The sequence below is a fragment of the Streptomyces griseocarneus genome (assembly GCF_014655595.1).
Lineage (GTDB): Bacteria > Actinomycetota > Actinomycetes > Streptomycetales > Streptomycetaceae > Streptomyces > Streptomyces griseocarneus.
This window is the reverse complement of record NZ_BNBL01000004.1, coordinates 169882-225441: the sequence shown is the minus strand read 5'-3', so window position 1 is coordinate 225441 and position 55560 is coordinate 169882. Positions and strand designations below refer to the sequence as shown.

The 55560-nt window shown below is 72.1% G+C and carries 54 protein-coding genes, 3 tRNA genes and 1 pseudogene (1 of these 58 only partly in view); 35 read left to right on the top strand and 23 right to left on the bottom strand.

The genetic code is table 11. From position 1 onward, the window contains the following. The first annotated feature begins 55 nt into the window (after positions 1–55). The 3 genes from IE295_RS12535 (at position 56) to IE295_RS33405 (ending at position 1171) form a co-directional block, all read left to right on the top strand. Positions 56–730 carry a DUF3566 domain-containing protein gene (locus IE295_RS12535; protein ID WP_224323022.1) on the top strand — a complete coding sequence of 225 codons (675 nt, stop codon included), beginning with the start codon at positions 56–58 and terminating at the stop codon, positions 728–730. Between the two features lie 72 nt (positions 731–802). Continuing rightward, positions 803–876: transfer RNA gene (locus IE295_RS12530), tRNA-Ile, on the top strand. Positions 877–1036: 160 nt separating this feature from the next. Beyond that, positions 1037–1171: a DLW-39 family protein gene (locus IE295_RS33405; protein ID WP_003958712.1), complete on the top strand. Its 135-nt coding sequence runs from the start codon at positions 1037–1039 to the stop codon at positions 1169–1171. 161 nt (positions 1172–1332) lie between these two features. On the opposite strand, the gene IE295_RS12520 is transcribed toward IE295_RS33405, so the two are convergent. Together IE295_RS12520 and IE295_RS12515 are read right to left on the bottom strand one after the other, a co-directional pair. Continuing rightward, positions 1333–2535: a serine/threonine-protein kinase gene (locus tag IE295_RS12520; protein ID WP_190063668.1), complete on the bottom strand. Its 1203-nt coding sequence runs from the start codon at positions 2533–2535 to the stop codon at positions 1333–1335. A 51-nt stretch (positions 2536–2586) separates the two neighbouring features. Next, on the bottom strand, positions 2587–3132 hold the full coding sequence (locus IE295_RS12515) for a helix-turn-helix domain-containing protein (protein ID WP_190063667.1): 546 nt from the start codon (positions 3130–3132) through the stop codon (positions 2587–2589). Positions 3133–3249: 117 nt separating this feature from the next. On the opposite strand from IE295_RS12515, the gene IE295_RS12510 reads away from it, so the two are divergent. Further along, positions 3250–3322: transfer RNA gene (locus IE295_RS12510), tRNA-Ala, on the top strand. A 113-nt stretch (positions 3323–3435) separates the two neighbouring features. Here the strand turns inward: IE295_RS12510 and IE295_RS12505 are convergent. Both IE295_RS12505 and IE295_RS12500 read right to left on the bottom strand, forming a co-directional pair. After that, positions 3436–3672: an acyl-CoA carboxylase epsilon subunit gene (locus tag IE295_RS12505; RefSeq protein WP_190063666.1), complete on the bottom strand. Its 237-nt coding sequence runs from the start codon at positions 3670–3672 to the stop codon at positions 3436–3438. Positions 3673–3861: 189 nt separating this feature from the next. Further along, positions 3862–4512, bottom strand: a complete 651-nt coding sequence (locus IE295_RS12500; RefSeq protein ID WP_190063665.1) for a DUF5324 family protein — start codon at positions 4510–4512, stop codon at positions 3862–3864. 226 nt (positions 4513–4738) lie between these two features. Between IE295_RS12500 and IE295_RS12495 the strand changes: the two genes are divergently transcribed. Both IE295_RS12495 and IE295_RS12490 read left to right on the top strand, forming a co-directional pair. Next, on the top strand, positions 4739–5266 hold the full coding sequence (locus IE295_RS12495) for a peptidylprolyl isomerase (protein ID WP_190063664.1): 528 nt from the start codon (positions 4739–4741) through the stop codon (positions 5264–5266). Between the two features lie 129 nt (positions 5267–5395). Beyond that, on the top strand, positions 5396–6259 hold the full coding sequence (locus IE295_RS12490) for a rhomboid family intramembrane serine protease (protein WP_190063663.1): 864 nt from the start codon (positions 5396–5398) through the stop codon (positions 6257–6259). Between the two features lie 398 nt (positions 6260–6657). Here IE295_RS12490 and crgA read toward each other — a convergent pair whose 3' ends face one another. Further along, the gene (gene crgA / locus IE295_RS12485; RefSeq protein WP_190063662.1) at positions 6658–6915 is read right to left on the bottom strand and encodes a cell division protein CrgA; all 258 of its coding nucleotides are present in this window, start codon (positions 6913–6915) and stop codon (positions 6658–6660) included. Between the two features lie 144 nt (positions 6916–7059). On the opposite strand from crgA, the gene IE295_RS12480 reads away from it, so the two are divergent. The 6 genes and pseudogenes from IE295_RS12480 to IE295_RS12455 all read left to right on the top strand — a co-directional run bounded on the left by IE295_RS12480 (position 7060) and on the right by IE295_RS12455 (position 11221). Continuing rightward, positions 7060–7821, top strand: coding sequence for a DUF881 domain-containing protein (locus IE295_RS12480; RefSeq protein WP_190063661.1), 762 nt, complete (start codon positions 7060–7062; stop codon positions 7819–7821). A gap of 18 nt (positions 7822–7839) precedes the next feature. Next, complete coding sequence (locus IE295_RS12475; protein WP_190063660.1) at positions 7840–8658, top strand: class E sortase; 819 nt, start codon at positions 7840–7842, stop codon at positions 8656–8658. 76 nt (positions 8659–8734) lie between these two features. Beyond that, positions 8735–8938 (top strand): hypothetical protein, encoded by a 204-nt coding sequence (locus IE295_RS12470; RefSeq protein ID WP_190063659.1) that lies wholly within the window; start codon positions 8735–8737, stop codon positions 8936–8938. Then, complete coding sequence (locus IE295_RS12465; protein ID WP_086568713.1) at positions 8935–9573, top strand: aminodeoxychorismate/anthranilate synthase component II; 639 nt, start codon at positions 8935–8937, stop codon at positions 9571–9573. Before IE295_RS12470 ends, IE295_RS12465 begins: the two co-directional genes overlap by 4 nt. 140 nt (positions 9574–9713) lie before the next feature. Beyond that, positions 9714–10481, top strand: a pseudogene (locus tag IE295_RS12460) (class E sortase); the annotation flags it as partial. A gap of 47 nt (positions 10482–10528) precedes the next feature. After that, positions 10529–11221, top strand: coding sequence for a class E sortase (locus IE295_RS12455; RefSeq protein WP_190063658.1), 693 nt, complete (start codon positions 10529–10531; stop codon positions 11219–11221). Between the two features lie 76 nt (positions 11222–11297). Here the strand turns inward: IE295_RS12455 and pknB are convergent, their stop codons facing one another. From pknB to IE295_RS12425, 6 genes are all read right to left on the bottom strand, one after another. Then, a complete protein-coding gene (gene pknB / locus IE295_RS12450) occupies positions 11298–13322 on the bottom strand; it encodes a Stk1 family PASTA domain-containing Ser/Thr kinase (RefSeq protein ID WP_190063657.1) in 2025 nt (674 codons plus the stop codon). A 162-nt stretch (positions 13323–13484) separates the two neighbouring features. Further along, positions 13485–14936: a penicillin-binding transpeptidase domain-containing protein gene (locus IE295_RS12445; RefSeq protein ID WP_190063656.1), complete on the bottom strand. Its 1452-nt coding sequence runs from the start codon at positions 14934–14936 to the stop codon at positions 13485–13487. Next, on the bottom strand, positions 14933–16330 hold the full coding sequence (locus tag IE295_RS12440; RefSeq protein ID WP_190063655.1) for an FtsW/RodA/SpoVE family cell cycle protein: 1398 nt from the start codon (positions 16328–16330) through the stop codon (positions 14933–14935). Before IE295_RS12440 ends, IE295_RS12445 begins: the two co-directional genes overlap by 4 nt. A gap of 49 nt (positions 16331–16379) precedes the next feature. Continuing rightward, on the bottom strand, positions 16380–17900 hold the full coding sequence (locus tag IE295_RS12435; protein WP_190063937.1) for a PP2C family protein-serine/threonine phosphatase: 1521 nt from the start codon (positions 17898–17900) through the stop codon (positions 16380–16382). 75 nt (positions 17901–17975) lie between these two features. Further along, positions 17976–18512 (bottom strand): FHA domain-containing protein FhaB/FipA, encoded by a 537-nt coding sequence (locus tag IE295_RS12430; RefSeq protein ID WP_190063654.1) that lies wholly within the window; start codon positions 18510–18512, stop codon positions 17976–17978. A 10-nt stretch (positions 18513–18522) separates the two neighbouring features. Further along, the gene (locus IE295_RS12425) at positions 18523–19356 is read right to left on the bottom strand and encodes an FHA domain-containing protein (protein ID WP_190063653.1); all 834 of its coding nucleotides are present in this window, start codon (positions 19354–19356) and stop codon (positions 18523–18525) included. 349 nt (positions 19357–19705) lie between these two features. On the opposite strand from IE295_RS12425, the gene IE295_RS12420 reads away from it, so the two are divergent. The 4 genes from IE295_RS12420 to IE295_RS12405 all read left to right on the top strand — a co-directional run bounded on the left by IE295_RS12420 (position 19706) and on the right by IE295_RS12405 (position 22945). Beyond that, positions 19706–19792: transfer RNA gene (locus IE295_RS12420), tRNA-Leu, on the top strand. 473 nt (positions 19793–20265) lie between these two features. Next, positions 20266–21663 carry a DUF2252 domain-containing protein gene (locus IE295_RS12415; RefSeq protein ID WP_190063652.1) on the top strand — a complete coding sequence of 466 codons (1398 nt, stop codon included), beginning with the start codon at positions 20266–20268 and terminating at the stop codon, positions 21661–21663. Between the two features lie 81 nt (positions 21664–21744). Next, entirely contained in the window at positions 21745–22587 is an 843-nt protein-coding gene (locus IE295_RS12410; RefSeq protein ID WP_190063651.1) for a hypothetical protein, read from the top strand. 10 nt (positions 22588–22597) lie between these two features. Beyond that, complete coding sequence (locus tag IE295_RS12405) at positions 22598–22945, top strand: rhodanese-like domain-containing protein (RefSeq protein ID WP_190063650.1); 348 nt, start codon at positions 22598–22600, stop codon at positions 22943–22945. 14 nt (positions 22946–22959) lie between these two features. Here the strand turns inward: IE295_RS12405 and IE295_RS12400 are convergent, their stop codons facing one another. The 6 genes from IE295_RS12400 to paaA all read right to left on the bottom strand — a co-directional run bounded on the left by IE295_RS12400 (position 22960) and on the right by paaA (position 27733). Next, on the bottom strand, positions 22960–24111 hold the full coding sequence (locus IE295_RS12400; RefSeq protein WP_190063649.1) for an acyl-CoA dehydrogenase family protein: 1152 nt from the start codon (positions 24109–24111) through the stop codon (positions 22960–22962). Between the two features lie 76 nt (positions 24112–24187). Continuing rightward, positions 24188–25273: a 2Fe-2S iron-sulfur cluster-binding protein gene (locus IE295_RS12395; RefSeq protein ID WP_190063648.1), complete on the bottom strand. Its 1086-nt coding sequence runs from the start codon at positions 25271–25273 to the stop codon at positions 24188–24190. Next, positions 25274–25804 (bottom strand): 1,2-phenylacetyl-CoA epoxidase subunit PaaD, encoded by a 531-nt coding sequence (paaD, locus tag IE295_RS12390; protein WP_190063647.1) that lies wholly within the window; start codon positions 25802–25804, stop codon positions 25274–25276. Continuing rightward, positions 25798–26502 carry a 1,2-phenylacetyl-CoA epoxidase subunit PaaC gene (gene paaC / locus IE295_RS12385; protein WP_190063646.1) on the bottom strand — a complete coding sequence of 235 codons (705 nt, stop codon included), beginning with the start codon at positions 26500–26502 and terminating at the stop codon, positions 25798–25800. The genes paaD and paaC overlap by 7 nt, the downstream gene beginning before the upstream one ends. Beyond that, positions 26499–26786, bottom strand: coding sequence for a 1,2-phenylacetyl-CoA epoxidase subunit PaaB (gene paaB, locus IE295_RS12380; RefSeq protein WP_190063645.1), 288 nt, complete (start codon positions 26784–26786; stop codon positions 26499–26501). The genes paaC and paaB overlap by 4 nt, the downstream gene beginning before the upstream one ends. Beyond that, positions 26783–27733, bottom strand: coding sequence for a 1,2-phenylacetyl-CoA epoxidase subunit PaaA (paaA, locus tag IE295_RS12375; RefSeq protein WP_190063644.1), 951 nt, complete (start codon positions 27731–27733; stop codon positions 26783–26785). Before paaA ends, paaB begins: the two co-directional genes overlap by 4 nt. Positions 27734–27937: 204 nt before the next feature. Here paaA and IE295_RS12370 point away from each other — a divergent pair, with 204 nt between their 5' ends. Genes IE295_RS12370 through IE295_RS12360 form a run of 3 tightly spaced genes read left to right on the top strand, consistent with a single transcriptional unit; the run spans position 27938 to position 30634 of the window. Next, positions 27938–28615 carry a DUF5819 family protein gene (locus IE295_RS12370; RefSeq protein WP_190063643.1) on the top strand — a complete coding sequence of 226 codons (678 nt, stop codon included), beginning with the start codon at positions 27938–27940 and terminating at the stop codon, positions 28613–28615. Continuing rightward, complete coding sequence (locus IE295_RS12365) at positions 28612–29859, top strand: HTTM domain-containing protein (RefSeq protein WP_190063642.1); 1248 nt, start codon at positions 28612–28614, stop codon at positions 29857–29859. The genes IE295_RS12370 and IE295_RS12365 overlap by 4 nt, the downstream gene beginning before the upstream one ends. Positions 29860–29869: 10 nt before the next feature. After that, the gene (locus IE295_RS12360) at positions 29870–30634 is read left to right on the top strand and encodes a TrmH family RNA methyltransferase (RefSeq protein ID WP_190063641.1); all 765 of its coding nucleotides are present in this window, start codon (positions 29870–29872) and stop codon (positions 30632–30634) included. A 5-nt stretch (positions 30635–30639) separates the two neighbouring features. Here IE295_RS12360 and paaN read toward each other — a convergent pair whose 3' ends face one another. Further along, positions 30640–32340, bottom strand: coding sequence for a phenylacetic acid degradation protein PaaN (gene paaN, locus IE295_RS12355; protein WP_190063640.1), 1701 nt, complete (start codon positions 32338–32340; stop codon positions 30640–30642). Between the two features lie 156 nt (positions 32341–32496). Here paaN and IE295_RS12350 point away from each other — a divergent pair, with 156 nt between their 5' ends. Together IE295_RS12350 and IE295_RS12345 are read left to right on the top strand one after the other, a co-directional pair. Beyond that, positions 32497–34020 (top strand): 3-hydroxyacyl-CoA dehydrogenase, encoded by a 1524-nt coding sequence (locus IE295_RS12350; RefSeq protein ID WP_190063639.1) that lies wholly within the window; start codon positions 32497–32499, stop codon positions 34018–34020. Positions 34021–34022: 2 nt separating this feature from the next. Beyond that, positions 34023–34616: a TetR/AcrR family transcriptional regulator gene (locus IE295_RS12345; protein WP_190063638.1), complete on the top strand. Its 594-nt coding sequence runs from the start codon at positions 34023–34025 to the stop codon at positions 34614–34616. A gap of 73 nt (positions 34617–34689) precedes the next feature. Here IE295_RS12345 and IE295_RS12340 read toward each other — a convergent pair whose 3' ends face one another. Then, positions 34690–35214, bottom strand: a complete 525-nt coding sequence (locus tag IE295_RS12340) for an Lrp/AsnC family transcriptional regulator (protein WP_190063637.1) — start codon at positions 35212–35214, stop codon at positions 34690–34692. A 170-nt stretch (positions 35215–35384) separates the two neighbouring features. On the opposite strand from IE295_RS12340, the gene pdhA (IE295_RS12335) reads away from it, so the two are divergent. The 9 genes from pdhA (IE295_RS12335) (at position 35385) to IE295_RS12295 (ending at position 45182) form a co-directional block, all read left to right on the top strand. Further along, positions 35385–36554 carry a pyruvate dehydrogenase (acetyl-transferring) E1 component subunit alpha gene (gene pdhA, locus IE295_RS12335; RefSeq protein WP_190063636.1) on the top strand — a complete coding sequence of 390 codons (1170 nt, stop codon included), beginning with the start codon at positions 35385–35387 and terminating at the stop codon, positions 36552–36554. Then, on the top strand, positions 36551–37597 hold the full coding sequence (locus IE295_RS12330; protein WP_190063635.1) for an alpha-ketoacid dehydrogenase subunit beta: 1047 nt from the start codon (positions 36551–36553) through the stop codon (positions 37595–37597). The genes pdhA (IE295_RS12335) and IE295_RS12330 overlap by 4 nt, the downstream gene beginning before the upstream one ends. Continuing rightward, positions 37597–38949 carry a dihydrolipoamide acetyltransferase family protein gene (locus IE295_RS12325; protein WP_190063634.1) on the top strand — a complete coding sequence of 451 codons (1353 nt, stop codon included), beginning with the start codon at positions 37597–37599 and terminating at the stop codon, positions 38947–38949. The genes IE295_RS12330 and IE295_RS12325 overlap by 1 nt, the downstream gene beginning before the upstream one ends. An 85-nt stretch (positions 38950–39034) precedes the next feature. After that, positions 39035–39904 (top strand): NTP transferase domain-containing protein, encoded by an 870-nt coding sequence (locus IE295_RS12320; protein ID WP_190063633.1) that lies wholly within the window; start codon positions 39035–39037, stop codon positions 39902–39904. Further along, positions 39901–41709, top strand: coding sequence for a molybdopterin molybdotransferase MoeA (locus IE295_RS12315; RefSeq protein ID WP_224322991.1), 1809 nt, complete (start codon positions 39901–39903; stop codon positions 41707–41709). The genes IE295_RS12320 and IE295_RS12315 overlap by 4 nt, the downstream gene beginning before the upstream one ends. Then, on the top strand, positions 41706–42779 hold the full coding sequence (locus IE295_RS12310) for a potassium channel family protein (RefSeq protein WP_190063632.1): 1074 nt from the start codon (positions 41706–41708) through the stop codon (positions 42777–42779). Before IE295_RS12315 ends, IE295_RS12310 begins: the two co-directional genes overlap by 4 nt. Before the next feature lie 46 nt (positions 42780–42825). Further along, positions 42826–43803: an NAD(P)H-quinone oxidoreductase gene (locus IE295_RS12305; protein WP_190063631.1), complete on the top strand. Its 978-nt coding sequence runs from the start codon at positions 42826–42828 to the stop codon at positions 43801–43803. Between the two features lie 163 nt (positions 43804–43966). After that, positions 43967–44470 carry a hypothetical protein gene (locus IE295_RS12300; protein WP_190063630.1) on the top strand — a complete coding sequence of 168 codons (504 nt, stop codon included), beginning with the start codon at positions 43967–43969 and terminating at the stop codon, positions 44468–44470. A 151-nt stretch (positions 44471–44621) separates the two neighbouring features. Next, positions 44622–45182, top strand: a complete 561-nt coding sequence (locus tag IE295_RS12295; RefSeq protein WP_190063629.1) for a bacterial proteasome activator family protein — start codon at positions 44622–44624, stop codon at positions 45180–45182. Positions 45183–45358: 176 nt separating this feature from the next. Here the strand turns inward: IE295_RS12295 and IE295_RS12290 are convergent, their stop codons facing one another. Beyond that, entirely contained in the window at positions 45359–47044 is a 1686-nt protein-coding gene (locus IE295_RS12290; RefSeq protein WP_190063628.1) for a protein kinase domain-containing protein, read from the bottom strand. A 368-nt stretch (positions 47045–47412) separates the two neighbouring features. Here IE295_RS12290 and IE295_RS12285 point away from each other — a divergent pair, with 368 nt between their 5' ends. Then, positions 47413–49008 (top strand): protein kinase domain-containing protein, encoded by a 1596-nt coding sequence (locus tag IE295_RS12285; protein ID WP_190063627.1) that lies wholly within the window; start codon positions 47413–47415, stop codon positions 49006–49008. Positions 49009–49057: 49 nt separating this feature from the next. Here IE295_RS12285 and IE295_RS12280 read toward each other — a convergent pair whose 3' ends face one another. The 3 genes from IE295_RS12280 to IE295_RS12270 form a co-directional block, all read right to left on the bottom strand. Continuing rightward, positions 49058–50110: a phosphotransferase gene (locus IE295_RS12280; protein WP_190063626.1), complete on the bottom strand. Its 1053-nt coding sequence runs from the start codon at positions 50108–50110 to the stop codon at positions 49058–49060. Between the two features lie 15 nt (positions 50111–50125). Beyond that, the gene (locus tag IE295_RS12275) at positions 50126–50569 is read right to left on the bottom strand and encodes a pyridoxamine 5'-phosphate oxidase family protein (RefSeq protein WP_190063625.1); all 444 of its coding nucleotides are present in this window, start codon (positions 50567–50569) and stop codon (positions 50126–50128) included. Positions 50570–50678: 109 nt separating this feature from the next. Continuing rightward, a complete protein-coding gene (locus tag IE295_RS12270) occupies positions 50679–51338 on the bottom strand; it encodes a response regulator (RefSeq protein ID WP_308013101.1) in 660 nt (219 codons plus the stop codon). A 361-nt stretch (positions 51339–51699) separates the two neighbouring features. On the opposite strand from IE295_RS12270, the gene pdhA (IE295_RS12265) reads away from it, so the two are divergent. The 4 genes from pdhA (IE295_RS12265) to IE295_RS12250 all read left to right on the top strand — a co-directional run. Further along, positions 51700–52842: a pyruvate dehydrogenase (acetyl-transferring) E1 component subunit alpha gene (gene pdhA / locus IE295_RS12265; RefSeq protein ID WP_190063623.1), complete on the top strand. Its 1143-nt coding sequence runs from the start codon at positions 51700–51702 to the stop codon at positions 52840–52842. 2 nt (positions 52843–52844) lie between these two features. After that, positions 52845–53831 carry an alpha-ketoacid dehydrogenase subunit beta gene (locus tag IE295_RS12260; RefSeq protein ID WP_190063622.1) on the top strand — a complete coding sequence of 329 codons (987 nt, stop codon included), beginning with the start codon at positions 52845–52847 and terminating at the stop codon, positions 53829–53831. Positions 53832–53846: 15 nt separating this feature from the next. Continuing rightward, entirely contained in the window at positions 53847–55325 is a 1479-nt protein-coding gene (locus IE295_RS12255; RefSeq protein WP_190063621.1) for a dihydrolipoamide acetyltransferase family protein, read from the top strand. Positions 55326–55523: 198 nt separating this feature from the next. Continuing rightward, on the top strand, positions 55524–55560 hold the 5' portion of the coding sequence (locus IE295_RS12250; RefSeq protein ID WP_190063620.1) for a helix-turn-helix transcriptional regulator. 773 nt of this gene lie beyond the right edge of the window; the window shows 37 of its 810 coding nt (coding positions 1–37); its start codon is at positions 55524–55526; the stop codon falls past the right edge of the window.

Here is a 55560-nt window from a genome sequence, read left to right as displayed (position 1 = left end):
GGCCGCCGCCGACAAGGCCGGTGACAAGAAGGCCGGCGCCGACGACGCCGGCTCCGTGGACGGCGGGACCGGGCCCGCAGGCAGGGGGAAGACTGTGACGGAGACCCGAGGTCCGCAGCCGTACCACCCGCCGAAGGCCTACGAGCCTCCGGCCGAGCGTTCCGCTTCCACTTCCGGTTCCGCTTCCGAAGCCGGGACCGCCAAGGCCGCCGCCGGCGGCAAGAGCGCCAAGGGCGCCAAGGGTGCGGCGAAGACCGTCCCCGCCGCCCGGCAGGCGCCCGCCGAGGCCGCGGGCCGCAGCGAGGCCCCCGCGCCGCGTCCGGCGGCCCGTACGGCCCCTGCCGACGTCACCGCCCCGCGCACGCGCAAGGCCCGGCTGCGGGTGGCCAAGGCCGACCCGTGGTCGGTGATGAAGGTCAGCTTCCTGCTGTCCGTCGCGCTGGGCGTGTGCACCATCGTGGCCGCGACCGTGCTGTGGCTGGTCATGGACACCATGGGCGTCTTCTCCGCCGTCGGCGGCACGGTCAGTGACGCCACCGCCTCCGGCGAGGGCGGCGGCTTCGACCTGGAGTCGTTCCTGTCGCTGCCGCACGTCCTGCTTTTCACCTCGGTGATCGCGGTGATCGACGTGGTGCTGGCGACGGCCCTGGCGACGCTGGGCGCCTTCGTCTACAACCTCTCGGCGGGCTTCGTGGGCGGCGTCGAGCTCACTCTCGCCGAGGACGAGTAGCACTCGTGCGCACGGGGCCCGGACACGATTTTGGGACTGGGCCCCACGTGCGCTAATCTTTCGGTGTCGCGAGGGGCTATAGCTCAGACGGTTAGAGCGCTTCCCTGATAAGGAAGAGGCCACAGGTTCAAGTCCTGTTAGCCCCACCGCACGATCGGCCCGGACGGAATTCTCCGTCCGGGCCGATCGCTTTTGGGAGTTCGCCGACCGCGGGCGGGCCGGACGCAGGTCACCGATCGGTATCGGCCGGTGTGTATCATCGGCCACCAGAGGTCCCCTTACGTCAAGGAAAGACGAGGTCGCGCGGTGAAGAAGCTGCTCCTGGTCGCACTGGCCGCCATCGGCGGGCTCCTCGTGTACCGGCAGATCCAGGCGGATCGCGCCGAGCAGGACCTGTGGACGGAGGCGACCGACTCCGTGCCCGCAGGTTCGGGTGTGTGAGCCACAACAAGCCTGATGCAGGGCCCTGACCGCTTCGGCGGTCGGGGCCCTGTCTCGTTCCATCCGGCTCGTTCCGGCCGGGCGGTGTGCCTGCCGGAACGATTTTGTTGCGTTCGCAAATAAAATGATTGCGAAAGTGAAGAATGTCCCCTTCGGCCGGCTCAGCCGGCCGTGAGCGCCCACACCCCCACGGCGATGCAGAGCAGCGCGACGATCAGCACCGGTACGGCCACCTTCGCGGGCGGCCCCGAGTGCCCGCGCACGGCCCGTACGGGCATCGCCGGGCCCTCCCGGGCCGGCGGTTGCGGCAAGGCCCGGGGAACGGGCCGTGGGGCGGTGTAGGGGCGCGTGGGCGGGTAGTTCGGGCGCGGCGGTACGTGGGGCGGCGCATGCGGCGGCCCGTACGGCGGTCCGTAGGCGGCTGCCTGGGGGCGCTGCCGGGGTGTCGTCCCGGCTTCCGGTCCGGGTGGGGGCCCCGGGTGCCGCTCCGGGCCGCCCGGGCCGAATCCCGGCGGCAGCGGGCCCAGCTGGTCGAAGACCTCGATCTCTTCCTCATCGGCCGGAGGTTCGCCCAGCAGCTCCACGGCCGCGGCGAGGGCCTTGCGCGCCCCGGCGGCGGTGCGGAAGCGGGCGTACGGATCGGGGTGCAGCAGATTCGCGATCACCTCCCACAGGGGCGCGGGCACCTCCTCGGGGGCATTCGGCACGCCCTGTTCCCGAAAGCGCTCCACCAGCGCTTCGGCGTCCGGTTTCCGGCCCGTGAGCAGATAGAGCGCCACCAGGCCGACGGCGAAGAGGTCCGCGGGGAAGTCGGGCTCCTCGCCCAGCATTTGCTCCGGCGCGAAGTAACCGGGCGTACCCATCACAAAGTTGGTGTCCGTCAGCCGGGGCTCGCCCTTGCGCATGGCGATCCCGAAATCGGAGAGCCGTAAATGCGGCCGGCCCGTTCCGGTCGCTTCCAAAAGGAGATTGGCGGGCTTGATGTCCCGGTGCACCACTCCTTCCGCGTGCACCGCCGTGAGACCGGACAGCAGCTGGTCCAGCAGGACGCACACGAAATGCGGCGGTAACGGCCCATAGTCCCCGATGAGATGGGCGAGCGAGCCACCGCCCACCATCTCCATGGTGAACAGCACCTTGTCGTCGTCCGCCGCCCAGCTCATCGGCGCCAGCACATGGGGATGGTCGATGCGCAGCGCCTGCTCGCGGACGAATCTCAGCAGCGTGTGGGCGTCGCTCTGCTGCAGCACCTTCGCCGCCACATAACGCCGCCGTCGCTGGTCCCAGGCCCGCCAGACGGCTCCCACCCCGCCCCGCCCGATCGGGTCCACCAGCTCGTACCGCCCAGCGAAGAGCTCACCCATGTCCGACGCGTCGCCCCCGCTTCCCCCGGCACCGGTCCCGCCCCGGCACGGTCAGCTCTGATGCGCCTCGTAGTGCGCGACGGCCTCGGCCGTCCGGCCGGCGCCGTACACCCGGAGGAACTCGGCCAGTTCGGGGTGGGAGGCGGAGAGCGTCCCGGCGGCGTCGATGATGTCCCCCGCGCCCGCCACCGACCGCAGCAGCGACTGGATCTCGCGCACCACCCGGCGCACGGTCGGCGCCCCGCTGCTGGCCGTCGTCTGCGTGGAGTTGAGGACCGAGCCCCCCGAGCTCTTCTTGACCTCCTCCATCCGCTCGGCGGCCTCGGCGGCGCTCACGCTGCCGTCGGCGACCTGGCTGGAGAGCTCCTGCAGCGCCTGGACCCGCTGGACGACGGCAGGGTTGCCGATCTTCGCCCGCTGACCACTCATCAGCTGGGAGAGCATGGGCGCCGACAGGCCCAGGACGGACGCGAGGCGGGCCTGGTTGAGGCCGAGGTCGTCGATGAGGCGACGGAAGAGCGCCCCCAGCGGCTCCCCGTACCAGCTGCGCTGCAGCTCCCGTGCGCGGGCGGTGGCTTCCTGCTGTGCTGCGTCCATTCGCTCTCCCCTTCGCTTCGCTGCAGCGAATCTTGCGGTGCATCCTACGGAGAGTGGTGGGTCGCGGCGATACCCGGTCGGGAAACACTCCAGGCACCGGGTAGTCTGGTCCCCGACGGGGCCTTAGCTCAGTTGGTAGAGCGCTGTCTTTGCATGGCAGATGTCAGGGGTTCGACTCCCCTAGGCTCCACAAGAAAAAACCCCCTGACCTGCGTAAATGCGGGTCGGGGGGTTTTGCTGTAGGGGGTTGGCGCGAATGGCGTCGCGGCCGCTGAGACCACTGGGATCCATGTGATCCGTGGGTCAGAATTCGGTGTTCCGCAGCCGGGGGCTCGTCCAGCAGGCCGGTGGCCGGAAGGCGGCGAGCGTCGTCCAGTGGGGCGTGGGCAGCGCCGAGCCCCCTTCCGGGAAGTCGCCGGGCGGCTCGCCCGAGCACAGGGCGAGGCCGATGACCAGCGCGGCGAGCTCGTCGGGGTCGGGGCGGCCGCGCGTCACCCGAACCGTCGTGGGGCCGAGGGCCGCGGTCAGGTCGTCGTTCATGGGCGGAGCCTCACTGCCGTACCGGGTTGCCGGGGGACGCATTCCACCGTGCGCCCGTTCACCGGTGGACGGGAAGCGGGGTACCTCCGGAAGAGTGACGGCCGCGCACGGGCACGGACGACGGCGGGCCCGGAGACCCCGAGGGTCTCCGGGCCCGCCGTCCCGTTCGGGCGCCCGCCCGCGCGCCGGTCAGTGCTGGGGGCCGTTGTCGTCCGGGGACGACGCCTCCGTGTCCGCCCGGTCCTGCTTGGCCTGGACCTCCGGGTCGAGCGTGCCGGCGGCGCTGCCGTCGACGGAGGTCAGCGGGGACCGCTCCCCGGGCTCGGTGGCCTCCGGGGGCTCGACCAGCCAGTCGGGGTTGGCCTGCTTGTCCCACCACTTCCACACGGCGACGGCCCCGCCGGCGAGGATGCCCAGCACCACCAGGCGCTTGGCCACCCGGCCCGCCCGGCCGCGGCGGCCCCGGCGGCGGCTGAGCCTGCGCACGTCGTCCGCCGACACCTCCCCGCGCAGCGCGGCGAGCGCGGCCGTGCCCCGGGAGAGGGCCTCGTCCCGCACCGGCTCGGCGACGGCGCGGGCCCGCACGGCGGCGTGGTCGATCTTGGGCGGCAGGGCGTCCCGAGCATGCTCGAGACGGGGATGGAGATGTGCGTCGTACTGCGAACGGGCCTGGTGCGCTGCCTCGGCGACCTTGGGAGCGAGCCGGGTACGGGCCTCATGCGCGTAGTGCACGGCCGCGTCCTTCGCGGTGCCGGCATAGGGCGCCACCACTTCCGCGGCGTGGCGCACGCTGTCCTTGGCGGTGCTGGTCGCGGCGCGCACGCTGTCCTTGCGGGTCACGAGAACCTCCTCCTCGGTGGCGTATGGTTTGTCGCCTTTCCACCCATTGAAAAATCATGCCTGCCGATGGGCGGTGCGGCATGTGCGAGCGGGCATCCGGGTCAAAGGGGGGCTTCGGTCGACAATGCCATGCTTCGCCGCCGCGCGCGGGGCTTTGATGGTTACTCGCCGCGAAGGCGCCGTGCGAGGATCGTCAGTCGTCAGCGAAGACTATGGAAGGTAGATCGTGGCTGAGCAGCTCTACGCCACCCTGAAGACCAACCGGGGCGACATCGAGATCCGGCTTCTCCCGGACCACGCGCCCAAGACGGTCAAGAACTTCGTCGAGCTCGCCCAGGGCGAGCGCGAGTGGGTGAACCCCGAGACCGGCGCGACCACCACGGACAAGCTGTACGACGGCACGGTCTTCCACCGCGTCATCGAGGGCTTCATGATCCAGGGCGGCGACCCGCTGGGCAACGGCACGGGCGGCCCCGGCTACAAGTTCAAGGACGAGTTCCACCCCGACCTCGCCTTCACCAAGCCCTACCTGCTCGCCATGGCCAACGCCGGACCGGGCACCAACGGCTCGCAGTTCTTCATCACCGTCTCGCCGACCGCGTGGCTGACGGGCAAGCACACCATCTTCGGCGAGGTCACCAACGACGCCTCGAAGAAGGTCGTGGACGCCATCGCGACCACCGACACCAACCCGCGCACCGACCGCCCGGTCAACGACGTCGTCATCGAGTCGGTCGTCGTCGAGAAGCGCTGACCCCAGGGTCGTACGGCCCCACGGGAACCTGCCGCCCCGCCCGTGCGTATGACGGGCGGGGCCGCGCGGTGCAGACAGGGGCACGCCGGCCCAGGGCCGACCGGCCCGCGACAGGGGCAAGGGGAGAGCATGAGCGACCAGGCCGTCTGCTGCTACCGGCACCCGGACCGGGAGACGGGCATTCGCTGCACCCGCTGCGAACGCCCCATCTGCCACGAGTGCATGGTCAGCGCCTCGGTCGGCTTCCAGTGCCCGGAGTGTGTGAGCAGCGGTTCCGGTACGGGTCACGCCCCCCGCGCGAACGCGCCGCGCACGATCGCGGGCGGCGCCCATGTGGACGATCCGCGCCTGGTGACCAAGATCCTGCTGGGGATCAACGTCGCCCTGTGGATCGCCGTGATGGCCACGGACGGCACCCTGCTCGACAGCCTCGAGCTGTTCGGGCGGGCGGCGCTGACGGAGGGCGGCCCGCTGGAGGGCGTCGCCGAGGGGCAGTGGTACCGCCTGCTGACGGCGACCTTCCTGCACCAGACGCCGATGCACATCGCCTTCAACATGCTCTCGCTGTGGTGGCTCGGCCCCCCGCTCGAAATGGCCCTCGGCCGCGCGCGCTACCTGGCGCTCTATCTGCTGTCGGGCCTCGGAGGCAGCGCGCTGACCTACATGGTCGCCGCCGAGAACCAGCCCTCGCTGGGCGCCTCCGGTGCGATCTTCGGACTGCTGGGCGCCACGGCCGTGCTGCTGCGCCGGCTGAACTACGACATGCGCCCGGTCATCATCCTGCTGGTGCTCAACCTGATCTTCACGTTCACCTGGAGCAACATCGCCTGGGAGGCCCACGTCGGCGGCCTGGTGGTGGGCACGGCGGTGGCGTACGGAATGGTGCACGCGCCCCGCGAGAAGCGGGTGCTCGTCCAGCGCCTCACGTGCGCGGCGGCGCTGCTGGCGATCATCGCCGTGGTGGGCGTACGGACGCTGCAGCTGACTCCCTGAGGACCCTCTGAGGACTCTCGCGGACTCCTGAGGAACCCTGGGGACCCCTGAACGGGCCCGTTTCCGGGGCCCGGCGCACCTCACCCACATCGGTGGACGCACAGGTTGTCCACAACGGGCGGGGAATCTTGTGCACGATGTGGGGAACATGTGTTCGTCCCCGCGGTCAGGCCTCTGAGCTGGGTTTCTGTGGGAAGGCGCCGGTGCGGCCATCGATACGCAGCGCGCGCGATCAGTCACACCGGCGTCAACGCCGGGGAAGTTATCCACAGACAGTCTGAGTTTTTCCCCACTGTGGACGAGGGTGTGGATAACTGCCCGGCAAGCTCAGGGCCGAGCTTTACGGGTGCGGCGCCCGGCCGTGGTCCGGGCGCCCTCCGCTCCGTCCGGGACGGGCCCTACTTCCACTGCGTGGAGACGACGAATCCCGCGGCGATGAAGCCGAAGCCGACCACGATGTTCCAGTTGCGCAGGGAGTGGATCGGCATGTCGCCGCTCGTCACGTAGAAGACCACGATCCACGCCAGCCCGATCAGGAACATCGCCAGCATCAGGGGTGCCACCCAGCCGCGCCCGGAGGTCAGCTTGATGTTCTGCTGCTGCTTCGCCGGCGGCGGCGTGAAGTCGTCTTTCTTGCGGATCCGTGACTTCGGCACGAGGGAACTCTCCTGTCGATGCGCTGCGTGACCGCGCTGGGATTAAAGGGCCTGTCCGCCGGGGCCGGAGCGACGGGAACGCCGCCTTCCCCCGGGCGTCCGTTAGCGTAGTGCTTCCGCGGCGTCGGAGAGGATAAGGGTACGTTGAGCAATTCTGCCGACTCCACCGGTGCGCCCGTCCGGCGGTTCCGTCCGGTACGACTGTTGACCGGCGGCGTCTTCGCACTGGCCGGGCTCATCTTCTGGATGAGCTTCAACACCGCGCAGGGCACCAACATCCGTACCGACGACTCGATGCTGCGGCTGTCCGACCTCATCCAGGAGCGCAGTCGCAAGAACGGCGACCTCGAGGACAGCGCCGCCGGCGCCCGGGCCCAGGTCGACGCCCTCGCCCGGCGCGACACCGGCGACACCGCGCAGGACCGCAAGCTCACCGCGCTGGAGACCGCCGCCGGCACCCGCAAGCTCGAGGGCACCGGAATGACCGTCACCCTCACGGACGCCCCGCCCAACGCCACCGCCAGGATCCCCGGCGTACCCCAGCCCCAGCCCAACGACCTGGTCATCCATCAGCAGGACCTCCAGGCCGTCGTCAACGCCCTGTGGAAGGGCGGCGCCAAGGGCATCCAGGTCATGGACCAGCGGCTGATCTCCACCAGCGCCGTCCGCTGCGTCGGCAACACCCTCATCCTCCAGGGCCGCGTCTACTCCCCGCCCTACAAGGTCACCGCCGTCGGCGACCGCGGCGCCCTGCGCAAGGCCCTCGACGAGTCCCCCGCGATCCAGAACTACCTGCAGTACGTCAACGCCTACGGCCTCGGCTGGAAAGTCGACCAGCACGACGCGGTGACTCTGCCCGGATACTCGGGCACAGTGGATCTCCACTACGCCAAGCCCGTGGGGTGACCCGGGAGGGAGCCGGCGATGGGGTTACGGCTCGTCGTCCGCACGCTCAGCGAACTGTGCCTGACCATCGGCACGTTGATCGTCCTTTTCGTGGTGTACGTCCTGTACTGGACATCGGTCCGCGCGGACGGCGCGATGGCGACCGAACTGGACCGCCTCGAGCAGCGGTGGGCGGCCGGGCCGGCCGAGCCCGCCGGGCCGGGGTCCGGGCCCGGCGCCGAACCCGCCCCGGACACCGGTGAGAACGACCCCCCGGCCCCGCCGCCCCGCGCGGGAGAACGGCCGCCGTCCCCGGACGCCGCCGCCCCCCGGCCGCCGGGCAGCGGAACCCGGCACCCGACCGTCCCCGGTTCCCGCACCGCCTACCGCTCGGGCGCGCCCTTCGCCGTGATGCGCATCCCCCGCTTCGGCCCCGGCTGGGTCAAGCCCGTCCTCCAGGGCACCGGCACCGAGCTGCTCAAGAAGGGCCTGGGCCACTACGAACGCACCGCCCGCCTCGGCGAGACGGGCAACTTCGCGGTCGCCGGCCACCGCCGCACCTACGGCGACCCCTTCAAGGACCTCGACGAGCTGCGCCCCGGCGACGCCGTGGTGCTCGGCGACGGGACGACCTGGTTCACGTACCGCGTGGACACCCGCCCGTACCGCACGCGGCCCGGTGACACCGCCGTGCTCGACCCCGTCCCGGCGGCCGCGGGCTACCGGCAGGCCGGCCGCTATCTGACGCTCACCACCTGCGATCCGGAGTGGGGACACAGCCACCGGCTGATCGTCTGGGCCCATCTGGAGGACACCCGCCCGGCCGCCGGGGGCAAGCCCGCGGCTTTGTCCGGCTGACCCCCCTCCCACGGCGTGTCGCCCCTTAGGCTGGTGCCGCACAGTACTGAACCGACCATCGGCGAGTGGGTAGAGCATGTACGTCTGGATCTGGCGTCATCTGCCGGGCAACGCATGGGTGAAGGCGCTGATGTCGCTGCTGCTCGTGCTGGGGACGGTCTACGTCCTCTTCCAGTACGTCTTCCCCTGGGCGGAACCGCTGCTGCCGTTCAACGATGTGACGGTCGACAACGGCATGCCCGCCGGCGGCGCAATGACGGAATGGCGGTACACGCGGTGAGCGCGCGCATCCTCGTCGTGGACAACTACGACAGCTTCGTCTTCAACCTCGTGCAGTACCTCTACCAGCTCGGCGCCGAGTGCGAGGTGCGCCGCAACGACGAGGTCGAGCCCGGGCACGCCCAGGACGGCTTCGACGGCGTCCTGCTGTCCCCCGGTCCCGGGGCGCCCGAACAGGCCGGCGTGTGCATCGACATGGTGCGGCACTGCGCGAACACCGGCGTGCCGGTCTTCGGCGTCTGCCTGGGCATGCAGTCGATGGCCGTCGCCTACGGCGGCGTCGTCGACCGCGCCCCCGAGCTGCTGCACGGCAAGACCTCGCCGGTCACGCACGAGGGCAAGGGCGTCTTCCAGGGCCTCCCCTCGCCCTTCACGGCCACCCGCTACCACTCGCTGGCCGTGGAGAGGGACAGCTGGCCGGACGAGCTGGAGATCACCGCCTGGACCGACACGGGCATCGCGATGGGCCTGCGCCACCGCGACCTGCCGGTCGAGGGCGTGCAGTTCCACCCCGAATCGGTGCTCACCGAATGGGGCCACCGGATGCTCGCGAACTGGCTCGCCGCCTGCGGCGACACGGGGGCGGTGGAACGCTCGGCCGGTCTGGCCCCGGTGGTGGGCAAGGCCGGAGCGTGACCACGCTCCGGCCCGAGCAGGACCCCTGGAGTACGGCGGCGGCCGGGCGGCCGCCGCAGGGCGCCACGCACCACGCGTACGGCACCGGTTCCCTCTCGCAGCCGCTGCCGCCCGAGGACGTCCCGACGATGACGCTGCGCCGCCTCGAGCCCGCGCCGCCGGACGCCACCGGAGGGCGCGCGGAGCGCCGCCGGGTGGCCCGGCGCGCCGCGCGCGCCCGCAAGGACAGCCCCGGCGTGATCGTGAGCCGGTTCGTGGGCGAGCTGTTCATCACCGTCGGCGTCGTGATGCTGCTGTTCGTCGCCTACCAGCTGTGGTGGACCAACGTCATCGCCCAGCGCCAGGCGGGCGGCGCCACCAAGGACCTGCAGCACAGCTGGGACGGCGCCGGCGCCGGAGCCGACCGCGACGCGGGGGAGTTCTCGCCGGGCCAGGGCTTCGCCATCGTCTACATCCCCAAGCTGGACGTGAAGGCCCCGATCGCCCAGGGCATCGGCAAGCAGAAGGTGCTGGACCGCGGCATGGTCGGCCACTACGCGGAACGCCCGCTCAAGACCGCCATGCCCTGGGACCGCACGGGCAACTTCGCGCTCGCCGGCCACCGCAACACCCACGGCGAACCGTTCCGCTACGTCAACCGGCTGAAGCCCGGCGACAAGATCGTCGTCGAGACCAGCAGCGCCTTCTACACATATGAGATGACGAGCCGTCTGGAACAGACGTCCCCCGCGAACGTGCGGGTCATCGAGCCCGTACCCGCCGGTTCGGGATTCACCGGGCCCGGCCGGTACATCACGCTGACCACCTGCACCCCCGAGTTCACCAGTACGTACCGCATGATCGTGTGGGGCAAGATGGTCGACGAGCGGCCCCGGAGCAAGGGAAAGCCGGACGCGCTCGTCGACTGAGACACGCGAGAGACGCACCAGAACAGCGAAGCGGGGTACGAACGTCTGTGGCACGGACAGACCGCGTACGGGGGCGCATCGCCGCCACCGTCAGCGTCATAGGCGAGCTGCTGATCACAGCAGGCGTGATCATGGCCCTCTTCGTCGTCTACTCCCTGTGGTGGACGAACGTCCTGGCCGACCGCGAGGCGAAGAAGCAGGGCAACCAGGTGCGCGACACCTGGGCGAAGTCCCCCTCCGGCCCGGGCGCCCTGGACACCAAGGACGGCATCGGCTTCCTGCACGTGCCCGCCATGCGGAACGGCGAGGTGCTGGTCAAGCCCGGCACCGGCAGCAAGGTGCTCAACGAGGGCGTCGCCGGCTTCTACCGCGAGCCGGTGAAGGCCGCTATGCCCTGGGACAAGCGCGGCAACTTCACCCTGGCCGCACACCGCGACGGGCACGGCGCGAAGTTCCACAACATCGACAAGATCAGGACCGGTGACCCGGTCGTCTTCGAGACGCGCGACGTCTGGTACGTCTACAAGGTCTTCGCCGAGCTCAAGGAGACCTCGCGCTTCAACACGGACGTGATCAACCCCGTCCCGAAGGAGTCCGGCAGGACCGAGCCGGGCCGCTTCCTGACCCTGACGACCTGCACGCCCGTCTACACCTCCGACTACCGCTACATCGTCTGGGCGGAACTGCAGCGCACGGAGAAGGTCGACGCCAAGCGCACACCGCCCAAGGAACTGCGCTAGCGGCGCCCACACGGCACGAAGAAGCCCCGGCGGCCATCGGGATGGCGCCGGGGCTTTCGCGTGTCTCAGTGGCCGATCAGCTGCGTCGGCCGCCGGTGAAGCCGCCGAAGAGGCCGCCGATGTCCTGGTTGCCGCCCGTCTGACCGCCGGTCTGGCCGCCGGTGCCGGGGTTGGGCGGGCCGGCCAGCGTCATGAGGTTGACCGGGGTGTCCTTGGCGACCTGGGCACCGGCGCCCGGGTCGGCGGTGACGACCACGGCGTTGTCGTCCTGCGGGCCGTTGATGCTGCCGACCTTCAGACCCGCGTCCGTCAGCGTCTTCTTGGCGTCCTTCAGCTTCTGTTGGAGCACGCTGGGCACCGTGACCTTCGCGCCGCCCTTGGAGACGTACAGGGTGACCGTGGAGCCTGCCCTGGCCGAGGTGTTGCCGTCGGGGCTCTGGCGGGACACCGAGCCGGCCGGGACGGTCGCGGAGTCCTCTTCCTCCTTGACCACCTTGAAGCCGAGGTCGGAGAGCTGCTTCTTGGCCGCGTCGAAGGTCTGTCCGACCACCGACGGGATGGTCTTGGTCGCGGCGGGCGTGGCGACCGTGAGGGTGATCTCCGTGCCCTTCTCGGCCGTGTCGCCGCCCTTGGGGTCCTGGGCGGTGACCACGCCGGGGGTCCGCTCGGACTCCTCTTCCTTCTTCGTGACGGTGAAGCCCTTGCTCTCGAGCTCCTTGCTAGCGGCGTCGAACTGCTGGCCGGTCACGTCCGGGACGGCGATCTTCTCCTTGCCCGTCGAAACCTTGACCTTCACGTCGCCGCCGCGCTTCACCTTGGCGCCGACGCCCGGGTCCTGCTCGCAGATCTTGCCCTTGGGCTGGTCACAGGGCTTCTTCTCGGTCTCGACGACCTTGAAGTCCCCGTTCTGGCCCAGCTTCTGGGCGTCGGCCATCGACTCGCCGACCAGCTTCGGGACCGAGACCTCGTCGTTGTTGCCGCCGCCGCTGAAGAGCGAGCGGCCGATGAAGATGGCGCCGACGAGCACCAGGATGCCCGCGACGACCAGCAGGATCGTCGAGAGGTTGCTCTTCTTGCCGCCGTTCCCGCCCCGGTGGCCGCCGGAGTGGTCGTCGTAGCCGCCGTAGCCGCCGCCGTCGGCGACCGGCGGCATCATCGACGTCTGGCCCGCCGCGCCCGCGTGGTCCTGGGACCGCAGCATGGTGGTCGGCTGGTCCTGGCCGTAGCCGACGACCCCCATGGAGGCCGTGGCGGCCACGGGCTGGCCCTCGAGGGCCGCCTCGATGTCGGCGCGCATCTCGTCGGCGGACTGGTAGCGGTAGTCCGGGTCCTTGGCCAGCGCCTTGAGGACGATGGCGTCCATCTCCGGCGTGACCTCGGGGTCGTGGATGCTCGGCGGGTTCGGCTCCTCCCGCACGTGCTGGTAGGCCACGGCCACCGGCGAGTCGCCGATGAACGGGGGACGGACCGCCAGCAGCTCGTAGAGCAGGCAGCCGGTGGAGTAGAGGTCGGAACGCGCGTCGACCTGCTCGCCCTTGGCCTGCTCGGGCGAGAGGTACTGGGCGGTGCCGATGACGGCCGCGGTCTGGGTCATCGTCATGCCGGAGTCGCCCATCGCACGGGCGATGCCGAAGTCCATGACCTTCACCTGTCCGGTGCGGGTCAGCATGACGTTGGCGGGCTTGATGTCGCGGTGGACGATGCCGGCCCGGTGGGAGTACTCCAGCGCCTGCAGCACGCCGATGGTCATCTCCAGCGACCGCTCGGGCAGCAGCTTGCGGCCGGAGTGCAGCAGCTCGCGCAGGGTGGACCCGTCGACGTACTCCATGACGATGTACGGGATCGAGACCCCGTCCACGTAGTCCTCGCCGGTGTCGTACACGGCGACGATCGACGGGTGGTTGAGCGAGGCGGCCGACTGGGCCTCACGGCGGAACCGGGCCTGGAAGGACGGATCGCGGGCCAGGTCGACCCGCAGCGTCTTCACGGCGACGGTGCGGCCGAGCCGGGTGTCGTGCGCGAGGTAGACCTCGGCCATGCCACCGCGGCCGAGCACCGAGCCCAGCTCGTACCGGCCGCCGAGGCGACGCGGCTCTTCCATAGCTCCAGCCCTTCCGTGTTCCTGACCTCACCGGCGTGGGTCCGGCGGTGTGCTGTCCGGCATACCGTACCCGGCGCGATGGGCGCCTTCCGGGCGCCACCGTCACCCGATATACGACCGGTACAGACGACGGCGCTCAGCGGAAGCGGCGGGTGAGCCGGATCACTTCTCCGTGGCGAGCACCGCCTGCATCACGCTCTTCGCGATCGGCGCGGCGAGCTTGCCACCGGCGATGTCGTCGCGGACGGTCTCCGAGCCCTCGATGACGACGGCGACGGCGACCGGCGAGCCGTCGCCGGTCTTCGCGTAGGAGATGAACCACGCGTAGGGGTTGCCGCTGTTGTCGACACCGTGCTGGGCGGTACCGGTCTTTCCACCGACCGTGACGCCGTCGATCTGGGCCGCGGTTCCCGTGCCCTCCTTGACCACCGTCTCCATGATGCTCTGCAGCTTCTGCGCGTTCGCGGCGGAGAGCGGCTGGTTCATCTGCTTGGGCTGGTGGTGCTCGATGACGTTGAGGTTCGGGGCGCGCAGCTTGTCGACCATGTACGGCTCCATGAGCTTGCCGTTGTTGGCGACGGCCGCGGCCACCATGGCCATCTGCAGCGGGGTGGCGCGGTTGGAGGCCTGGCCGATGCCGGCCATGGCGTTCTGCGGACGGTTGTCCTTGGGGTAGACGCTGGGAACGGCGCGCACGGGCGTGTCGACCGGCTTGTTGAAGCCGAACTTCTCCGCCGTCTCCATCATCTTCTTGTTGCCCAGGTCGGCGCTGACCTTGCCGAAGACGGTGTTGCACGAGTACTGCAGGGCCACGCGCAGCGAGGCCTCCTTGCAGGGGATCTTGCCCTCGTTCTCCAGCGCCACCCGGGTGTCCGGCAGGATCCACGGCAGCGGCGAGTCCGTCTTGGCGTCCACGTCCTTGTACAGGCCGTGCTCCAGCGCCGCGGCGGCCGTGACGACCTTGAAGGTCGAGCCCGGCGGGTAGGTCTGGCGCAGCGCCCGGTTGAGCATGGGCTGGTTCTTGTCGTCCTGCAGGTCCTTCCACGCCTTCTCGTCCTGCGCCCCCGCGATCTTGGAGGGGTCGTACGAGGGGGTGGAGGCGAGGGCGAGGATCTTGCCCGTGCGCGGGTCGATGGCGGCGACCGCGCCCTTCTTGTCGCCGAGGCCCTTGAAGGCGGCCTCCTGGGCCTTGCTGTTGAGGGTGGTGATCACGTCACCGCCCTTCTTGCCCTTGCCGGTGATCATGTCGACCGTGCGGTTGAAGAACAGCCGGTCGTCGTCGCCCGTGAGGACCTTGTCCTCGAGCTTCTCGATCTGGTTGGCGTCGAACACCTGCGAGCTGTAGCCCGTGACCGGGGCCCACATCTCGCCGTTCTTGTAGGTGCGCTTGTACTTGAAGTCGATGCCGCCGGTCTCCTGGGAGCCGGTGACGGCCTGCCCGTCGACGATGATGTTGCCGCGGGGCTGGCTGTAGCGGGCGATGGTCACCCGGCGGTTGTGCTTGTTCGACTTGAGCTCGTCCGCCTGGACGAACTGGATCCAGTTGTCCCGGATCATCAGCGCGAGGACGAGGAGACCGCAGAAGATGGCGATCCGGCGCACGGGCTTGTTCACGGGCGGACCACCTGGGTCATCTCGGCGTCGGGGGACGGGGCGGGGGCGGGCGCGGGACGCCGCGCGGTGTCACTGATCTTGATCAGGACGGCGATCAGGGCCCAGTTGGCGATGACCGACGAACCACCCTGCGCCATGAACGGCATGGTCATGCCGGTCAGCGGGATGAGGCCCATGACGCCGCCGGCGACCACGAAGACCTGGATGGCGAAGGCGCCGGACAGGCCCGTCGCGAGCAGCTTGCCGAAGGGGTCGCGGGCGGCCAGCGCGGTGCGCACGCCGCGCTCCACGATCAGGCCGTAGACCAGGAGTATGGCCATGACGCCCGCCAGGCCCAGCTCCTCGCCGACCGTGGCCAGGATGAAGTCGGAGTTGGCGGCGAAGCCGATGAGGTCCGAGTGGCCCTGGCCCCAGCCCGTGCCGAAGACGCCGCCGGAGCCGAACGCCATCAGCGCCTGGGCGATCTGGTCGGAGCTGCCGTCCTTGAACGCGTCGAAGGGGTGCAGCCAGGCGGTGACGCGCTCCTGGACGTGGTGCTCGAAGGTCGACACGGCGACCGCGCCGACGGCGGACATCAGCAGACCGAAGACGATCCAGCTGGTGCGCTCGGTCGCGACGTAGAGCATCACGACGAACATGCCGAAGAACAGCAGCGACGTACCGAGGTCGGTCTCGAAGACCAGGATCAGGATGGAGAACGCCCAGACCGCCAGGATCGGGCCGAGGTCACGGCCGCGGGGCAGGTACAGGCCCATGAAGCGGCGGCTGGCCAGGGCCAGGGCGTCGCGCTTCACCATCAGATAGCCGGCGAAGAAGATCGCCAGGACGATCTTTGCGAACTCACCCGGCTGGATCGAGCCCAGGCCCGGGATGGTGATCCAGATGCGCGCGCCGAACTTCGCGGGGAAGAACATCGGGGCGACCAGCAGGATCAGCGCCGCCACCATGGAGATGTAGGTGTAGCGCTGGAGGATGCGGTGATCCTTCAGCAGGATCAGCACGGCCACGAACAGCGCGATGCCCAGCGCCGAGAACATCAGCTGGTTGGTGGCGCTGGCCGTGAAGAACTTCCGGGCCTGCAGCCGCGGCGACTGGTCCAGCCGCCAGATGATGACCAGGCCGATGCCGTTGAGGAACGTGGCCAGCGGCAGCAGCAGGGGATCGGCGTACCTGGCGAACTTGCGCACCACCAGATGCCCGACGCCCGCCATCAGGCCGAGGCCGAGGCCGTAGCCGAGCAGGCCGGACGGCATCTCGCCGTCCATGGCCAGGCCCACGTTGGCGTAGGCGAAGCAGGGGATCAGCACGGCGAAGGCCAGCAGCGCGAGCTCGGTGTTGCGCCGGCTCGGCGGGCCCTCGGTGCTGATCGTCGTCGTGTTGGTGGTGTTGGGCATGTTCGGCATGGGTGAAATGGCTGACATGGCTTGATGGCCCCCTACGGCTTCACTGCGATGCGCTGCTGCACTGCGGGACCAACTTCTGCTCTTCCTCGCTGAGGGTGGGGCCCGGGGACGGTGCCGGGGTGGCCTGGACGGCGTTGTTGCGGGTCTCGGCGGCGCCCGGTTCCTTGCTGGCGCCACCGGTGCGGTCGCTGTTCTGCTTCTCGCTCTCCCGCTGCTGCGCCTCGGCCTTGCGGCGCTCGTCCTCCTTCTTGCACGCGCCGGCGAGCGTGCCGAGCTCCTTGGCCTTCTGCAGGGCCTGCTCGCGGCTGCCGACCGTGATCGTGTCCACCACGCGGCTGCGCTGGTCGACCGGGAGGTACTTGAGTTCGATCTCGGGGTGGTCCTGGTAGAGCTTGCTGAGGCTCACCCACGCCAGGTCCTGGTTGATGCCCTGGTAGACGGCCACGTGGTCGTTGTCCTTGGCGCCCACGTAGTACTGGGTCTGGGTCCACTGGTAGCCGCCGTAGAGGCCGCCGCCGACGAGACCCAGTGCCAGCACGATGATCAGCGACCGCTTGAGCCACTTGCCCTTGCGCTGCGGCTTGACGAAGTCCGCGTCCGAGAACGGGCCGAAGGAACCGTCCGGCACGCCGCCCATCCCCGCCTCGCCGCTGCCGGGCGGGCCGAAGCCGCCCGAGGCGTCCTGGGGAGGTACGGGCCGGTGGGCGCGGGCGTGCTCGGCGGCCCGGCCGGCCGGGGTCTGCATGGCGCCGTTGTCGCCGAGCTGCATCTGGTTCTCGGCGACCGCGCCGACGATCACGGGCGTGTCGTTGATCTGGCCGGCCATGGTGTCACCGCCGTCGACGTCGAGGACGTCGGCGACGATGCAGGTGATGTTGTCCGGGCCGCCGCCGCGCAGGGCGAGCTGGATCAGCTCCTGGATCGTCTCGTGCGGGCCCTGGTAGCTGGCGAGGGTCTCCTCCATCGTCTGGTGGCTGACCACGCCGGAGAGCCCGTCGGAGCAGATCAGATAGCGGTCGCCGGCCCGCACCTCGCGGATCGAGAGGTCCGGCTCCACGTGGTCGCCGCTGCCCAGCGCGCGCATCAGCAGGGAGCGCTGCGGGTGGGTGGTGGCCTCTTCCTCCGTGATGCGGCCCTCGTCGACCAGGCGCTGCACCCACGTGTGGTCCTGGGTGATCTGCGTCAGCACGCCGTCGCGCAGCAGGTACGCGCGGGAGTCGCCGACGTGCACCAGGCCCAGCCGCTGACCGGTCCACAGGAGCGCGGTCAGGGTGGTGCCCATGCCCTCGAGCTGGGGGTCCTCCTCGACCATGACGCGCAGCTGCTCGTTGGCGCGCTGCACGGCACTGCCGAGGGAGGTGAGGATGTCGGAGCCCGGGACGTCGTCGTCGAGCGTGACCAGAGTGGAGATCACCTCGGAGGAGGCGACCTCGCCGGCGGCCTGGCCGCCCATGCCGTCGGCGATGGCGAGCAGGCGGGGGCCGGCGTAACCGGAGTCCTCGTTGCCCTCCCGGATCATGCCCTTGTGCGATCCGGCGGCGAAGCGCAGTGACAGACTCATGCGCACCTCGCCCGTCGGCTCCGGGTACAGCCCCTTCCCAGCCACGCTGCCCACCCTCCGGTCGTCATGGTCCTACTACTTCCGCAGCTCGATGACGGTCTTGCCGATGCGGATCGGCGCGCCGAGCGGGATCGGGGTCGGAGTGGTCAGCCGGGTCCGGTCGAGATAGGTGCCGTTGGTCGACCCGAGGTCCTCGACGATCCACTGGCCGTCGCGGTCGGGGTAGATCCTGGCATGCCTGCTGGAGGCGTAGTCGTCGTCCAGGACGATCGTCGAGTCGTGCGCGCGGCCGAGGGAGATGGTCTGGCCCTGCAGGGCCACCGTGGTGCCGGTGAGGGTGCCTTCGGAGACCACCAGCTTCGTGGGCGCGCCGCGCCGGCCGCGGTCCGCGCGGCGGCCGCCGGCCTGCGGCGGCTGCTGCTGGCGCTGCTGCGGCGGCGCGGCCTGGGCGCGCTGGGCGCGACCGTCGCCGGCGCCGCCCCGGCGCGAGCCGCGCTGGGTCACGCGGGTGCCGAAAAGATCACTGCGAATGACCTGTACGGCCACGATGACGAACAGCCACAAGACGGCGAGGAAACCCAACCGCATGACCGTGAGGGTCAGCTCTGACATTGCCCCCGCTTCACCCTTCGGCTTGCCGATAAACGATGGTGGTGCTGCCCACGACGATGCGTGAGCCGTCGCGGAGCGTAGCGCGCGTGGTGTGCTGCCCGTCCACCACGATGCCGTTGGTCGACCCCAGGTCCTGGATCGTCGCGGGGGTGCCGACCCGGATTTCGCAGTGCCGGCGCGAGACGCCGGGGTCGTCGATGCGTACGTCCGCTTCGGTGCTGCGGCCCAGCACGAGGGTGGGCCGCGAGATTTGGTGACGGGTGCCGTTGATCTCGATCCAGCGGCGCGTCTGGGTGCCCGGCACGGCCCCCGGCCCCGGACCGCCGGAGCGCGGCAGGGGGCGGGCGCCGGGCGGCGGCGAGGTGGGCATGGGCGGCGCGCCCGCGGGGGAGGCGTAGCCGGCCCCGCTGGTGACGGCGCCACTGCCGCGCGGGGCGGCCTGCGGCCGGCCCTGCGGGTCCTGCGACTCGCTGGAGGCGAGGGTGCGGCTGCGGACCCGGTACAGACCGGTGTCGAGGTCGTCGGCCTTCTCCAGGTGGACCTTGATGGTCCCCATGAAGGTGTACCGCTGCTGCTTGGCGTAGTCGCGGACCATGCCGGACAGCTCGTCGCCGAGCTGGCCGGAATACGGGCTGAGCCGCTCGAAGTCCGGGGCGCTCAGCTCCACGATGAAGTCGTTCGGGACGACGGTGCGGTCGCGGTTCCAGATGGTCGCGTTGTTGTCGCACTCCCGCTGGAGTGCGCCCGCGATCTCGACCGGCTGCACCTCGGACTTGAACACCTTGGCGAAGGTGCCGTTCACGAGACCCTCGAGTCGCTGCTCGAAGCGCTTCAGTACTCCCACGGGGCACCTCCTTCCCTCAGTGACGTCTCTGATGCTCAGTGTCGTTCCTGATACTGCTTACTGATCGTATCCACGCGTCGGGAAAACAGCTGGTTCCCCTTCGGCGCCATGAGTGACGAGTGTCGCCTTGCTCGGCCGCCCACATCGCCCACGGGGGATCGTAGAGCCGCCTTGATGTCAGTGTCCCGCAACCGGAGCCCTCCTCGCGGCCCCCCGGAGCACGGGCCAGCGGCAATGGGTGTGAAGGCACCCTCCGGGCCGTGCTAATGTTCTGCATGTCGGAAGGCGGACGGACACGAACCGGGCGGAAACGCCGGGGGAACGGTCCCAAACCGGAAGACGCACCCATGCGCGGGTGGCGGAATAGGCAGACGCGCTGGATTCAGGTTCCAGTGCCCGAAAGGGCGTGGGGGTTCAACTCCCCCCTCGCGCACCATACGATGCGGCCCCTCCAAGTGACGAAAGTCACCTGGAGGGGCCGTTTCGTCATGTTCGTCATGTCCGCGCGCGCCTGGCGGGCTCCGGCCCGATGCGGGCCGGGAGCGCCGCCCGCGTCGTCCCGCCCCGGTGCCGGGCCGTCCGTACGCCTGCGATGCCCGGCAGGGCAGGCAGAGATTGCCTCCGCGGAGTCCCGGGGGCGGAGAGTGACGATCACCACGATGCCGTCCCGGGCGTTCGTCCGACAGGCCGTCCACTGATTCCTGAGCCACGACCGCAGTGCCCGGGGTGAGTTGATCCGGCCACCGGGCGGCTCCGCCCGCGTGGGGGTGGGGCGGGGCGGTGCGCCGGTGTGGTCCGGCGCGCTCCTTCGGCCGGGGTGGGCAGGCGGTACCGTCAGGGCACGTTGACGCCGGTGACGCCGCGCGGGGGAAGGTGCCGTGCCGTGGTGGAGGGGGAGGTGGCGGCGCTATGACGCGACTGCCGTACGTACCTGGGTTCGCTCGTCCGGTGGCCGAGGGGGTTGCGCGCAAGGGGGGCAAGGCCGCCGGGAAGGCGCTGCGGGAGCGGGTGCCCCGGGGTGCGCACGCCGACTGGAAGCCGGGTGACTCCCGGCCCGGCGCGGTGGAGTCGGTCGAGGCGGGCAACGCCGGGCGGCTGACGGAGCTGACGCCGATACGCGTGGGCCGCATGGCCGCCTCGCCGTTCGCCTTCCTGCGCGGCTCGGCGGCCCTGATGGGCCACGACCTCGCGGACACGGCCGTCACCGGAGTGGGCGCGCAGTTGTGCGGCGACGCGCACGCGGCCAACTTCGGGCTCTACGGCGACGCCCGGGGCGAGTTGATCATCGACCTGAACGACTTCGACGAGACGCTGCACGGGCCGTGGGAGTGGGACGTCAAGCGGCTCGCCGCGTCGCTGGTGCTGGCCGGGCGGGAGGCGGGGGCGGACGAGGTCACCTGCCGGGAGGCGGCGCGCGACGCGGTGGGGGCGTACCGGCACACCATGCGGCTGCTGGCCCGGATGCCGGCCATAGAGGCGTGGAACGCCATCGCCGACGAGGAACTCGTCTCCCACGCGGACGCCCATCAGCTGGCCGGAACGCTGGAACGGGTCGTGGAGAAGGCCCGGCGCAACACGAGCGCGCGCTTCGCGGCCAAGGCCACGGAGAAGGACGGCGCGGGCGGCCGGCGCTTCGTGGACGCGCCGCCGGTGCTGCGCCGGGTCCCGGACGGCGAGGCGGCGGCCGTCGCCGCCGCGCTGGGCGCGTACACGCGGACGCTGCCGCCCGACCTGCTGCCGCTGCTGGCGCGGTACGAGGTGCAGGACGTGGCGTTCCGCGTGGTGGGCACGGGGAGCGTGGGGCTGCGCTCGTACGTGGTGCTGCTGCTCGACCACCGGGGCGAGGCGCTGGTGCTCCAGGTGAAGGAGGCCCGGCCCTCGGTGCTGCTGCCGTACGCCCGCGCGGCGGGCTTCGCGTCGCCCGATGACGGGCACGAGGGGCGGCGCGTGGTGCTGGGGCAGAAGTCGATGCAGGTGGTCAGCGACGTGCTGCTGGGGTGGACGACGGTCGAGGGACGGCCGTACCAGGTGCGGCAGTTCCGCAACCGCAAGGGCAGCGTCGACCCGGCGGCCCTGGCGAGCGACGAGATCGACGACTACGGGCGCATGACCGGCGCCCTGCTGGCCCGGGCGCACGCCCACAGCGCGGATCCCCGGGTGATCGCCGGCTACTGCGGCAGGAGCGAGGAGCTCGACGACGCGATCGCGGCGTTCGCCGTGGCCTATGCCGACCGTACGGAGGCGGACCACGCGGAGCTGCTGGCCGCGGTGCGTGCCGGGCGGCTGGCGGCCGAGATGGGGGTCTGACCAGGGACCGGGGCCGTCCCGGGGCCCTGTGGCGGGAAGCCGTGCCCGGGGCCGGCGGGCACCTCGTACGCTGGGCGGGTGATGAACCCGGAAGCTGAGCAGAGCGCCGACCCCGGATCCGCGAGCCCCGGCCCCGCCGATCCCGGCCCCACCGAGAGCACCGCGCGGCTGGAGAAGGCCGTACGGGCCGCCGAGCAGGCGCTGATCGAGTTCGAGATCGCGGTGGAGACCTTCCGGGTGGAGGTGGAGAACTTCTCCCGCCTGCACCACCAGCGGCTCGGGCCGATGTACGCCCGCCTCGACGAGCTGGACGCGCTGATCGCCGAGGCGGTCGCCGCGCGCACGGGCGACGCGGAGGACCAGCGGCGGGCGCGCGAGGCGCGGGGGCTGGTGCAGCCCATGCCGGGGGTCGACGAGCTGTTCGGCGGCTGGATGGACGGCGAGGGGCTCTCGCCGGAGGCGACGGCGATGCTGACCGAGAAGCCGGTGCAGCCCCCCAAGCGGGTGCGGCCCAGCGACGAGGCCCGCCGGTCCTACCGCGAGCTGGTCCGCAAGGCCCACCCGGACCTGGCGCTGGACGAGGCGGACCGGGTGCGCCGCGAGGCCTTCATCGTGCGGGTCAACGCCGCCTACGGCGAGGGCAACGAGGCGCTGCTGCGGGAACTGGCCGAGGAGTGGGCGGCCGGGCCGGTGCCCGCGCAGCGGCGGCCCAGCCACAGCGAGGAGCTGTACGCCCGGCTGGAGTGGCTGGCCGAGCGCAAGGAACTGCTGTCGATGGTGGCCGCCGACCTGGAGTCCTCGGCGATCGGCGCGATGATCAAAATGGCGCCGGACGACCCGGACGGGCTGCTGGCGGAGATCGCCGACGGCCTGGTGTCCCAGATCGCCGAGCGTGAGGCCCATCTGGCCTCGCTGGTCGGGTAGCGTCGGGGTCATGGTTTTTGGTTCCGGGATTCCCACGGTCGGCGTCGACGCTCTCGCGTCGGACGATTTCCTGCTGGACGTGCGGGAGGACGACGAGTGGCAGGCGGGGCACGCCGAGGGCGCCCTGCACATTCCCATGAGCGACTTCGTGGCGCGCTTCGGTGAGCTGACCGAGAAGGCGCCCGAGGGCGGCCGCATCAACGTCATCTGCCGGTCCGGCGGCCGCTCCGCGCAGGTCACCGCCTATCTGGTGCAGCAGGGCATGGACGCGGCGAACGTCGACGGCGGGATGCAGACTTGGGAGGCCGTCGGCCGCCCGGTCGTGGCCGGCGACGGCACTCCCGGCACGGTCATCTAGCCGTAGTCATCCGGTCAGCCCGTAGTCATCCGGTCCGTCGGGGGGTGGGCGGCCAGCAGGTCGCCCAGGGCCTCCTCGTGGGCGGCGGCCGGGCCGAGCGAGAGCTCGAGCTGCTTGGCCCACGCGTGATAGCGGTGCAGGGCGTAGTCGGTGTCCGCGCCGAAGCCGCCGTGCAGATGCTGTGCGGTCTGGACGACGCGGCGTACGCCCTCCGCGGCCCAGACCTTGGCGACGGCGATGTCGGCCGCCACCGGCAGCGGGCCCGGCGCCCCCGACTCGAGGCGCCAGGCGGCCTGCCAGAGCGTCGCCTCCATCGAGCGCAGGTCGATGTAGCGGTCGGCGGCCTGGACCGCCACCGCCTGGAACGTGGCGATGGGGAAGCCGAACTGCTCGCGCTTGCTCGTGTACGCCCCGGTCATCGCCGCGGCGGCCTCCCCCAGGCCGAGGGCCAGGGCGCAGGTGCCGGTGGCCAGCAGGCCGCGCAGCCACTCCCACGCGCCGTCCGCGGTGATCAACTCGTCGTCCCGGACGCGTACGGACTCCAGCGCCACCTGTGCGTACCGCTCGCCGCTGGTGGAGACCTGGTCGGCGAGCCCCACTCCGGGGCGGTCCGGCGGGACGAGGGCGAGGACCGTGCGGCCGTCGGCGGTGTGGGCGGGGAGCAGGACGCGGTCGGCGCCCTGGGCCCAGGGGACGGCCGTCTGCAGTCCGTCGAGGAGCCAGTGGGCCCGGCCGTCCGGGCGGGCGGAGACGGCCAGCTCGGCCCCGTCATGGCCGGTACGGCCGCTGGCGGCGACGGTCACGACGAGCTCGCCCCGGCCGATCGCGGGCAGCAGACGGTCCGCCCCGGCGGCGCCGTACCTCCGCAGGGCCAGGGCCGCCGCGCCCGTCTCCAGCAGCGGAACGCGCGCCAGCACCTTCCCGGCCTCGCGCAGCACCAGACACAGGGCGATCGGCCCGAGCCCCGCGCCGCCGTGGTCGGCCGGGACCGTCAGGCTCAGCAGGCCGGAGCCGGCCAGCCGGCGCCACAGGTCGCGGTCGAAGTCCTCGGCGACGGCGCCCGGCACCAGCGCCGGACTGGGCACGGCGTCGGGGGAGACCCCGGACAGGACGGCCTGCGCCGCCTCGGCGGCGGCCTGCTGTTCCTCGGTGAAGGTGAAGTCCACTGCCCGGCCCTCCGCTCGCACGCCCACTGCATCTGACGGTTCGTCAAGTTAGGGCAGTGCGAGGGAATTGGGAACGTCAGCGGTCGAAGTCCAGCTCCACCTTCTCCGTGGCCGGATGCGACTGGCAGGCCAGCACGTACCCCGCGTCCAGCTCCTCCCGCTCCAGCGCGAAGTTCCGGTCCATCCGCACCTCGCCCGACACCAGATACGCCCGGCACGTCCCGCACACCCCGCCCTTGCAGGCGTACGGGGCGTCGGGGCGGTTGCGCAGCACCGTCTCCAGCAGCGACTCCCCGTCCCGCACCGGCCAGCTTCCGCTGCGCCCGTCCAGCGTCGCGGTCACCGCGCTGTGCTCCGGACCGCGCGGCGCACCCGCCCCGGCCCGTGGCCCGGACGGCGCGTCCTCCACGTGGAAGATCTCCTCGTGGATGCGCTCGCGGGCGACTCCCAGGGCGCGCAGCGCCTGCTCCGCGCCCAGCACGAGGCCGTGGGGGCCGCACAGGAACCAGCCGTCGACGGTGTCCACCGGCAGCAGCGCGGGCAGCAGCCGGGTCAGCCGCTCCTCGTCGAGCCGTCCGGACGCAGGTCCGGCCTGCTGCTCCTCGCGGGAGAGCGTCTGGACGAGCTGGAGGCGGCCGGGGTAGCGGTCCTTGAGGTCGGCCACCTCGTCCAGGAACATCGTGGACGCCGTCGTGCGGTCGCTGCGGATCAGGCAGAACCGGGCCCCGGGCTCGCGGGCCAGCAGCGTGGAGACGATGGACAGCACGGGCGTGATGCCGCTGCCGCCGACGATCGCGGCGAAGTGGCCGGGGCGTGGCTCGAGCACGAACCGCCCGGCGGGGGCCATCACCTCGACCGTGTCCCCGGGAGCCAGCTCCTTGAGCGCGTAGGTGGAGAACACGCCGCCGTCCACCAGCCGCACCGCCACCCGCAGCGTCCGCGGTCCGTCGGCGCCGGGCGCCTGGCCGCAGATGGAGTACGTGCGGCGTATCTCCTGGCCGTCCACGCTCCGGCGCAGAGCCAGGTGCTGGCCGGGGGCGTGGCGGAAGTCCTCGCGCAGCGCGGGGGGCACGGCGAGGGTGACGGCGACCGAGTCGTCGGTGAGCGGGTCGACGGCCGCCACTCGCAGGGAGTGGAAGGCGCCATGGCGGGCCGCTGCCATCTACAACTCCTTGAAGTGGTCGAACGGTTCGCGGCATGCCTCGCAGCGGCGCAGGGCCTTGCAGGCGGTGGAGGAGAAGCGGCTGAGCAGTGTGGTGTCGGTGGATCCGCAGTGCGGGCACCGGATGGTGAGGTCGACCGGCACCGGGCCGCTCGCCGGGCCCGTCGGCCTGGGCGGGGCTATGCCGAACTCGGCCAGTTTGCGCCGTCCTTCGGCGGTGATGTCGTCCGTGGACCAGGCCGGGGAGAGGACCGTGCGGACGGTCACCTCCTCCTGCCCCCGCTCGCGCAGCACGTGCTCGATGTCCGCCGACATCGCCTCTATGGCGGGGCAGCCGGTGTACGTGGGGGTGAGCTCCACCTCCACCCGGCCGGGGCCGGTGACGTGCAGGCCGCGCAGCACGCCGAGCTCGGCGAGGGTGAGCACCGGCAGCTCGGGGTCGGGGACGGCTCCGGCCAGCTCGCGGAGCTCTTCCTCGAGGGGGGTGGGGCCGAGGGATGAGGGGCCGATGGGCGTGGGCGTGGTCACCATGTCGCCCCCGGGTGGCTGCGGTGCAGGTGCTGCATCTCGGCGAGCATCCTGCCGAACGGTTCGGTGTGGATGCCCTGCCGGCCGGCGCCGGCCGTCCACGCGCCGAGCTGGGGGCCGGCGGGCAGGGTCAGCGTGGCGCGGGCCAGGACGTCGGTCACGGTGGTCAGCCAGCCGTCGCGCAGCGCGGTCCAGTCGACGGGCAGGCCTTCCACCGGCTCGAAGAGCTCGCCCGTGTACCGCCAGAGGGTGTCCAGGGCGCGCTGCATGCGCTCGTGGCTCTCGGGCGTTCCGTCGCCGAGGCGCAGCGTCCAGTGCTCCGCGTGGTCGCGGTGGTAGGCGACCTCCTTGACCGCCTTCGCCGCGACCGGGGCGAAGGCCGACCGGCCCTCGCTCGCCAGCTGTCCGTACAGCAGCTCCTGGTAGGCGGAGAAGAAGAGCTGGCGGGCGATGGTGTGCGCGAAGTCGCCGTTGGGCTGTTCGACGAGCTGGACGTTGCGGAAGGCGCGTTCCTCGCGGAGATAGGCGAGTTCGTCCTCGTCGCCCTCGAGCGAGAGCAGCACGCGGGCCTGTCCGAGCAGGTCCAGGGCGATGTTGGCGAGGGCGACCTCCTCCTCGAGCACGGGCGCGTGCCCGGCCCACTCCCCCAGGCGGTGGGAGAGCACGAGGGCGTCGTCGCCCAGAGCCAGTGCGGCCGTCACAGGTGCTGCACCCCCTCGGGGATGTCGTAGAAGGTCGGGTGGCGGTAGGGCTTGTCGGCGGAGGGCTCGAAGAAGGGGTCCTTCTCGTCGGGCGAGGAGGCGGTGACGGCGGTGGAGGGCACCACCCAGATCGAGACGCCCTCGCCGCGCCGGGTGTACAGGTCGCGGGCGTTGCGCAGGGCCATCTGCGCGTCGGGCGCGTGCAGGCTGCCGGCGTGGGTGTGCGACAGGCCGCGCCTGCTGCGCACGAACACCTCCCACAGCGGCCAGTCGGTGCCGGTCATGCGCTTGCCTCCCCATGCCTGGCCGCGTACGCCGCGGCAGCCTCGCGCACCCAGGCGCCTTCCTCATGGGCCCGCCGGCGCTGGGCGAGCCGCTGGTCGTTGCAGGGGCCGTTGCCCCGGAGCACCTCGTGGAACTCGTCCCAGTCGATGGGGCCGAAGTCGTAGTGCCCGCGCTGTTCGTTCCATCGCAGGTCCGCGTCGGGGAGGGTCAGCCCGAGTGACTCCGCCTGCGGGACACAGATGTCGACGAAGCGCTGGCGCAGCTCGTCGTTGGAGTGACGCTTGATCTTCCAGGCCATGGACTGGGCGGAGTGCGCGGACTCGTCGTCGGGCGGGCCGAACATCATCAGGGAGGGCCACCACCAGCGGTCCACCGCGTCCTGGGCCATGGCGTGCTGGGCCTCGGTGCCCCGGCTCAGGGCCAGCAGGAGTTCGTAGCCCTGGCGCTGGTGGAAGGACTCCTCCTTGCAGACGCGGACCATCGCGCGGGCGTAGGGCCCGTAGGAGCAGCGGCACAGCGGGACCTGGTTGGTGATGGCCGCGCCGTCGACGAGCCAGCCGATGGCACCGACGTCCGCCCAGGTCAGGGTGGGGTAGTTGAAGATCGAGGAGTAGCGCTGGCGGCCGCTGTGCAGCTTGTCGAGCAGCTCCTCGCGGCTGGTGCCCAGGGTCTCGGCGGCGCTGTAGAGATACAGGCCGTGGCCCGCCTCGTCCTGCACCTTGGCCATCAGGATCGCCTTGCGCCGCAGCGAGGGCGCCCGAGTGATCCAGTTGGCCTCGGGCTGCATGCCGATGATCTCGGAGTGGGCGTGCTGGGCGATCTGCCGGACGAGGGTGGCGCGGTAGGCGTCGGGCATCCAGTCGCGTGGCTCGACGCGCTCGTCGGCGGCGACGGCGGCGTCGAACACCGCCTCGAGCGCTCCTGCCTCCGGCGCAGTCGTGGTCATGCCGTGCCCCCTCGTGCTCGTGCTGCCGAATCTCCCTACCGACCGATCGTTCGGTTCAATGGTGGGGGGAGCCCAGGACCGTGTCAACCCTGTGGATAACCCGGGGGCGCTGTGCCTCGTGGGACGTCGTCGGTACGGTTCGGGTGCGCGCCGGAGACGGCGTGCACATGGCAGCAAGGCGCGGCACAGGGAAACGGGGCGGGTATGGAGACGGACGACGGACACGAGCGGCCCGGCGGCGACGCCGGACTCGAGGGGCTGTCCCTGCCCTCACGCGTCGTCGTCGCGGCCGGGGCCGCGCTGGTGGCGGTGGCCGCGGCGGTGCACCTGACGATGGTGTTCCTGCACGTGGCGCCCGCGAACACGGTCAGCAAGCAGCACGCGGCGGAGATCGACGACTACGTCCTCCCGGAGTTCGAACAGAACTGGAAGTTCTTCGCCCCCAACCCGCTGCAGCAGAACATCGCGGTCCAGGCCCGCGCCGAGCTGCGCGGTCCGGACGGCCGTCCGGTCGTCACCGGCTGGACGGACCTGTCCGCCCGGGACGGCGCCGCCATCCTCCACAACCCCCTGCCCAGCCACACCCGGCAGAACGAGCTCCGCCGCGCCTGGGACTTCTACGCCGGCACCCATGACGCCGGCGAGCAGCCGAACGGCCTGCGCGGCCGTCTGTCCGAGCAGTACATCCGCCGCCTCGTCGTCTCCCGGCTGGGCTCCGAGCGGGACGGCCGGCCGGTCGACCGCGTGCAGGTGCGGTCCGTGACCGTGCCCATCGCCCCGCCGCCGTGGAGCGATGAGAAGGCCGGCGCCAAGCCGGTCCAGCGGCTGCTGCCCTGGTGGCCGGTCACCACCGCCGACCTCGGGGAGGCGAAGAACCGATGAGCGTCTCCTCCCTCCAGCGCGGGCTCGCCCGCGTCACCGGCTCCTCCCTGGGCCCGTACCAGACCGCCGTCGTCCGCATCGGGCTGTCCTTCACCTGGCTGTGCTACCTGCTGCGCGAGTGGCCCAACCGCCATGAGCTCTACGGGCCCGACGCGCCCTGGAGCTGGGACCTGGCCCGGCAGCTGACCGCCGACAACCACGCCTTCACCCCGCTGATGTGGTCCCGGGGGAATCTGTGGTTCGAGACGGTCTACGCGCTGGCGATCGTCTCCAGCGTGCTGCTGATGCTCGGGTGGCGCACGCGCACCATGTCGGTGTTGTACATGCTCGGGGTGCTGGCGCTGCAGAACCGCAGCGTCTTCATCGGCGACGGCGGTGACAACGTCATCCATCTGATGGCGCTGTACACGGTGTTCACCCGCTGCGGCCAGGTCTGGTCGCTCGATGCCCGGCGCGCGCGCCGCGCCGGACGCGATGCGGATGCGGAGCGCGGTGCGGACCGGGACGTGCCCGGCGTCGTGTTGTGGGCGGCGTGCGGTCTCGCGCTCGTCGCCGCGCAGGTCCTCGGCGGGACCGGGCTGTCGTGGACCGCTCGCGGCCCGCTGCCCGGGATCGGCTGGGCGACCGCCCTGTGGGGGCTGTGGCTGGTGCACGGCCTGTGGTGGTTCGTCCGGCGCCACGCCCCCGGTGAGCCCCGGGCCGTGCTGGACACGCTGGCCCATCTGGCGCACAACGCCGCGCTGTTGGTGATCATGGCCGAGGTCTGCCTGATCTACGCCACCGCCGGCTGGTACAAGGTGCAGGGCGGGCGCTGGCAGGACGGCACCGCGCTCTACTACCCGATGCACCTCGACTACTTCTCGCCCTGGCCGGGGCTCTCCCACCTGCTCGCGAGCAGCGGGGTCGTGGTGCTGCTGCTGAGCTACGGCACGGTGGCCGCGCAGGTGGCGTTCCCCTTCACGCTGCTGAACCGGCGGGTCAAGAACGTCCTGCTGGCGGTGATGATGGCCGAGCACGTGGGGATCGCCGTGCTGCTCGGGCTGCCGTTCTTCTCGCTGGCGATGATCGTGGCGGACGCCGTCTTCCTGCCCACGTCCTTCCTGCGGCGGACGGGTGACGTGCTGCGGACGCTGGTATCCGGGGCCCGGCCCGCGCCGAAGCCGGAGCTCCCCGCCGGATCCCGGGCGGCCGTTCCCGGCATCCGCCGGGAGGCGCCGCCGGAGACGGAGAAATCCGCCCCGTAGGCTGAGGCGCATGACCGAGGACGACGCCAGGGCCGCCGCCGCGCTGCGGCAATGGGCGGCCACCGCCCCCGACGCCGTGCTGCTCGACGGCTTCCACGCGCTCAAGCACGCCCTGCGCTTCGGGGCCCCCGTGCGGGCGGCCGTCACCAGCGACAAGGCGGCCGCTCTGGCGCTCGCGGCCGATCTCGCCGGCGACCTGACGGACACCCTCGACCGGCTCCTGGTGGAGGTGCCCGCGCGGACGCTGCGCGAGCTCGTGCCCAGGATCCACCCGACGGGCGTGGCCGCCCTGGCCGACCGCCGGGACCGCACGGCCAACCTCGACGCCATGTCGCGGCTGCCCCGGCAGGCGCCCGTCGTCGTCCTGGACAACCCCCGCAACCTCGGCAACGTCGGTGCGGTCGTGCGCCTGGCCGCCGGGTTCGGGGCCGCGGGTGTGGTCACCACCGGCGACCTCGACCCCTGGCACCCCAACGCCGTGCGGTCGGGCGCGGGCCTGCACTACGCCACGGCCGTCGAGCGGCTGCCCCTGGAGGAGCTGCCGCCCGGGCCGCTGTACGTCCTGGACCCGGAGGGCGACGACATCCGGTCCGTCCCCCTCCCTGACGACGCGCTGATCGCCTTCGGCTCCGAACGGCACGGCATCTCGCCGGAGCTGAGGGAGAGGGCGACCCGGCTGGTCGCCCTGCCCATGCGGCCCCAGGTCTCCAGCTACAACCTCGCCACCAGCGTCGCCATGGCGCTCTTCCACTGGGGCGGCCCGGCACCGCTCTGACCGGATCAGGCCGGCCGGCGCACCTCCACGGTCCTGAAGCGCGTCGCGACGAACGCGCTGTCGCACAGGGCGGCGTTGGCCGCCGGGTTGCCGCCGGAGCCGTGGAAGTCGGAGAAGGCGGCCGTCTGGTTGACGTACACGCCGCCGGTGAGGTTGAGGGAGAGCTGGGCGCACTCCTCCAGACAGGCCTCCTCCACCAGCCGCTCGACGTCCGCCGAGGTGGTGTACGCGCCGACCGTCATCGCGCCCTTGTCGCGCACCGTGCTGCGCAGCAGCTCCACGGCCTCCGCCGCCGAGTCGACGGCGACCGCGAACGACACCGGGCCGAAGCACTCCGAGCGGTAGACCGCCTCGCTGTCCGGCTTCGCCCCGTCCAGCTTGACGATCACGGGTGTACGGACCGTGGCGCCGGGGAAGTCGGGGTTGGCCACGGACCGGGAGGCCAGCGCGACCTCGCCGAGCTGCGCGGCCGCCTCGAGGCGGGACTTCACCCCGTCGTTGACGATGGCGCCCAGCAGGGCGTTGGCCCGGGCGTCGTCGCCGAGCAGCTTGTCCACGGCGGTCGCCAGGTCGGCCACCACCTCGTCGTAGGTCTTGTGCCCGGCGTCGGTCGCGATGCCCTCGCGCGGGATGAGGAGGTTCTGCGGGGTGGTGCACATCTGGCCGCTGTAGAGCGACAGGGAGAAGGCGAGGTTGGAGAGCATGCCCTTGTAGTCGTCGGTGGAGTCGATGACCACGGTGTTGACCCCGGCCTTCTCCGTGAAGACCTGGGCCTGGCGGGCGTTCTCCTCCAGCCAGTCGCCGAAGGCGGTGGAGCCCGTGTAGTCGATGATGCGGATCTCCGGGCGCAGGGCCAGGGTCTTGGCGATGCCCTCGCCGTCCCGCTCGGCGGCCAGCGCCACCAGGTCGGGGGAGAACCCGGCCTCGCGCAGCACCTCGCGTGCGATGCGCACGGTCAGCGCGAGCGGCAGCACCGCGCGCGGGTGCGGCTTGACCAGCACGGCGTTGCCGGTCGCCAGGGAGGCGAACAGTCCGGGGAAGCCGTTCCAGGTGGGGAAGGTGTTGCAGCCGATGACCAGCGAGATGCCCCGGGGGACGGCCGTGAACTGCTTGTTCAGCTCGAGGGGATCGCGCTTGCCCTGCGGCTTGACCCACTGGGCGGACGCGGGAGCGGCGGTCTGGGCGTCGTAGGCGTAGGCGACGGCCTCCAGGGCGCGGTCCTGGGCGTGCGGGCCGCCGGCCTGGAAGGCCATCATGAACGCCTGGCCGCTGGTGTGCATGACCGCGTGCGCGAACTCGTGGGTGCGGGCGTTGATCCGCGCGAGGATCTCCAGACAGACCGCCGCCCGTACCCGCGGGCCGGCGTCCCGCCACGCGGGCATGGCCGCGCGCAGGGCCGGCAGCAGGACATCGATGTCGGCGTGCGGATACTCCACGCCCAGCTCCAGGCCGAAGGGCGAGAACTCCGTGGCCGTCCAGCCGTCCGTGCCCGGCTGGTCCAGCTCGAAGCGCTTGCCGCGCAGGGCGTCGAAGGCGGCCTGGCCCGCGGCGGCGTCCAGGCTCCCGGGCGCGCCCTCGGGGCCGTAGGCCTTGGGGTGCTCGGGGAACGGGGACCAGTACGCGCGCGTGCGGATGACGTCCAGCGCCTGGTCGAGGGTCGGGAGGTGCTTCTCGGTCAACTGGGCGGTGGTGAGTGCGGCGGTCACGTCTGACCAACTCCTCGTCGAGCGGGGCTCCGATACGGGGGACCGACAGATAACGGGGGACCGACAGCACCCCCGGTGGATACAGTAACCGAACGATCGGTCGGGACAAGGGGGCCCGGCGAACCTGTGGACAACTCATCGGGGAGGATCACTGCCATGACCGCAATCGACCCGGCCCGCACCGTCTCGGTCGTCGGTACCGGGACCATGGGCCAGGGCATCGCCCAGGTCGCCCTGCTCGCAGGGCATCCCGTGCGGCTGTACGACGCCGCGCCGGGCCGCGCGGCGGAGGCCGGGCGCGGCATCGCCGCCCGCCTCGACCGCCTCGTGGACAAGGGCAGGCTCGACGCGGCCCGCCGGGACGCGGCCCTCGAACGCCTGCGCCCCGCCGAGGACCCGGCCGAACTCGCCGACTCGGCGCTCGTCATCGAGGCGATTCTCGAGCAACTCGACGCCAAACAGAAGCTGTTCGTCCGCCTGGAATCGGTCGTTGGGGACGACTGCCTGCTCGCCACCAACACCTCCTCCCTCTCCGTGACCGCCGTCGGCGGCGCCCTGCGCCTGCCCGGGCGGCTCGTCGGCCTGCACTTCTTCAACCCCGCGCCGCTGCTGCCGCTGGTGGAGGTCGTCCGCGGCCACGCCACGGACCGGGCGGCCGCCGACCGCGCCCGGGCCACCGTGGCCGCCTGGGGCAAGACCCCGGTGAGCTGCGCCGACACCCCCGGCTTCATCGTCAACCGGATCGCGCGGCCCTTCTACGCCGAGGCCTTCCGCGTCCACGAGGAGGGCGCGGCGGACCCCGCCACCATCGACGCCGTGCTGCGCGAGAGCGGCGGCTTCGCCATGGGGCCCTTCGAGCTGACCGACCTCATCGGCCAGGATGTGAACAACGCCGTCACCCGTTCGGTCCATGAGGCCTTCTTCCACGACCCGAAGTTCCGGCCCTCGCTCGCCCAGCAGCGCCTGGTCGAGGCCGGCCTGCTGGGCCGGAAGTCGGGCCGGGGCTGGTTCGACCACGCCGAGGGCGCGGACCGCCCGCGGCCGCACACCGCCGAGCCGTGCGCGGCCCCCGACGCGGTCGGCCGGCACGGCCGGCTGCCCGCGAACGCCGACGTCCTGTGGGCGATGATCGAGGAGGCGGGCATCAAGGTCGTCCACGACCGCGCCCCTGCCGGGCGGGACGGGTTCATCTCGCTGCCCGGCGGCACGGAGCTCGCCCTGGCCGACGGCTCGGGCGCCACGAGCGGGGCGCACCGGAGCCCCCGCATCACCTTCGACCTGGCCCTGGACTACCGCGGCTGCGCCCGTGTCGCGCTCGCCGCCTCCGAGACCGTGCCCGAAGCGGACCTGAAGGCGGCGACCGGCCTGTTCCAGGCCCTGGGCAAGAAGGTCAGCGTCATCGGCGACGTCCCCGGGATGATCGTCGCCCGGACGGTCGCGATGCTGGCCGACTTCGCCGAGGACGCCGTGGGCCGTGGCGTCGCGAGCGGCGAGGACACCGACACCGCCATGCGGCTGGGCGTGAACTACCCGATGGGCCCCCTGGAGTGGGGCCGGGCGGTCACCTACGGCTGGGTCCGCCTGGTGCTGCGGAACCTGGACGACGAATACCCCGGCGGCCGCTACGCCGCCTGCCAGCCCCTGCGCCGCCGTGCGGCCGTCGAAGAGAGCCTGCTGTAATCATGACCATGGCCAAGCGCGACACCTACACGCCCGAATCGCTGCTCGCGGTCGCCGTCACGGTGTTCAACGAGCGGGGCTACGACGGCACCTCCATGGAGCACCTCTCCAAGGCGGCCGGGATCTCCAAGTCCTCGATCTACCACCACGTCAAGGGCAAGGAGGAGCTCCTGCGGCTGGCGATAAGCCGCGCGCTCGACGAGCTCTTCGCCGTCCTGGACGAGCCGGGAGCCACCGGCGGGCGGGCGATCGACCGGCTGGAGTACGTCACCCGGCGCACGGTGGGGGTGCTCATGGCCGAGCTGCCGTACGTGACGCTGCTGCTGCGGGTGCGGGGCAACACGGGCACCGAGCGCTGGGCGATGGAGCGCCGCCGCGAGTTCGACCACCAGGTCGCCGAGCTCCTGAAGGAGGCCGCCGCGGACGGCGACCTCCGCGAGGACGTGGACGTCCGGCTGGCGACCCGGCTGCTCTTCGGAATGATCAACTCGGTGGTGGAGTGGTACCGCCCGGAGCGCGGCGGGGCGGCCACCAGCGACGAGGTCGCCGACGCCGTCATCCGCACGGCCTTCGCGGGCCTGCGCACGTACCGCTAGCGGCACACGTACGGCCGGCCGCTAGCGGCGCACGTACGGCCGGCGGCGCACGCGGCGCCACCGGCGCGTACCGCTAGCGGCCCTCGTCGAGGGGGCGGTCCTGGCCGGCGTGCCGGTCCTCCTTGAGGTCCGTCTCCTCGAAGACCAGTAACGTCCGGGTGCTCAGCACCTCCTCGATGGCCTGGATGCGGGTGAGGACCAGCTCGCGCAGCGCGCGGTTGTCCTTGGTGTGCACCAGCAGCAGGACGTCGAAATCGCCGCTGACCAGGGCGATGTGAGCGACCCCCGGCAGCTCTCTGAGCTGTTCGCGGACCGTCCGCCAGGAGTTCTGGACGATCTTCATGGTGATGTACGCCGACGCGCCGTGCCCGGCCCGCTCCTGGTCGATCCGGGCGCCGAAGCCCCGGATGACCCCGTCGTCGATGAGCCTGTTGATCCGCGCATAGGCGTTCGCCCGCGAGACGTGTACGCGCTCGGCCACGGACCGTATCGAGGCCCGGCCGTTGCTCTGGAGCATGCGCAGAATCGAGCGGTCGATGTCGTCGAGCGGGCGGGCGGGTGGTCTGCCGCCCGAAGTGGCCATCTGTTCGTCCGGCATACCGCCATGCCTCCCCTTCATGGACGCCCTGCCCATATCTCAGGCTGTGGAGAACCGTTTGTCCACAGGCTTGGGCCGCCTGTAGCCAAAAAGTGCCGTCGACCGAACAATCGGTAGGGAGAGCGCAGGTCGCTTTCCGGTCAAGCTCGTCCCAAGAGGAGGTGCTCGCCATGACGGTTCTGGAGCAGCCCGGCTCGTACCGGCCCACCCCGCCCCCGGCCTGGCAACCCCGTACCGACCCCGCGCCGCTGTTGCCCGACGCGGAGCCCTACCGTCTGCTGGGCACCGAGGCCGCCGACAGGCTGGACCCGGAGCTGCTGAAGCGGCTCTACGGCCACCTCGTGCGCGGCAGGCGCTACAACACCCAGGCCACCGCCCTGACCCGGCAGGGCAGGCTGGCCGTCTATCCGTCCTCCACCGGCCAGGAGGCCTGTGAGGTCGCCGCCGCCCTGGCCCTGGAGGAGCGCGACTGGCTCTTCCCCAGCTACCGCGACACGCTGGCCGCCGTCGTACGGGGCCTGGACCCCGTCGAGGCGCTGACCCTGCTGCGCGGCGACTGGCACACCGGCTACGACCCGCACGAACACCGCATCGCCCCCCTGTGCACCCCGCTGGCCACCCAGCTGCCCCACGCGGTCGGCCTCGCGCACGCCGCGCGGCTCAAGGGCGACGACGTCGTGGCGCTGGCCATGGTGGGCGACGGCGGCACCAGCGAGGGCGACTTCCACGAGGCGCTCAACTTCGCCGCCGTCTGGCGGGCCCCGGTCGTCTTCCTCGTGCAGAACAACGGCTTCGCCATCTCCGTGCCGCTCGCCAAGCAGACCGCCGCGCCGTCGCTCGCCCACAAGGCGGTCGGCTACGGCATGCCCGGCCGCCTGGTCGACGGCAACGACGCCCCGGCCGTCCACGAGGTCCTCTCCGAGGCCGTGCGGCGCGCCCGCGCCGGCGGGGGCCCCACGCTGGTCGAGGCCATCACCTACCGCGTCGAGGCGCACACCAACGCCGACGACGCCACCCGTTACCGCACCGACGCCGAGGTCGAGGCCTGGCGCGCGCACGACCCGATCGCGCTGATGGAGCGCGAGATGACCCGCCGCGCGCTGCTCGACGACAGCGCCGTACGGGCCGAACAGGACGCTGCCGAGCGCATGGCCGCCGACCTGCGCGAGCGGATGCACCAGGACCCCGTGCTCGACCCGATGGAATTGTTCGCACATGTTTACGCCGAGCAGACTGCCCAACTGCGCGAGCAGCAAGCACAATTGCGAGCCGAGCTGACCGCAGCGGGGGAGTTCCCGGGCTCCCAGGACGGCGGCCCACAGGAAGGAAGGCAGCGATGACCACCGCGCCTGTCGACACCGGCCGCAAGCCCGTCACCATGGCGCAGGCCCTCGGCCGCGCCCTGCGCGACGCCATGGCCGACGACCCGTCCGTCCACGTCCTCGGCGAGGACGTCGGCACCCTGGGCGGCGTCTTCCGGGTCACCGACGGGCTCGCCAAGGAGTTCGGCGAGGAGCGCTGCACGGACACGCCCCTGGCCGAGGCCGGCATTCTCGGCACGGCGGTCGGCATGGCCATGTACGGGCTGCGGCCCGTCGTGGAGATGCAGTTCGACGCCTTCGCCTACCCCGCGCTCGAGCAGCTCGTCAGCCACGTCTCCCGCATGCGCAACCGCACGCGCGGCGCCCTGCCCATGCCGATCACCGTCCGCGTCCCCTACGGCGGCGGCATCGGCGGCGTCGAGCACCACAGCGACTCCTCCGAGGCGTACTACATGGCCACGCCCGGCCTCCACGTGGTCGCTCCGGCGACCGTCGCCGACGCCTACGGCCTGCTGCGCGCCGCGATCGCCTCGGACGACCCGGTCATCTTCCTGGAGCCCAAGCGGCTCTACTGGTCCAAGGCCGACTGGGATCCCGACCGCCCGGAGCCGGTCCCCGGCATCGGCCGCGCGGTCGTCCGCCGGCCGGGCACCTCCGCGACGCTCATCACCTACGGGCCGTCGGTGCCGGTCTGCATGGAGGCCGCCCAGGCGGCCACCGCCGAGGGCTGGGACCTGGAGGTCGTCGACCTCAGGTCGCTGGTGCCCTTCGACGAGGAGACCGTCTGCGCCTCCGTGCGCCGCACCGGCCGGGCCGTGGTCGTCCACGAGTCGCCCGGCTTCGCCGGCCCGGGCGGCGAGATCGCGGCCCGCGTCACCGAACGCTGCTTCCACCACCTGGAGGCACCGGTGCTGCGCGTCGCGGGGCTGGACATCCCGTATCCGCCGCCCATGCTGGAGAAGCACCATCTGCCCGGCGTCGACAGGGTGCTGGACGCGGTGGCGCGCCTGCAGTGGGAATCGGAATGGACCGTCGACGAATATGAGAGTGGTGCGCGCTGATGGCCGTGGTGCGCGAGTTCACGCTGCCCGACCTGGGTGAAGGACTCACGGAGGCACAGGTCGTCCGCTGGCTGGTGAACGTCGGCGACGTCGTCGCCGTCGACCAGCCCGTGGTCGAGGTCGAGACGGCGAAGGCGATGGTGGAGGTCCCCTGCCCCTACGGGGGAGTGGTCACCGCCCGCTTCGGCGACGAGGGGACGGAACTGCCCGTCGGAGCACCGCTGCTGACGGTCGCGGTCGGCGAGCCGGCGCCCCGGCCGCCCGCCGGGGACGCCGACGGCAGCGGGAGCGACGGCGAGGGCTCGGGCAATGTGCTGGTCGGCTACGGCACGCAGGCCCCCGCGGCGCGTCGCCGCAGGGTCCGGCCGACGGGCCAGGGCGGCGGGCGCCCGGCCGAGCCGGACCCCGCGCCCACCGCCCTGGCGGTCATCTCCCCGCTCGTCCGGCGCCTCGCCCGCGAACGCGGCGTCGACCTCGCCCAGGTGCGCGGCACCGGCCCGGACGGGCTGATACTGCGCGCCGACGTCGACCGGGCGGCGCAAGCGGCACAGACGGTGCCCGAGGCCCCGGCGCCGCGCGAGGCGCAGGCGGCGCCCGCCGGCCACGCGGCCCGCCCGGGAGCCCGGTCCGGCCGCCGCGTCGCCGCGGGCCGCCGGACGGCCGACGGACTGCGCGTGCCGCTGCGCGGAGCGCGCGGCGTCGCCGCGGAGAAGCTGAGCCGCAGCCGCCGGGAGATCCCGGACGCGACGTGCTGGGTGGACGCGGACGCCACGGAGCTGATGGCGGCCCGCCACGCGATGAACGCCTCCGGAGGGGCCAAGGTGTCCCTGCTGGCACTCCTGGCGCGGATCTGCACGGCGGCCCTCGCGAAGTACCCCGAGCTCAACGCGACCGTCGACGTCGACGCCCAGGAGATCGTCCGGCTGCCCGACGTCCACCTGGGGTTCGCGGCGCAGACCGACCGCGGCCTGGTCGTGCCGGTCGTCCGGGACGCGCACGCGCGCAACGCGGTCGAGCTGTCGGTCGAGATGGCCCGGCTCACCGAGGCCGCGCGGGCGGGCAAGCTCAGCCCGGCCGAGCTGACCGGCGGCACGTTCACCCTGAACAACTACGGGGTGTTCGGCGTCGACGGCTCCACGCCCATCATCAACCACCCGGAAGCGGCCATGCTCGGCGTCGGCCGGATAGCCCCCAAGCCGTGGGTGCACGACGGGGAGTTGGCGATACGACAGGTGGTCCAGCTGTCGTTCACCTTCGACCACCGGGTGTGCGACGGCGGAACGGCGGGAGGGTTCCTGCGGTACGTCGCCGACTGCGTCGAGCAGCCGGCGGTGCTCCTGCGGACCGTCTGAGCGGCAGCGGCAGCGGCGGCGGCCCCGGCGCCGGACCCGCCGGCCGTCCGCCCACCGTGCCCGTACGCCTGGCCATACTCGACGGATGACGGTTTACGACGCGGTAGTGCTCGCCGGAGGCGCCGCACGGCGGCTGGGCGGGGCGGACAAGCCCGGGCTGCGGGTCGGGGGCCGGACGCTCCTGGACCGGGTCCTGGGCGCCTGCGGCGACGCCGGGAGCACGGTGGTGGTCGGGCCACGGCGCGCCACGGCCCGACCGGTGACCTGGGCCCGCGAGGAGCCCCCGGGCGGCGGCCCCCTCGCGGGGCTGGACGCCGGCCTGCGCCGGGTCACGGCCGAGCGGGTGCTCGTCCTCTCGGCGGACCTGCCGTTCCTGGCACCGGCGGCCGTACGGGCGCTGCACGAGGCACTGGACGGGGCCGCGGCCGCCGACGGCGCCGTGCTCACCGACCCCGGCGGCCGGGAGCAGCCGCTGGTGGCCGCCTACCGCACGGAGTCGCTGCGCCGCGAGCTCGCCCTGCTCGCGGCCGAGCACGGAACGCTCGCCGGGCTCCCGCTGCGGCTGGTCACCGCCGACCTGTCGCTCACCCGGGTCCACCACCCCACCGCCTCCTTCGACTGCGACACCTGGGAGGACATCAGCACGGCCCGTGCACGCATCAGGGACGATAGGAGCGTGCTGGATGAATGGATCTCCGCGGTCAAGGCCGAGCTGGGCATCGAACTCGACGTCGACACGACCGGACTCCTCGACCTCGCGCGCGACGCCGCGCACGGCGTGGCGCGGCCCGCGGCGCCCCTGACGACCTTCCTCGTCGGATACGTCGCCGCCCAGCGCGGCGGCGGAGCGGAGGCGGTGGCGGCGGCGATCCGCGAGGCCGGCGCGCTGGCGGCCCGGTGGGCCGAGGAGGCCCGGGCGGCCGACGGGCCCGGGACGCCGGACGGGTCGTCATGAGGGACCTGGAGGACGACGCAGGACTCGACCGCGCCACCGACGAGGCGCTGGCCCTGCTCGCCGACGAACGCCGTCCCGCGCCCGGCGTGCGGCCGGGGTCCGCCTCGCCGCGCCCGGGCGGCGGTCTCTTCTCCTTCGACTTCGTCGAGGACCCGTTCGCCGACGAGGCCGGCTCGCGCGGGACCACCGGCACGCCCGCCGGAAAAACTTCCCGTACGCCCACCGGCACGCCCACCCGCACCCCCTCCCGCACGCCCGCCCGGCCGCCTTCCCGCACCCCCGCCGGCACGGCCTCCAAGGCGGCCGACGACGAGCTCGACGTGCCCTTCGCGGGAGTCCGGTTCTACGACACGATGCGGTCCGGGGAAGGAACCTCCCCCGCCTCGCCGTTCCCCCGCCCCGGGGACCCCGCCGGACCCGGACCCGGACCTGGACCCGGACCCCGGTTCCTCGGGGGCGACCCGGCGCCCGAAGGCCCGGACCACCCCCTGGGCCCCACCGAGACATCGGACCCCACCCACCCCATGGCAGAGACGCACCCCTCCTGGGCCGCCGCCCGCGCCGCGGCCTCCCGGGCCGCCCGGCCGCTCGAGCCGTCGGTACGGCCCCTCGGCGACGCCCTCGGGCACCTGCTCGCCGTACGGCTGACCGCGCTCACCGACCTGCCGTCGTTCGACACCTCCGCCATGGACGGCTGGGCCGTCGCGGGGCCCGGGCCGTGGCGGCTGCCCAAGGACGGCGGCGGCGTGCTCGCAGGTCACGGCGACGTCGGCCCGCTGGGCGACGGCGAGGCCGTCCCCATCGCCACGGGCGCGCGGGTGCCGCCCGGTGCCACGGCCGTCCTGCGCAGCGAGCACGGCACCGTACGCCTGGACGAGGAGCTCTACGCCAGCCGGCACCTGACGCAGGGCCAGGACATCCGGCCCAAGGGCCAGGAATGCCAGTCGGGCGACGAACTGCTGGCCGCCGGCACGCCCGTCACCCCCGCCGTCCTCGGCCTGGCCGCGGCCGCGGGCTACGACCAGCTGCGCGTCGTGCCCCGCCCCCGCGTCGAGGTGCTCGTGCTCGGCGACGAGCTGCTGCGCGAGGGGCTGCCGCACGACGGGCTGATCCGCGACGCCCTCGGGCCGATGCTCGCCCCGTGGCTGCGCGCCCTGGGAGCCGAGGTCGCCCAGACCCGCTGCCTCGGCGACGACGAGACGGCGCTGCGCGCCGCTCTGGAGGCCTCCGATGCCGACGTCGTCCTGACCACCGGTGGCACCGCCGCCGGCCCGGTCGACCACGTGCACCCCACGCTGCGGCGGCTGGGCGCGGAGCTGCTGGTGGACGGGGTCGCGGTGCGGCCGGGTCACCCGATGCTGCTCGCCCGCCTCGCGTCCGGCCGTCACCTGGTGGGGCTGCCCGGCAACCCCCTCGCCGCCGTGGCGGGCCTGCTGACGCTCGCCGAGCCCCTGCTGCGGGCGCTCGCCGGCCGGCCGCCCGCGCGGCGGGTGGCGGCCCGGCTCACCGAGCCCGTATCCGGTCACCCCACCGACACCCGCCTCGTACCCGTCGTCCGCCGCGGCGACGGCACGGCCCGTCCGCTGAGCTTCCACGGGCCCGCCATGCTGCGCGGCCTGGCGGCGGCCGACGCGCTGGCCGTCGTCCCCCCGGGCGGTGCGGACCGGGGCGGCGAGGCCGCCCTCCTGGCCTTCCCCTGGCACGAATGGCGTGACGAATGGCGCGACGAATGGCGCGACGAGCGGCACGGCGAACGCCATGAGGAGTGGCACGAGGAATGGCGCGGGGCCGGGGGCGCCCCGTGAACCTCCCGCGCCAGGACGCCGCCGCCCGCGAAGCCCACAAGGACACCGACTTCCGCGTCCTGCTGCCCCGCTACCACGTGCCGCCGATACGGCAGGTCTACCGGCGCCTGCTCATGGCGCTGCTGGTCATGGTCGCCACGGTCTTCATCGTCTACTCCGACCGCGGCGGCTACCACGACAACGCCGACGGCAGCGTGGACTTCCTCGACGCCGTCTACTACTCCACCGTCACCCTGTCCACCACCGGATACGGCGACATCGTCCCGCACAGTGACAGCGCCCGGCTGAGCAATGTCCTGCTGGTGACGCCGCTGCGCGTCCTGTTCCTGATCATCCTGGTCGGCACCACCCTCGAGGTCCTCACCGAGCGCACCCGCGAGCAATGGCGTTTGACCCGCTGGAGGTCCGCCTTGCGCGATCACACCGTCGTCGTCGGCTTCGGCACCAAGGGCCGCTCCGCCGTGCAGACCATCTGCGGCCCGTCCGCCTCCCTCCGGGAGAAGGAGCGGATCGTCGTGGTCGACCCCAACCCCAAGGTCGTGGAGTCGGCCACCGCCCACGGCTACGCGGGCGTCATCGGGGACGCCACCCGCAGCGACGTCCTGCTGCGCGCCGAGGTCCAGAAGGCCCGTCAGATCATCGTCGCCACCCAGCGCGACGACACGGCCGTGCTCGTCACGCTCACCGCCCGGCAGCTCAACCGCACCGCGAAGATCGTCGCGGCGGTGCGGGAGGAGGAGAACGCCCCGCTGCTGCGGCAGTCGGGCGCGGACGCGGTCATCACGAGCGCCAGCGCCGCGGGCAGGCTGCTGGGCATGTCCGTGCTCAGCCCCAGCGCGGGCACCGTCATGGAGGACCTGATCCAGAAGGGCAGCGGCCTCGACCTCGTCGAACGGCCCGTCGTCAAGGCCGAGGTGGGACGCGGGGTGCGGGACACGGACGACCTCGTGGTGTCCGTGCTCCGCGGTCACCGGCTGCTCGCGTACGACGATCCGGAGGCGAGCCCCCTCAAGTCGACGGACCGTCTGATCACGATCGTGCGGGCGCGTCCGGCCGGATCCGGCGAATAGCGCGCGCCCCGGGAATCAGAACGCCCCCGGCGGTAGTTTCGCTGGCATGCATGCGATCACCGTTCCCGTACCCGGAGGACCCGAGGCCCTGGTGTGGGCCGAGGTCCCCGACCCCGTGCCCGGCGAGGGCGAAGTCCTGGTCGACGTCGTGGCCAGTGGGGTCAACCGCGCCGATGTGGCGCAGCGGCAGGGCTTCTACGACCCGCCGCCCGGCGCCTCCCCCTACCCGGGCCTGGAGGTCTCCGGCCGGATCTCGGCGCTGGGGCCGGGCGTGGACGGCTGGGCCGTCGGGGACGAGGTGTGCGCGCTGCTGGCCGGCGGCGGCTACGCCGAGAAGGTCTGCGTCCCGGCGGGGCAGTTGCTGCCCGTACCGGCCGGCACGGACCTGGTCTCGGCCGCGGCCCTGCCCGAAGTGACCGCCACCGTCTGGTCCAACGTGTTCATGGTGGCCGGGCTGCGGCCCGGCGAGACGTTCCTGGTGCACGGCGGCGGCAGCGGCATCGGCACGATGGCCGTGCAGCTGGCGAAGGCGGTCGGCGCCCGGGTGGCGGTCACGGCCGGCGGCCAGGACAAGCTCGAGCGCTGCCGCGAGCTGGGCGCCGACATCCTCATCGACTACAGCACCCAGGACTTCGTCGAGGAACTGCACAAGGTGACGGGCGGCGTCGGCGCGGACGTCATCCTCGACATCATCGGCGCGAAGTACCTCGACCGGAACATCGACGCCCTCGCCGTCAACGGCAGGCTGGCCATCATCGGCCTCCAGGGCGGCCGCAAGGCCGAGCTGGACCTGGCCAAGCTGCTCACCAAGCGGGCGGCCGTCGCCGGCACCTCGCTGCGCGGGCGGCCGCTCGCGGAGAAGACGGCCATCGTGGCGGCCGTGCGCGAGCACGTGTGGCCGCTGATCGCCGGAGGGCGGGTACGGGCGGTGGTCGACCGCACGCTGCCGCTGCGGGACGCCGTGACGGCGCACCGGGTGCTGGAGGAGAGCTCGCACGTCGGCAAGGTGCTCCTCACTACGTGAGGAGCGTGACCGTGCCGTCCGCACCTTCCGAGCCTGCCAAACGCGCCGAGCCTTCCGCCGCCCGCCGCGTTCACCCGACCGGCCGCTCAGCGCGCCGCCCGGCGGCGCGCGTGTGAGGGTTGGGGGTGTCCGTAGGGGGGTGACTCGTACGGAGGGTGGCGACATGGGGCGTGGAGCGAGGGCGGCGATCCTCTTCGGACTGGCGGTGTCGGCCTCCCTGATAGCGCCGGAGGCCGCGCGGGCGAAGGAGCCCGAGCCGTCGCCTCCGCCGCCCTCGATACCGGTCGCCTCCACGACGTCGACCACCGTCTTCCCGTCCGCGCCGCCGTCGCCCGGGGCGGGAGACCTGGCCGGCACGGCGGCGGGCGCCGGCCGCAGGCATCCCGGCCGTGCCGCCGAACCGTCGCCCGACACGCCGTCGGACGCCGCGGGCCCGGAGGCCGGGGAGCGGCCGGCGGACGAGGGGGCGACGGCGACGGCCGGGGAGCCGGCCCCGAAGCCGGCGCCGCCCCGCGCACCCGCCCGGCGCGCCGCGCCCGAGCAGGCCCGGCAGGAGTCCTCCGGGGCCGACCGGGAACGGGTCATGCGGGTCCTGCCGCTGGGCACCGGAATGGCCCTCACGGGCCTGGGTCTGGGCTTCATCGCCCTGCGCCTGCGCCGCAGATAGGCCCCGGACGGACCCCGGACGGACAGCTCCCGCGGGCGGCGGCACGGGGCGCGCGCCCGAAAATCTGTGCGCCTCTGTGCGCCCCCGCGTTGGATCAGGTGTGTACGGGGGCATCACCAGGGGGAAATCACCTGTGCGAGAGAATGGCGGCATGGATATGCCGAGGAATGAACGGTCGCAGGAGAGCCCGCACGTCCTGGTCGTGGGACCGGACGGCATGGCTCTCGGCAGCGCCAGCCCCGGCGGCGGGGAGGGCGACGACGAGTCGCGCGAGGTCCCGGTGACGGAGATGGTGGAACAGCCCGCCAAGGTCATGCGCATCGGCAGCATGATCAAGCAGCTGCTGGAGGAGGTGCGCGCGGCACCTCTGGACGAGGCGAGCCGCGTCCGGCTCAAGGAGATCCACCACAGCTCCGTCAAGGAGCTGGAGGACGGGCTGGCCCCCGAGCTGGTGGAGGAGCTGGAGCGCCTGTCGCTGCCCTTCACGGACGAGACGATTCCGACCGAGGCGGAGCTGCGCATCGCGCAGGCCCAGTTGGTCGGCTGGCTCGAGGGTCTCTTCCACGGCATCCAGACCGCGCTCTTCGCCCAGCAGATGGCCGCCCGGGCCCAGTTGGAGCAGATGCGCCGGGCCCTGCCGGCCGGCGTGGCGGGCGACGACGACCACGACGTCCCGCAGCACGGCGGCGCCCGCTCGGGCCCGTATCTGTAGACCCGCTCCCGCGTCGGACCCGCGCCCGCAGCTGCGGACCCGCTCCCGCGTCTGCGGACCCGCACCCGCATCTGCGGACCCGCGGACCAGCAGAAGAGCATGACGGCCGAAGGCCGGTCACCGGACGTTCCCGGTGACCGGCCTTCGCCGCAAGGTCCGAAGGTCCGGCCCGGCGCCTAGGAGGGCGCCTGGCCCGTCGACACGGTCAGCACGAACTGGCCGGTCTTGGGGTCGAACGGGTCGCTCGAGTCCGGGAGCTGGGTCATCACGGTGCCCTTGCCCCAGGTGTTCTCGTCCACCGTGTCGATCCGGTACTTCCACCCGGCGGCGACGAGGCACTCCTTCACCGAGTCGATGTAGATGTACTTGAAGTCCGGCGCGCTCTTCTTCGTCTTGTCGCGGTAGTTGTCGTAGGCCTTCGTGCACCGCTCGGCGTCGATGGTCTTGGACTTGTCGCCTTCCTTGACCTTCGCCTGGGTGCCGCCGCCCGTCGTGCCGCCGCCGGTCGTGCCGCCGCTGACGCCGCCGCCCGGGGTGGCCGCGGACGCCGACGGGTTCGGGCTGTCCTTCCCCTCGTCGGACTTGCCCTTGCCGTTCAGCGCGATGGCCGCGATGACGCCGATGACGGCCAGCACCGCCACCACGCCCGAGCCGATGAGGACCGGCTTGTTGCTCTTGCCGCCCCCACCGGAGCCGCCCACGGAGGCCGAGGAGGCCGTGTAGGGCGGCGGGGTGCTCGGGCCGCTCTGGTAGGGCTGCGTGACGGTGGGGTAGCCCTGCGGGCCGGGAGGGGGCGTGGAAGGGCCGTAGCCGCCGCTGTACGGGCTCTGGGGGCCCGTGGCGGGCTGGTAAGGCGTCTGGACGCTCTGCGGGCCCGGAGCGGGCGCGTGGCCGTCCACGGGCGGGAAGACCGCCGAGCCGACGCCGGCGCCGCTGCGGGCCGGCGGGCCGCCCGCGATGATGATCGGCGAGGGCGCCGCCATCGCCGTGCCCGCCACCCGGGCGCACTCGTCGCGCATCGCCTCGGCGCTGGGGAAGCGCTCGTTCGGGTTCTTCTTCAGCGCGCGCAGGACCAGTGCGTCCACGGCCGGCGGGATCGACCGGTTGATCGTGGAGGGCGCGACCGGCTCCTCCTGGACGTGCGCGTAGGCGATGGCCAGCGGCGAGTCCGCGTCGAACGGCAGCCGGCCCGTCAGCAGCTCGAAGAGCATGATGCCGACCGAATACAGGTCGGAACGGGCGTCGACGCCGCGCCCCAGCGCCTGCTCGGGCGAGAGGTACTGCGGGGTGCCGACGACCATGCCGGTCTGCGTCATCGAGGTGACGCCCGACTGCATGGCGCGGGCGATGCCGAAGTCCATGACCTTGACCACGTTGCGCTTGGTCATCATCACGTTGCCGGGCTTGATGTCGCGGTGGACCAGGCCCATCTCGTGGCTGACCTCGAGCGCCGCCAGCACATCGGCGGTGATCTTCAGTGCCTTCTCGGTGGGCATCGCGCCGTACTGCGCCACGTCCGCGTCCAGCACCGAGCGCAGCGGCTGGCCCTCGACGTACTCCATGACGATGTACGGCATGGTCGACCCGTCGAGGTCGTCCTCGCCCGTGTCGAACACCGAGACGATGTTGGTGTGGGTGAGCTTGGCCACCGACTGCGCCTCACGCCGGAAGCGCTCGCGGAAGGAGGCCTCGCGGCCCAGCTCGGTGTGCAGCGTCTTGATCGCGACCTGGCGGTCGAGGACCGAGTCGTAGGCCAGGTGTACGGACGCCATGCCGCCCTCGCCGAGCAGATCGCGCAGCTGGTAGCGGCCGCCGCCGACGGTCCGTCCCGCGTAACGGCCCTGTGCGCCGTCCTGGCTCATGGTGTTACTTCCCCCTCGGCGCACTGCCTCGCGTCAAACAAACCGTCGAACAGACCATTACGGACTCCTGGGAGCCCCTGTTCAAAGGTCTGATCCGGCTGTTCCTCGTCGAATCTTCGTCGTATCCCGGCCAAGTCTGCCCCAGGCCACGGGCACGTCAAGCCGCGTGCCCGTTCCGTGACCGGATGCGCGACAAGGTGTCACGGGATTTGCCTTGCTCATACCGGTACGGGTTTGATAGCCGGTCCATCCCGGACCGGCACATGCCCCGGAGGCTGTAGCGTGCCTTAGCGGAAGGCAGCTTCACAGAGTTTCCCCGCGCATTCGCCTCCCAACGCGAAGCGGACCAGACACGACGGCGAGGACTGATGGCACAGACGCAGAGCGCCCAGGGTCCATCCGACCCTGACGCCACCGGGGGCGGAATGCCCGATGTGCCTGAAATGTGGGGTAACGGCGGACTGGTCGGGGACGGCCGCTACCGCCTGACCCACCGGCTGGGCCGCGGCGGCATGGCGGAGGTCTTCGCCGCCGAGGACGTACGCCTGGGCCGCACGGTCGCGGTGAAGCTCCTGCGCGCCGATCTCGCCGAGGACCCGGTCTCCAAGGCCCGCTTCACCCGCGAGGCGCAGTCCGTCGCCGGCCTGAACCACCACGCCGTGGTCGCCGTGTACGACTCCGGCGAGGACACCGTCGGCCGCAACGTCGTGCCGTACATCGTCATGGAGCTGGTCGAAGGCCGCACCATCCGGGACCTGTTGCTCAACGCCGAGGCGCCGCCGCCGGAGCAGGCGCTGATCATCGTCTCGGGCGTGCTCGAGGCGCTGGCCTACAGCCACCAGCACGGCATCGTGCACCGTGACATCAAGCCCGCCAACGTGATCATCACCAATACGGGCGCCGTCAAGGTCATGGACTTCGGCATCGCCCGCGCCCTGCACGGCGCGGCGTCGACCATGACCCAGACCGGCATGGTCATGGGCACCCCGCAGTACCTCTCCCCCGAGCAGGCCCTCGGCAAGACCGTCGACGCCCGCTCGGACCTCTACGCCACCGGCTGCCTGCTCTACGAACTCCTGGCCCTGCGCCCGCCCTTCACCGGCGAGACCCCGCTCTCGGTGGTCTACCAGCACGTCCAGGACACCCCCGTGCCGCCGTCCCAGGTGCTGGACACGGTGCCGCCGGAGCTGGACGGCCTGGTCATGCGCTCCCTCGCCAAGGACCCGGACGACCGGTTCCAGAGCGCCGAGGAGATGCGCGGGCTGGTCCAGTACGGCCTGCAGATGCTGCACGACGCCGGCAGCCACACGGGCGTGTGGAACACCGGTCCGGTCGACCACGCCACCGCCGCCACCCAGGTGATCGGCGGCGTCGGCATGGGCGCCACCACGGCCATGCCGCACCCGCAGCACGGCGACACCTCGCAGCAGCCGGTCATGCCGCGGCGCCAGGGCGACGACGGCGGCTTCGACGGCGGCCACGGCGGCCGCGGCCCGGGCGGATCCGGCAAGAGCAAGATGTGGCTGGTCGCCGCGCTGGCGATCGTCGCGGTCGTGGCGGGCATCGCCTTCATGGTCAAGAGCGGGGCCGTCGGCGGCAACAGCAACAAGAAGGAGACGCCGAAGACTTCGGTCACCGTCTCCGACTCGCCGTCCGCCAAGTCCAGCAAGGAGCCGCCGAAGAAGGCGTCGCCGGGGCACGAGCAGGGCGGCACGACCGGCAACGCCGGCGAGCGGGACAACGGCTCCGACTCGGAGAACGACACCAACACCTGGCCCAGTCATGGGACGCAGTCCCAGGAGCCGTCCACCGGCCCGACCGGCCAGCCCTCGACGGACCCGCAGCCGTCGACCCAGCCGTCCACCGGTCCGACGGGCGGCGGCGACAACAAGCCGCAGACCCCGAACCCGCCGACCCAGGGCCCGGCCACCCAGGGCAACACCGCCCAGGGCCCCACGGGCTGAACCACCGAGCCGGGCCGCACCAGCGGCCCGGCTCGTTTCTTTGAGAGCGTCAGTCCGTGAACGCGTCGCGTACGGACTCGTACGCGCGCGTCCACCACACCGACAGCGCGGCCGACGCCGGGAAGCCGGGGTCGGCGCGGTGGTCGCCGAGCTGGTAGCGCCAGCGCAGCATCCAGAAGTCGTTCAGCCGCTCCCACCACACCCGGTGCACCGCCGCGGCCAGCTCCGCCGCGTCCGCGCCCGTCGCCCGGCGGTAGGCGCGCGCGTACGGCCGTATCTTCGCCAGGTCGAGGGTGCCGTCGGGCTTCAGGAAGAAGATCACCGCGGCGCGCACGGCCTCCTCGGCGCGGGGCTGGACGCCGAGCCGGTCCCAGTCGACGATCGCGGCGGGCTCGCCGCCGCGGTAGAGCAGGTTCAGCGGGTGGAAGTCGCCGTGCACCCAGCCGCGGGCCGGCGTGGCGGCGGCGGGCGGGCGGCGGTGGGCGTGCCGCTCGAGCAGGGCGCGGCGCTCGACGAGGCGGTGTTCGGCCAATTCGTCGAAGGAATCGCGGGGACGGCCGCGGATCAGCCCCAGGAGGTCCTCGATGAGGGCGAAGGTCTCCTCCGGCCGGGCCGCCGTGTCCGAGGCCCCTGAGGGGCCCGCAGCGGCCTTCTCGGGGCCGTTCATGACCTGTTCCAGGCAGGTGTGCACATGGCCCAGCAGCGCGCCCAGGCGGCGGGACTGGGCGGCGGTCAGCTCGCCGCCGTCGCGGTGGCGTCCCTCGATCCAGGGGTGCAGGGCGTAGCAGCGGCCCCCCAGGACGGTGACGGTGTTGCCGTCGCTGTCCGCGACGGGCGGGGCGACGGGCAGGCCCAGGGCGTCCAGGCGGCGGGTCACCGAGTGCTGGCGGGCGATGGCCTCGCGGTCCCCGTCCAGGTGGTGTTTGAGGAAGAAGCGCCCACGGGTGGTGGAGAGGCGGTAGCCGCGGTTCAGCAGCCCCTCGGTGAGGGTTTCGCAGGCCACGGGCTCGCCGGCGCCGTCGTAGCGGCGCAGGAGCGTGCGCAGGGTGCCGGTGTCGGGGCCGGTGTCGGGTGGGGCATCGGTGACAAGTGAGCGCGGCACGCCCCAAATGTTAGTTCACGCTGAGTGCTCGGCTCGTCGCGCGGGTACGCCTTCGAGGTGGTGCAGGGAGATGAACTGGGGTTCTATGCACAGGTATTCGGGGATGAAGGGCGCGTCGTCCGCCGAGTGCGGGGCGCGGCCGAAGAGCTCGAGCTCCGCCGGTCCGGGCGCGAAGATCCGGGCCGTTCCCACGAACTGCACGGTCCACACGGACTCGTCGCCCTCCTCGCGGCCGGCGAGGTTGTCGGCGCCGTAGGCCACCACGCTGCCGTCGCAGGCCTGGGCGTAGCCGAAGCCGCCGTGCAGCCGCAGCAGCACCTGCCCGTCGACGACGACGTGCCGGGCGACGGTCACGAAGGGGAGTGCGCGCATGCTGACCGACACCCTGCCGTAGGGGGTGCGGGCGAGCAGTTCAAGTGCCCGGTAGTCGTCGGAAGGCCTGGAAGGCGCTGCAAGCATGAGCACCACTGTGCACTGCCGTCACCCGGTCACCTAGAGCCACCCGCCCCTGGCGGGGAGGGACGTTGGTCCCGGAAATCCGGCCGGGCTGCCGCGGCGCAGGTGCCGGCTAGCGCTTCTCCGCCTGCAGCCGGGCGACGTAGGCCGCCGCCTGGGAGCGGCGTTCCATGCCGAGCTTGGAGAGCAGGCTGGAGACGTAGTTCTTGATGGTCTTCTCGGCCAGGTGCAGCCGCTCGCCGATGGCGCGGTTGGTCAGTCCCTCGCCGATCAGGTCCAGAATGCGGCGCTCCTGTTCGGTGAGCGAGGCGAGTCTGTCGTCGCCCCGCGAGGCCTTGCCGTCGCGGAGCCGCTCCAGCACGCGCGCGGTCGCCACCGGGTCGAGCAGGGATTTCCCGGCGGCCACGTCCCGTACGGCCGAGAGCAGCTCATTGCCCCGAATGGCCTTGAGCACATAGCCGGCCGCGCCCGCCATGATGGCGTCGAAGAGCGCCTCGTCATCGGCGTACGAGGTGAGCATCAGGCATTTGATGTTTTCGTCCTGCGAACGGATCTCACGGCAAACTTCGACCCCGCTGCCATCCGGAAGGCGAACATCCAGTACGGCCACGTCGGGGCAGGTGGCGGGAATGCGCACAAGGGCGTCGGCCGCGGTACCGGCCTCGCCCACCACTTCGATGTCCTCTTCACCGGAGAGCATCTCGTGGACGCCGCGGCGTACGACTTCATGGTCGTCAAGCAGAAATACCGTGATTTTTCCTCGTTCGCGCACGCTGCCAGTCTCACACATCGACTCTTCCCCTGCTCTTGTCCTCCGGGATAACGTGCCCCCGTTCCGGCGGCTTGCAAGGCGCTGACCAGTGGATTGACCTCCGCTTTGGCCCGGCTTTCTAGATTTACTTGGAAATCCAAGCAAAATCGCAGGTCAGGTGGGGTTTCGCAGGAATGCCACGCACTGGGTAACGTGCTTATTGCAGGCCATTGGCCGGGGCGACCTGTCACGCCCGGTTCCGGCCTCGGCACACCCACCCCGTGTGCCGTCGGGGATCGGGCGAGCCTCTCTCCGCCTCGCGGCGGAGGGACCCCCTCTGGCCGCCGGCGACCCCGGGGGCCGGACAGACGGAGGAGCACACGTGACCGTGGACAGCACTGCCGCGCGCAAGCCGCGACGCAGCAGCAAGCGCGCCGGCGCCAAGAAGGCGGCCGGCGAGAGCGAACTCGTCCAGCTGCTGACGCCGGAAGGTGAACGGGTCGAGCACCCGGACTACTCCATCGACCTGTCGCCCGAGGAACTGCGGGGTCTGTACCGGGACATGGTCCTGACCCGCCGCTTCGACGCGGAGGCGACGACTCTCCAGCGCCAGGGCGAACTGGGCCTGTGGGCCTCGCTGCTGGGCCAGGAGGCCGCGCAGATCGGCTCCGGCCGGGCGACGCGCGACGACGACTACGTCTTCCCGACCTACCGCGAGCACGGCGTGGCCTGGTGCCGCGGGGTCGACCCCACGAACCTGCTGGGCATGTTCCGCGGTGTGAACCACGGCGGCTGGGACCCCAACGAGAACAACTTCCACCTCTACACGATCGTCATCGGCTCCCAGGCGCTGCACGCGACCGGCTACGCCATGGGCGTGGCCAAGGACGGCGCCGACTCGGCCGTCATCGCCTACTTCGGCGACGGCGCCTCCAGCCAGGGCGACGTGGCCGAGGCCTTCACCTTCGCCGCCGTCTACAACGCTCCGGTCGTCTTCTTCTGCCAGAACAACCAGTGGGCCATCTCCGAGCCCACCGAGCGGCAGACCCGCGTCCCCCTCTACCAGCGCGCCCAGGGCTACGGCTTCCCCGGCGTCCGGGTGGACGGCAACGACGTGCTGGCCGTGCTGGCCGTGACCAAGGCCGCCCTGGACCGCGCCCGCACGGGCGAGGGACCGATGCTGGTCGAGGCGTTCACCTACCGCATGGGCGCCCACACCACCTCCGACGACCCCACCCGCTACCGCCGCGACGAGGAGCGGGAGCTGTGGGAGGCGAAGGACCCGATCCTGCGCCTGCGGGCCCACCTGGAGAAGCAGGGCCTGGCCGACGAGGCGTTCTTCGCCTCGCTGGAGACGGAGAGCGACGCGCTCGCCAAGCGGGTACGGGACACCGTGCGCAGCATGCCCGATCCCGACCACATGGCGATGTTCGAGCACACCTACGCCGACGGGCACACCCTCGTCGACGAGGAGCGCGCGCAGTTCGTCGCGTACCAGGCTTCGTTCGCAGAGGAGAGCAAGTAACCATGAGCACCGAGAAGCTCACGATCGCCAAGGCGATCAACGCCTCCCTGCGCACCGCCCTGGAGACCGACCCCAAGGTCCTGGTCATGGGCGAGGACGTCGGCAAGCTGGGCGGCGTCTTCCGCGTCACCGACGGCCTGCAGAAGGACTTCGGCGAGGACCGCGTCATCGACACCCCGCTGGCCGAGTCCGGCATCGTCGGCACCGCCATCGGCCTGGCGCTGCGCGGCTACCGTCCGGTGGTGGAGATCCAGTTCGACGGGTTCGTCTTCCCCGCGTACGACCAGATCGTCACCCAGCTGGCGAAGATGCACGCCCGCGCGCTCGGCAAGATCAAGCTGCCGGTCGTCATCCGCATCCCCTACGGCGGCGCCATCGGCGCGGTCGAGCACCACAGCGAGTCGCCGGAGTCGCTGTTCGCGCACGTCGCGGGCCTGAAGGTGGTCTCGCCGTCGAACGCGGCCGACGCCTACTGGATGCTGCAGCAGGCCATCCAGAGCGACGACCCGGTCATCTACTTCGAGCCCAAGCGCCGCTACCACGACCGCTCCGAGGTCGACACGACCGCGATCCCGGGCCCGCTGCACGTGGCCCGTACGGTCCGCGAGGGCACGGACCTGACGCTGGCCGCGTACGGGCCGATGGTCAAGACGTGTCTGGAGGCCGCCGCGGCGGCCGCGGAGGAGGGCAAGTCGCTGGAGGTCCTGGACCTGCGGTCGATCTCGCCCATCGACTTCGACTCCATCCAGAAGTCCGTGGAGAAGACCGGCCGGCTGGTCGTCGTCCACGAGGCGCCCGTCTTCTTCGGCTCGGGCGCCGAGATCGCCGCCCGGATCACCGAGCGCTGCTTCTACCACCTCGAGGCCCCCGTCCTGCGGGTCGGCGGCTACCACGCGCCCTATCCGCCGTCCCGGCTCGAGGACGAATACCTGCCCGGCCTGGACCGGGTGCTCGATTCCGTCGACCGCGCGCTCGCGTACCAGGGCTGAGGGAGGGCCGTGACCATGACTGCGAACAGCCAGCGTTTCCGTGAGTTCAAGATGCCGGACGTCGGTGAGGGACTCACCGAGGCCGAGATCCTCAAGTGGTACGTCAGCGTCGGCGACACCGTCACCGACGGCCAGGTGGTCTGCGAGGTCGAGACCGCCAAGGCGGCCGTCGAGCTGCCGGTCCCCTTCGACGGCGTGGTGCACGAGCTGCGCTTCGGCGAGGGCACGACGGTGGACGTCGGCCAGGTGATCATCTCCGTGGACACCCAGCCCGGGGCGGGGCCGGCGGAGGAGGCCCCCGCCTCGACCGCCGCCCACGCGGAGCAGAGCGCGGTCCCGGGCCCCGAGGCCGAGCCGGAGCAGCCGCAGGGCCGCCAGGCCGTGCTGGTGGGCTACGGCGCCGCGCCGTCGTCCACCAAGCGCCGCCCGCGCAAGGCGCGTGGCGGCGTCCCGGCGCAGCCGCCGGCCGCCGCCGCCGTCCAGGCCGAGCTCAACGGCCACGCGGCCGCCGCGCCCGTACCGGCTCCGGCCGCGCCGGTGGCGCCCGCGCCCGTCGCCCCGCCCGTCGCCCCGGCCGCGCCCGCCGGCGCCCGGCCGCTGGCCAAGCCCCCCGTGCGCAAGCTCGCCAAGGACCTCGGCATCGACCTGGCCGCGGTCACCCCGACCGGGCGCGACGGCGTCGTCACCCGCGAGGACGTGCACGCGGCGGCCGCCGCCGCCCTGCCCGTGAGCCCCGCGGCCGCGGAGCCGGTCGCCCCGGCGCCCGCTCCCGAGGGCGTGGCCGCCCTCGCCGCCCGCGAGACGCGGATCCCCGTCAAGGGCGTCCGCAAGGCCACCGCCCAGGCCATGGTGGCCAGCGCCTTCACCGCGCCGCACGTCACGGAGTTCATCACCGTCGACGTCACCCGCACGATGAAGCTGGTGCAGAAGCTCAAGGACGACCCGGACATGGCGGGCCTGCGGATCAACCCGCTGCTGCTCGTCGCCAAGGCGCTGCTGGTGGCGATCCGGCGCAACCCGGACGTCAACGCCGCCTGGGACGAGGAGAACCAGGAGATCGTCCGCAAGGACTACGTGAACCTGGGCATCGCCGCCGCCACCCCGCGCGGACTGATCGTGCCGAACATCAAGGAGGCCCAGGCCAAGACGCTCCCCGAGCTGTCGCGGGCCCTGGGCGACCTGGTCGCCACGGCGCGGGAGGGGAAGACCTCCCCCGCCGACATGTCCGGCGGCACCGTCACGATCACCAACGTCGGCGTCTTCGGCGTCGACACCGGCACGCCCATCATCAACCCGGGCGAGTCCGCGATCCTGGCGGTCGGCGCGATCAAGCTGCAGCCGTGGGTCCACAAGGGCAAGGTCAAGCCGCGCCACGTCACCACCCTGGCGCTGTCCTTCGACCACCGCCTCATCGACGGTGAGCTGGGCTCCCGGTTCCTCGCGGACATCGCGGGCGTCCTGGAGAACCCCCAGCGCCTGATCACCTGGGGCTGACGGACGGCGGAAAAGGACACAGGGCCCGGACACTCGCTCCTCACCCCCCTCCAGCGAGGAGAGAGCGGCACGTCCGGGCCCTCTGTCTGTGTACGGAGCGGCCTCGGGTCATTCCCCCGGCAACCGGGTGGAATGGCCCGTGCTGTGCAATTTACTTAAGATTGACCGACACTTGCAGTGTCGGAATTGGAGGCTGCGGTGGACCGCGAGGACGGCGAATCCATCAGCCGCCTGC

Bases quoted from the DNA above. Each gene is read 5' to 3' on its own strand.
- IE295_RS12520 (WP_190063668.1), bottom strand. From the start codon at position 2,535: ATGGGTGAGCTCTTCGCTGGGCGGTACGAGCTGGTGGACCCGATCGGG.
- IE295_RS12515 (WP_190063667.1), bottom strand. From the start codon at position 3,132: ATGGACGCAGCACAGCAGGAAGCCACCGCCCGCGCACGGGAGCTGCAG.
- IE295_RS12505 (WP_190063666.1), bottom strand. From the start codon at position 3,672: ATGAACGACGACCTGACCGCGGCCCTCGGCCCCACGACGGTTCGGGTG.
- IE295_RS12490 (WP_190063663.1), top strand. From the start codon at position 5,396: ATGAGCGACCAGGCCGTCTGCTGCTACCGGCACCCGGACCGGGAGACG.
- IE295_RS12475 (WP_190063660.1), top strand. From the start codon at position 7,840: ATGGGGTTACGGCTCGTCGTCCGCACGCTCAGCGAACTGTGCCTGACC.
- IE295_RS12470 (WP_190063659.1), top strand. From the start codon at position 8,735: ATGTACGTCTGGATCTGGCGTCATCTGCCGGGCAACGCATGGGTGAAG.
- pknB (WP_190063657.1), bottom strand. From the start codon at position 13,322: ATGGAAGAGCCGCGTCGCCTCGGCGGCCGGTACGAGCTGGGCTCGGTG.
- IE295_RS12440 (WP_190063655.1), bottom strand. From the start codon at position 16,330: ATGCCCAACACCACCAACACGACGACGATCAGCACCGAGGGCCCGCCG.
- IE295_RS12435 (WP_190063937.1), bottom strand. From the start codon at position 17,900: ATGAGTCTGTCACTGCGCTTCGCCGCCGGATCGCACAAGGGCATGATC.
- IE295_RS12430 (WP_190063654.1), bottom strand. From the start codon at position 18,512: ATGTCAGAGCTGACCCTCACGGTCATGCGGTTGGGTTTCCTCGCCGTC.
- IE295_RS12415 (WP_190063652.1), top strand. From the start codon at position 20,266: ATGACGCGACTGCCGTACGTACCTGGGTTCGCTCGTCCGGTGGCCGAG.
- IE295_RS12410 (WP_190063651.1), top strand. From the start codon at position 21,745: ATGAACCCGGAAGCTGAGCAGAGCGCCGACCCCGGATCCGCGAGCCCC.
- IE295_RS12405 (WP_190063650.1), top strand. From the start codon at position 22,598: ATGGTTTTTGGTTCCGGGATTCCCACGGTCGGCGTCGACGCTCTCGCG.
- IE295_RS12395 (WP_190063648.1), bottom strand. From the start codon at position 25,273: ATGGCAGCGGCCCGCCATGGCGCCTTCCACTCCCTGCGAGTGGCGGCC.
- paaD (WP_190063647.1), bottom strand. From the start codon at position 25,804: ATGGTGACCACGCCCACGCCCATCGGCCCCTCATCCCTCGGCCCCACC.
- paaB (WP_190063645.1), bottom strand. From the start codon at position 26,786: ATGACCGGCACCGACTGGCCGCTGTGGGAGGTGTTCGTGCGCAGCAGG.
- paaA (WP_190063644.1), bottom strand. From the start codon at position 27,733: ATGACCACGACTGCGCCGGAGGCAGGAGCGCTCGAGGCGGTGTTCGAC.
- IE295_RS12370 (WP_190063643.1), top strand. From the start codon at position 27,938: ATGGAGACGGACGACGGACACGAGCGGCCCGGCGGCGACGCCGGACTC.
- IE295_RS12365 (WP_190063642.1), top strand. From the start codon at position 28,612: ATGAGCGTCTCCTCCCTCCAGCGCGGGCTCGCCCGCGTCACCGGCTCC.
- IE295_RS12360 (WP_190063641.1), top strand. From the start codon at position 29,870: ATGACCGAGGACGACGCCAGGGCCGCCGCCGCGCTGCGGCAATGGGCG.
- IE295_RS12350 (WP_190063639.1), top strand. From the start codon at position 32,497: ATGACCGCAATCGACCCGGCCCGCACCGTCTCGGTCGTCGGTACCGGG.
- IE295_RS12345 (WP_190063638.1), top strand. From the start codon at position 34,023: ATGACCATGGCCAAGCGCGACACCTACACGCCCGAATCGCTGCTCGCG.
- IE295_RS12340 (WP_190063637.1), bottom strand. From the start codon at position 35,214: ATGCCGGACGAACAGATGGCCACTTCGGGCGGCAGACCACCCGCCCGC.
- pdhA (WP_190063636.1), top strand. From the start codon at position 35,385: ATGACGGTTCTGGAGCAGCCCGGCTCGTACCGGCCCACCCCGCCCCCG.
- IE295_RS12330 (WP_190063635.1), top strand. From the start codon at position 36,551: ATGACCACCGCGCCTGTCGACACCGGCCGCAAGCCCGTCACCATGGCG.
- IE295_RS12325 (WP_190063634.1), top strand. From the start codon at position 37,597: ATGGCCGTGGTGCGCGAGTTCACGCTGCCCGACCTGGGTGAAGGACTC.
- IE295_RS12320 (WP_190063633.1), top strand. From the start codon at position 39,035: ATGACGGTTTACGACGCGGTAGTGCTCGCCGGAGGCGCCGCACGGCGG.
- IE295_RS12315 (WP_224322991.1), top strand. From the start codon at position 39,901: ATGAGGGACCTGGAGGACGACGCAGGACTCGACCGCGCCACCGACGAG.
- IE295_RS12305 (WP_190063631.1), top strand. From the start codon at position 42,826: ATGCATGCGATCACCGTTCCCGTACCCGGAGGACCCGAGGCCCTGGTG.
- IE295_RS12300 (WP_190063630.1), top strand. From the start codon at position 43,967: ATGGGGCGTGGAGCGAGGGCGGCGATCCTCTTCGGACTGGCGGTGTCG.
- IE295_RS12295 (WP_190063629.1), top strand. From the start codon at position 44,622: ATGGATATGCCGAGGAATGAACGGTCGCAGGAGAGCCCGCACGTCCTG.
- IE295_RS12290 (WP_190063628.1), bottom strand. From the start codon at position 47,044: ATGAGCCAGGACGGCGCACAGGGCCGTTACGCGGGACGGACCGTCGGC.
- IE295_RS12285 (WP_190063627.1), top strand. From the start codon at position 47,413: ATGGCACAGACGCAGAGCGCCCAGGGTCCATCCGACCCTGACGCCACC.
- IE295_RS12275 (WP_190063625.1), bottom strand. From the start codon at position 50,569: ATGCTTGCAGCGCCTTCCAGGCCTTCCGACGACTACCGGGCACTTGAA.
- IE295_RS12260 (WP_190063622.1), top strand. From the start codon at position 52,845: ATGAGCACCGAGAAGCTCACGATCGCCAAGGCGATCAACGCCTCCCTG.
- IE295_RS12255 (WP_190063621.1), top strand. From the start codon at position 53,847: ATGACTGCGAACAGCCAGCGTTTCCGTGAGTTCAAGATGCCGGACGTC.